57 protein-coding genes, 1 tRNA gene and 1 other annotated feature (1 of these 59 cut by a window edge) are annotated in these 57671 nt (G+C 38.2%); of the genes, 47 read left to right on the top strand and 11 right to left on the bottom strand.

What is annotated here, in order from left to right; genetic code table 11:
- Nucleotides 1-58 precede the first annotated feature (58 nt).
- Complete coding sequence (gene clpP, locus AB3I00_RS07465; RefSeq protein ID WP_002289402.1) at nt 59-652, bottom strand: ATP-dependent Clp endopeptidase proteolytic subunit ClpP; 594 nt, start codon at nt 650-652, stop codon at nt 59-61.
- 179 nt (nt 653-831) lie between these two features.
- On the opposite strand from clpP, the gene AB3I00_RS07460 reads away from it, so the two are divergent.
- The 7 genes from AB3I00_RS07460 to AB3I00_RS07430 all read left to right on the top strand — a co-directional run bounded on the left by AB3I00_RS07460 (nt 832) and on the right by AB3I00_RS07430 (nt 8716).
- Nucleotides 832-1359 carry a hypothetical protein gene (locus tag AB3I00_RS07460; protein ID WP_002289403.1) on the top strand — a complete coding sequence of 176 codons (528 nt, stop codon included), beginning with the start codon at nt 832-834 and terminating at the stop codon, nt 1357-1359.
- 90 nt (nt 1360-1449) lie between these two features.
- Nucleotides 1450-2187, top strand: coding sequence for a glycerophosphodiester phosphodiesterase (locus AB3I00_RS07455; protein ID WP_368025008.1), 738 nt, complete (start codon nt 1450-1452; stop codon nt 2185-2187).
- Between the two features lie 3 nt (nt 2188-2190).
- Nucleotides 2191-3108: a tRNA (adenosine(37)-N6)-dimethylallyltransferase MiaA gene (miaA, locus tag AB3I00_RS07450; RefSeq protein WP_368025007.1), complete on the top strand. Its 918-nt coding sequence runs from the start codon at nt 2191-2193 to the stop codon at nt 3106-3108.
- 1 nt (nt 3109) lies between these two features.
- Nucleotides 3110-4339, top strand: a complete 1230-nt coding sequence (gene hflX, locus AB3I00_RS07445; protein WP_368025006.1) for a GTPase HflX — start codon at nt 3110-3112, stop codon at nt 4337-4339.
- 228 nt (nt 4340-4567) lie between these two features.
- Entirely contained in the window at nt 4568-4960 is a 393-nt protein-coding gene (locus tag AB3I00_RS07440) for a MerR family transcriptional regulator (RefSeq protein ID WP_002290339.1), read from the top strand.
- Between the two features lie 27 nt (nt 4961-4987).
- The gene (glnA, locus tag AB3I00_RS07435; protein WP_002287001.1) at nt 4988-6328 is read left to right on the top strand and encodes a type I glutamate--ammonia ligase; all 1341 of its coding nucleotides are present in this window, start codon (nt 4988-4990) and stop codon (nt 6326-6328) included.
- Nucleotides 6329-7105: 777 nt separating this feature from the next.
- A complete protein-coding gene (locus AB3I00_RS07430; RefSeq protein WP_002310226.1) occupies nt 7106-8716 on the top strand; it encodes a CTP synthase in 1611 nt (536 codons plus the stop codon).
- Here the strand turns inward: AB3I00_RS07430 and AB3I00_RS07425 are convergent.
- Nucleotides 8693-8905: a hypothetical protein gene (locus AB3I00_RS07425; RefSeq protein WP_080263695.1), complete on the bottom strand. Its 213-nt coding sequence runs from the start codon at nt 8903-8905 to the stop codon at nt 8693-8695. The two genes, AB3I00_RS07430 and AB3I00_RS07425, sit on opposite strands and share 24 nt — an antisense overlap.
- 102 nt (nt 8906-9007) lie before the next feature.
- On the opposite strand from AB3I00_RS07425, the gene AB3I00_RS07420 reads away from it, so the two are divergent.
- The 7 genes from AB3I00_RS07420 (at nt 9008) to AB3I00_RS07390 (ending at nt 15799) form a co-directional block, all read left to right on the top strand.
- Complete coding sequence (locus tag AB3I00_RS07420; RefSeq protein ID WP_002290335.1) at nt 9008-9877, top strand: class II fructose-bisphosphate aldolase; 870 nt, start codon at nt 9008-9010, stop codon at nt 9875-9877.
- 164 nt (nt 9878-10041) lie between these two features.
- Nucleotides 10042-11313, top strand: coding sequence for a UDP-N-acetylglucosamine 1-carboxyvinyltransferase (locus AB3I00_RS07415; RefSeq protein WP_070769984.1), 1272 nt, complete (start codon nt 10042-10044; stop codon nt 11311-11313).
- On the top strand, nt 11310-12605 hold the full coding sequence (rho, locus tag AB3I00_RS07410; RefSeq protein ID WP_002290332.1) for a transcription termination factor Rho: 1296 nt from the start codon (nt 11310-11312) through the stop codon (nt 12603-12605). The genes AB3I00_RS07415 and rho overlap by 4 nt, the downstream gene beginning before the upstream one ends.
- 98 nt (nt 12606-12703) lie before the next feature.
- The gene (locus AB3I00_RS07405) at nt 12704-12967 is read left to right on the top strand and encodes a type B 50S ribosomal protein L31 (protein ID WP_002290330.1); all 264 of its coding nucleotides are present in this window, start codon (nt 12704-12706) and stop codon (nt 12965-12967) included.
- An 845-nt stretch (nt 12968-13812) separates the two neighbouring features.
- The gene (locus tag AB3I00_RS07400; RefSeq protein WP_086286550.1) at nt 13813-15063 is read left to right on the top strand and encodes an MFS transporter; all 1251 of its coding nucleotides are present in this window, start codon (nt 13813-13815) and stop codon (nt 15061-15063) included.
- Complete coding sequence (locus AB3I00_RS07395) at nt 15056-15277, top strand: hypothetical protein (protein ID WP_002315437.1); 222 nt, start codon at nt 15056-15058, stop codon at nt 15275-15277. Before AB3I00_RS07400 ends, AB3I00_RS07395 begins: the two co-directional genes overlap by 8 nt.
- A gap of 156 nt (nt 15278-15433) precedes the next feature.
- On the top strand, nt 15434-15799 hold the full coding sequence (locus AB3I00_RS07390) for a DUF2512 family protein (RefSeq protein WP_002289228.1): 366 nt from the start codon (nt 15434-15436) through the stop codon (nt 15797-15799).
- 76 nt (nt 15800-15875) lie between these two features.
- Here AB3I00_RS07390 and AB3I00_RS07385 read toward each other — a convergent pair whose 3' ends face one another.
- Together AB3I00_RS07385 and AB3I00_RS07380 are read right to left on the bottom strand one after the other, a co-directional pair.
- Nucleotides 15876-17084, bottom strand: coding sequence for an MFS transporter (locus tag AB3I00_RS07385; RefSeq protein ID WP_002315436.1), 1209 nt, complete (start codon nt 17082-17084; stop codon nt 15876-15878).
- Nucleotides 17085-17102: 18 nt separating this feature from the next.
- Complete coding sequence (locus AB3I00_RS07380) at nt 17103-17381, bottom strand: hypothetical protein (RefSeq protein ID WP_002289230.1); 279 nt, start codon at nt 17379-17381, stop codon at nt 17103-17105.
- 192 nt (nt 17382-17573) lie between these two features.
- Between AB3I00_RS07380 and AB3I00_RS07375 the strand changes: the two genes are divergently transcribed.
- Nucleotides 17574-18230, top strand: a complete 657-nt coding sequence (locus AB3I00_RS07375; protein WP_002289231.1) for a Crp/Fnr family transcriptional regulator — start codon at nt 17574-17576, stop codon at nt 18228-18230.
- 382 nt (nt 18231-18612) lie between these two features.
- On the opposite strand, the gene AB3I00_RS07370 is transcribed toward AB3I00_RS07375, so the two are convergent.
- From AB3I00_RS07370 to AB3I00_RS07360, 3 genes are read right to left on the bottom strand one after another with little or no spacing between them, the layout of a single operon-like run.
- The gene (locus AB3I00_RS07370) at nt 18613-19410 is read right to left on the bottom strand and encodes a TPM domain-containing protein (RefSeq protein ID WP_002315434.1); all 798 of its coding nucleotides are present in this window, start codon (nt 19408-19410) and stop codon (nt 18613-18615) included.
- Nucleotides 19407-20591 carry a TFIIB-type zinc ribbon-containing protein gene (locus AB3I00_RS07365; protein ID WP_368025005.1) on the bottom strand — a complete coding sequence of 395 codons (1185 nt, stop codon included), beginning with the start codon at nt 20589-20591 and terminating at the stop codon, nt 19407-19409. The genes AB3I00_RS07370 and AB3I00_RS07365 overlap by 4 nt, the downstream gene beginning before the upstream one ends.
- Before the next feature lie 24 nt (nt 20592-20615).
- Entirely contained in the window at nt 20616-21863 is a 1248-nt protein-coding gene (locus AB3I00_RS07360; RefSeq protein WP_368025004.1) for an SPFH domain-containing protein, read from the bottom strand.
- Nucleotides 21864-22077: 214 nt separating this feature from the next.
- On the opposite strand from AB3I00_RS07360, the gene dnaX reads away from it, so the two are divergent.
- The 10 genes from dnaX to dinB all read left to right on the top strand — a co-directional run bounded on the left by dnaX (nt 22078) and on the right by dinB (nt 30154).
- Nucleotides 22078-23823 carry a DNA polymerase III subunit gamma/tau gene (gene dnaX / locus AB3I00_RS07355; RefSeq protein ID WP_002329005.1) on the top strand — a complete coding sequence of 582 codons (1746 nt, stop codon included), beginning with the start codon at nt 22078-22080 and terminating at the stop codon, nt 23821-23823.
- A gap of 20 nt (nt 23824-23843) precedes the next feature.
- A complete protein-coding gene (locus AB3I00_RS07350) occupies nt 23844-24158 on the top strand; it encodes a YbaB/EbfC family nucleoid-associated protein (protein ID WP_368025003.1) in 315 nt (104 codons plus the stop codon).
- A gap of 24 nt (nt 24159-24182) precedes the next feature.
- Entirely contained in the window at nt 24183-24779 is a 597-nt protein-coding gene (gene recR, locus AB3I00_RS07345; protein WP_368025002.1) for a recombination mediator RecR, read from the top strand.
- Between the two features lie 63 nt (nt 24780-24842).
- Nucleotides 24843-25487 carry a dTMP kinase gene (tmk, locus tag AB3I00_RS07340; protein ID WP_002292339.1) on the top strand — a complete coding sequence of 215 codons (645 nt, stop codon included), beginning with the start codon at nt 24843-24845 and terminating at the stop codon, nt 25485-25487.
- Between the two features lie 14 nt (nt 25488-25501).
- A complete protein-coding gene (locus AB3I00_RS07335; RefSeq protein WP_002292340.1) occupies nt 25502-25831 on the top strand; it encodes a cyclic-di-AMP receptor in 330 nt (109 codons plus the stop codon).
- Nucleotides 25832-25844: 13 nt separating this feature from the next.
- Nucleotides 25845-26783, top strand: a complete 939-nt coding sequence (gene holB, locus AB3I00_RS07330) for a DNA polymerase III subunit delta' (protein WP_002292342.1) — start codon at nt 25845-25847, stop codon at nt 26781-26783.
- A gap of 35 nt (nt 26784-26818) precedes the next feature.
- Nucleotides 26819-27643: a stage 0 sporulation family protein gene (locus tag AB3I00_RS07325; RefSeq protein WP_002292343.1), complete on the top strand. Its 825-nt coding sequence runs from the start codon at nt 26819-26821 to the stop codon at nt 27641-27643.
- Nucleotides 27636-27983, top strand: a complete 348-nt coding sequence (locus tag AB3I00_RS07320; RefSeq protein ID WP_002288076.1) for a DNA replication initiation control protein YabA — start codon at nt 27636-27638, stop codon at nt 27981-27983. Before AB3I00_RS07325 ends, AB3I00_RS07320 begins: the two co-directional genes overlap by 8 nt.
- A 68-nt stretch (nt 27984-28051) precedes the next feature.
- Nucleotides 28052-28924 (top strand): 16S rRNA (cytidine(1402)-2'-O)-methyltransferase, encoded by an 873-nt coding sequence (gene rsmI / locus AB3I00_RS07315; RefSeq protein ID WP_368025001.1) that lies wholly within the window; start codon nt 28052-28054, stop codon nt 28922-28924.
- 108 nt (nt 28925-29032) lie between these two features.
- A complete protein-coding gene (gene dinB / locus AB3I00_RS07310) occupies nt 29033-30154 on the top strand; it encodes a DNA polymerase IV (RefSeq protein ID WP_002310241.1) in 1122 nt (373 codons plus the stop codon).
- Between the two features lie 53 nt (nt 30155-30207).
- On the opposite strand, the gene nrdG is transcribed toward dinB, so the two are convergent.
- Nucleotides 30208-30810 carry an anaerobic ribonucleoside-triphosphate reductase activating protein gene (gene nrdG, locus AB3I00_RS07305; RefSeq protein WP_002292348.1) on the bottom strand — a complete coding sequence of 201 codons (603 nt, stop codon included), beginning with the start codon at nt 30808-30810 and terminating at the stop codon, nt 30208-30210.
- Nucleotides 30811-31369: 559 nt separating this feature from the next.
- Complete coding sequence (gene nrdD, locus AB3I00_RS07300) at nt 31370-33559, bottom strand: anaerobic ribonucleoside-triphosphate reductase (protein WP_002292349.1); 2190 nt, start codon at nt 33557-33559, stop codon at nt 31370-31372.
- A gap of 319 nt (nt 33560-33878) precedes the next feature.
- Here nrdD and AB3I00_RS07295 point away from each other — a divergent pair, with 319 nt between their 5' ends.
- The 11 genes from AB3I00_RS07295 to AB3I00_RS07245 all read left to right on the top strand — a co-directional run bounded on the left by AB3I00_RS07295 (nt 33879) and on the right by AB3I00_RS07245 (nt 45358).
- Nucleotides 33879-34646, top strand: coding sequence for an ABC transporter ATP-binding protein (locus AB3I00_RS07295; RefSeq protein ID WP_002310242.1), 768 nt, complete (start codon nt 33879-33881; stop codon nt 34644-34646).
- Nucleotides 34636-36678 (top strand): ABC transporter permease, encoded by a 2043-nt coding sequence (locus AB3I00_RS07290; protein ID WP_104764844.1) that lies wholly within the window; start codon nt 34636-34638, stop codon nt 36676-36678. Before AB3I00_RS07295 ends, AB3I00_RS07290 begins: the two co-directional genes overlap by 11 nt.
- A gap of 405 nt (nt 36679-37083) precedes the next feature.
- Nucleotides 37084-37233, top strand: a complete 150-nt coding sequence (locus AB3I00_RS07285) for a teichoic acid D-Ala incorporation-associated protein DltX (RefSeq protein ID WP_002292353.1) — start codon at nt 37084-37086, stop codon at nt 37231-37233.
- A gap of 10 nt (nt 37234-37243) precedes the next feature.
- The gene (dltA, locus tag AB3I00_RS07280) at nt 37244-38758 is read left to right on the top strand and encodes a D-alanine--poly(phosphoribitol) ligase subunit DltA (RefSeq protein ID WP_024636496.1); all 1515 of its coding nucleotides are present in this window, start codon (nt 37244-37246) and stop codon (nt 38756-38758) included.
- On the top strand, nt 38755-39960 hold the full coding sequence (dltB, locus tag AB3I00_RS07275) for a D-alanyl-lipoteichoic acid biosynthesis protein DltB (RefSeq protein ID WP_368025000.1): 1206 nt from the start codon (nt 38755-38757) through the stop codon (nt 39958-39960). The genes dltA and dltB overlap by 4 nt, the downstream gene beginning before the upstream one ends.
- Nucleotides 39961-40004: 44 nt before the next feature.
- Nucleotides 40005-40238, top strand: a complete 234-nt coding sequence (gene dltC / locus AB3I00_RS07270; RefSeq protein WP_002292356.1) for a D-alanine--poly(phosphoribitol) ligase subunit DltC — start codon at nt 40005-40007, stop codon at nt 40236-40238.
- A 2-nt stretch (nt 40239-40240) separates the two neighbouring features.
- On the top strand, nt 40241-41506 hold the full coding sequence (dltD, locus tag AB3I00_RS07265) for a D-alanyl-lipoteichoic acid biosynthesis protein DltD (protein WP_368024999.1): 1266 nt from the start codon (nt 40241-40243) through the stop codon (nt 41504-41506).
- Nucleotides 41507-41647: 141 nt separating this feature from the next.
- On the top strand, nt 41648-42730 hold the full coding sequence (locus AB3I00_RS07260) for a M42 family metallopeptidase (protein ID WP_002292358.1): 1083 nt from the start codon (nt 41648-41650) through the stop codon (nt 42728-42730).
- Complete coding sequence (locus AB3I00_RS07255) at nt 42730-43533, top strand: DUF975 family protein (protein WP_368024998.1); 804 nt, start codon at nt 42730-42732, stop codon at nt 43531-43533. Before AB3I00_RS07260 ends, AB3I00_RS07255 begins: the two co-directional genes overlap by 1 nt.
- Nucleotides 43534-43602: 69 nt before the next feature.
- Nucleotides 43603-44343 carry an MBL fold metallo-hydrolase gene (locus AB3I00_RS07250; RefSeq protein WP_016853388.1) on the top strand — a complete coding sequence of 247 codons (741 nt, stop codon included), beginning with the start codon at nt 43603-43605 and terminating at the stop codon, nt 44341-44343.
- A 10-nt stretch (nt 44344-44353) separates the two neighbouring features.
- Nucleotides 44354-45358: a lipoate--protein ligase gene (locus AB3I00_RS07245; protein WP_002310251.1), complete on the top strand. Its 1005-nt coding sequence runs from the start codon at nt 44354-44356 to the stop codon at nt 45356-45358.
- 46 nt (nt 45359-45404) lie between these two features.
- Here the strand turns inward: AB3I00_RS07245 and AB3I00_RS07240 are convergent, their stop codons facing one another.
- A complete protein-coding gene (locus AB3I00_RS07240; protein WP_104764843.1) occupies nt 45405-47249 on the bottom strand; it encodes a hypothetical protein in 1845 nt (614 codons plus the stop codon).
- Nucleotides 47250-47459: 210 nt separating this feature from the next.
- Between AB3I00_RS07240 and AB3I00_RS07235 the strand changes: the two genes are divergently transcribed.
- The 5 genes from AB3I00_RS07235 (at nt 47460) to AB3I00_RS07215 (ending at nt 51444) form a co-directional block, all read left to right on the top strand.
- Nucleotides 47460-47978, top strand: a complete 519-nt coding sequence (locus AB3I00_RS07235) for a signal peptidase I (RefSeq protein ID WP_002292363.1) — start codon at nt 47460-47462, stop codon at nt 47976-47978.
- A 127-nt stretch (nt 47979-48105) separates the two neighbouring features.
- On the top strand, nt 48106-48789 hold the full coding sequence (locus AB3I00_RS07230) for an O-methyltransferase (protein WP_002292364.1): 684 nt from the start codon (nt 48106-48108) through the stop codon (nt 48787-48789).
- Between the two features lie 313 nt (nt 48790-49102).
- Nucleotides 49103-49176, top strand: a tRNA-Arg gene (locus AB3I00_RS07225).
- 156 nt (nt 49177-49332) lie between these two features.
- Nucleotides 49333-49692, top strand: a complete 360-nt coding sequence (locus tag AB3I00_RS07220; RefSeq protein WP_002329013.1) for a DUF1304 domain-containing protein — start codon at nt 49333-49335, stop codon at nt 49690-49692.
- Nucleotides 49693-49812: 120 nt separating this feature from the next.
- Nucleotides 49813-51444 (top strand): SulP family inorganic anion transporter, encoded by a 1632-nt coding sequence (locus AB3I00_RS07215; RefSeq protein WP_002292367.1) that lies wholly within the window; start codon nt 49813-49815, stop codon nt 51442-51444.
- Between the two features lie 61 nt (nt 51445-51505).
- Here AB3I00_RS07215 and AB3I00_RS07210 read toward each other — a convergent pair whose 3' ends face one another.
- The gene (locus tag AB3I00_RS07210; protein ID WP_368024997.1) at nt 51506-52147 is read right to left on the bottom strand and encodes a uracil-DNA glycosylase; all 642 of its coding nucleotides are present in this window, start codon (nt 52145-52147) and stop codon (nt 51506-51508) included.
- Between the two features lie 189 nt (nt 52148-52336).
- Nucleotides 52337-52413, top strand: a sequence feature (ribosomal protein L21 leader region).
- Nucleotides 52414-52432: 19 nt separating this feature from the next.
- Between AB3I00_RS07210 and rplU the strand changes: the two genes are divergently transcribed.
- From rplU to AB3I00_RS07180, 6 genes are all read left to right on the top strand, one after another.
- The gene (rplU, locus tag AB3I00_RS07205) at nt 52433-52741 is read left to right on the top strand and encodes a 50S ribosomal protein L21 (protein WP_002289450.1); all 309 of its coding nucleotides are present in this window, start codon (nt 52433-52435) and stop codon (nt 52739-52741) included.
- Between the two features lie 27 nt (nt 52742-52768).
- Complete coding sequence (locus AB3I00_RS07200) at nt 52769-53113, top strand: ribosomal-processing cysteine protease Prp (RefSeq protein WP_002289451.1); 345 nt, start codon at nt 52769-52771, stop codon at nt 53111-53113.
- A gap of 12 nt (nt 53114-53125) precedes the next feature.
- Nucleotides 53126-53419 carry a 50S ribosomal protein L27 gene (rpmA, locus tag AB3I00_RS07195; protein WP_002289452.1) on the top strand — a complete coding sequence of 98 codons (294 nt, stop codon included), beginning with the start codon at nt 53126-53128 and terminating at the stop codon, nt 53417-53419.
- Nucleotides 53420-53853: 434 nt separating this feature from the next.
- Nucleotides 53854-56661 (top strand): sigma 54-interacting transcriptional regulator, encoded by a 2808-nt coding sequence (locus AB3I00_RS07190; RefSeq protein ID WP_368025012.1) that lies wholly within the window; start codon nt 53854-53856, stop codon nt 56659-56661.
- 190 nt (nt 56662-56851) lie between these two features.
- Nucleotides 56852-57343: a mannose/fructose/sorbose PTS transporter subunit IIB gene (locus tag AB3I00_RS07185; protein WP_002289455.1), complete on the top strand. Its 492-nt coding sequence runs from the start codon at nt 56852-56854 to the stop codon at nt 57341-57343.
- 102 nt (nt 57344-57445) lie between these two features.
- Nucleotides 57446-57671, top strand: partial view of a mannose/fructose/sorbose PTS transporter subunit IIB gene (locus tag AB3I00_RS07180; protein ID WP_002289456.1) — the 5' end (the start) only. Its footprint extends 764 nt past the window's final position; the window shows 226 of its 990 coding nt (coding positions 1-226); its start codon is at nt 57446-57448; its stop codon lies off the right edge, out of view.

The raw sequence follows: 57671 nt of genomic DNA, 5'->3' as shown, positions 1-57671 counted from the left end.
CTGGCCATCCTTTTTTTGGTTTAGATAAGAGAGCTTAAAAAGCTTCCTTTGAAACAGATTAATTTAATGAAGAACTGTTTTCCATGACTTCATCAATCAATCCATATGCTTTTGCTTGTTCAGCTGTCATATAGTTGTCACGGTCTGTATCTTTTTCAATCACTTCAAGCGGTTGGCCAGTGCGTTCAGCTAGAATTTTGTTTAAGCGTTCGCGTGTTTGTAAAATATGACGTGCCGCAATTTCGATTTCAGTTGCTTGACCTTGAGCGCCGCCAAGAGGTTGATGGATCATGATCTCAGCATTTGGTAAAGCAAATCGTTTCCCTTTTGTACCAGCTGTCAGCAAGAAGCTTCCCATTGAAGCAGCCATACCCATAACGATTGTTTGGACATCTGCTTTGACAAAGTTCATTGTGTCGTAGATAGCCATACCTGCTGTAACTGAACCACCAGGAGAATTGATATAAAGATAGATATCTTTTTCAGAATCTTGAGCATCTAAGAAAAGCAATTGGGCGATGATCGAATTAGCAAGATCATCAGTTACTTGGCCGCTTAACATGATGATACGGTCTTTCAATAAACGTGAGTAGATATCGTAAGCTCTTTCGCCTCGTGATGATTGTTCAATGACTGTAGGAATTAAATTCATAATAGAGTTCCTCCTTGGTTTCGTTTAGAAATAGTGTACCATAATTTAGTTTCTAATACCTAAAAAGTAGTATACATTTTTGGTCAAAAAAGGTCAAATAAAAAACTTAGGCAAATTAGTCGCATAAACCTGCTTTATGGTATGATAAGCAGAGAAGCAAAACAAGGAGGAACAACAGATTGATAGTTGGTATTACCGGTCTTATCGGCGTGTTGACGGGTGCTGTAGTTGTCTATATCGGCATGATACTGCAAATGCGTCACTTAGAAAATAAAGAACAGCGTAGACGTGAATTGGAATTGAAAGTCAAAGAAATCGAGACGCTGAACCAATTAAATAAAAAGATCAACGAGATCTTGCAAAAACGGACGACGCTGATGGAAGAATATGTCAGCTTTGATGCATTCGATGATTGTTATATCACGATTGACGATTTTGCGTATCTCCAATCATTTTCAGCGCAGAATAGTTTTTATCTGCCAAATTATATTTTAGATGAGCTGTTTAAGAACATCTCCCATCGAAAAGTGATTTTATCTCCAGATGAAACAATGAAGATTGGTGGATATGCTTATAAAGGCGGACGCGTGATTTTAGAGAATTTTACGGATAGTTTGACTGAAATGATCAATGAAAAAAAAGCACAGTTGAAGACTATGACGCGCCAGCCGATTGGTTTCTTCTCGAAAGATGATGTTTGGAGCTGATATTTTGAAGTATTGCCGTTGCACATGAGAGCGTGGCAATGCTTTCTTTTTTTCTTAATGATACAATAGAACTGAACGGAGTGAAGAAAGATGTTACAAATCTATGCTCATCGCGGAAGCAGCGGTACCCACCCAGAAAATACGCTTCCTGCATTTGCAGAAGCTGTACGAGTAGGTGCAGATGGTATCGAACTAGATGTTCATCTAAGCAAAGATGGTTATTTGATCGTTATGCATGATGAAGAAGTGGATCGGACGACTAACGGTAAAGGGCTGATTCGAGAAAAAACATTGGAAGAACTCAAAAAATTGAATGCAGGAGGCAAATTCAGCAAAGAATTTCCAGCAGCTAAAGTCCCTGAATTGAAAGAAGTTTTAGGACTGCTTCTCCAAAAAAATTACCGAGGGATGCTGATGATCGAAATTAAAACTGATCAGTATGAATATCCCGGTATCGAAGAAAAATTGGCCGAAACATTAAAAAGCAGAGAGTGGCCTTTTCAACATGCATATTGCAGCTTTCATTTGGCTTCTTTGGAAAAAATCGCGTTATTGGAACCAGAGATACAGCTGGACTTATTGATGAGTACTTCTGATAAAAAGATCCAACTAGCAGCAGAAACCCCTTATATAGAAGGAGTACATCCAAAAAATACTTGGTTGTTCGAACATCCTGTCCAGGCAGCTGATTTTCCAAAAGCAATTCGTACATGGACGATCAACGATGAAGAAGAGATGGCCAAATGTCAAGAACTCAAAATAGATGGAATAATAACTGATTTTCCGGAGAAAGCTCTTCGGTGGAAACAATCAACGAAAAGTAGGTAAAATATGGAAAAAGTATTAGTGATCGTCGGTCCGACAGCAGTCGGTAAAACAGCGCTAAGTGTGGAACTCGCACAACTATTTGGTGGAGAGATCATCAGCGGTGATTCATTGCAAATCTATAAAAATCTGGATATCGGTACAGCAAAAATCAAAGAAGAAGAGATGGATGATGTTCCGCATCATTTGATTGATGTGATCGAACCTACTCAACATTACTCAGCCGCTGATTTTCAGCATTCAGGTCGACAATTGATTACTGAGATTGCGAACCGAGAGCATCTACCTATCATAGCTGGTGGCACGGGTCTGTATATCCAATCCCTTCTATATGATTATCAGTTAGGGGCGGCAGAAGAAGCGAATCCTGAGATTAGAAAAAAGTATGAAACGTTAGCCGAGACAATTGGTTCCCAAGCGTTATGGAATCAGTTGAAAGAAAAAGACCCGGCAGCTGCTGAGAAAATCCACTGGAACAATCAACGCAAAGTGATAAGAGCTCTGGAAGTTTTGGAGACGACAGGGCATAGTATCACGGCACCTAAAGAAGAGCCAAAGCGATTATATGATTACCTCATGATTGGGTTAGATACGAAGCGTGATGTCCTGTATGATCGAATCAATCACAGAGTCGATTTGATGCTAGCAGAAGGCTTGGTAGCAGAAGCACGTAAGGTATATGAGCTTGGAGAAGTCCAAGCCAGTCAAGGGATTGGATATAAAGAATTTTTCCCTTATTTTGAAGGGAAAGAAACATTGGAAGAAGCAACAGAACAAGTCAAACTACATTCGAGAAGATATGCGAAACGTCAGTTAACGTGGTTTCGTAACCGTTTGGATGCACAGTGGTTTGATCTTATAAGTGAGCCAAATCAAAAAAGTCAGATTGAGCAAACAATCAAAAAATGGCTGGAGGCGGAATAAAATGGAAGAAAAAGTGATCATTGTAGGGGTAGAAACCGAAGCAAACCAGCGTTACTTTACAGAGTCAATGGAAGAGCTAGTTCAGCTGACGAACACCGCATCAGGAGAAGTTGTATTCACAATTACACAGAAAAGACCACAAGTAGATCGGCAAACGATTATCGGGAAAGGGAAATTACAAGAATTAGTTCAACAAGCAGATGCGCATGAAGCGGATTTGATCATTTTTAATCATGAACTGACTCCGAGACAGAGTCAACTGATTACGGATGCTGTTGGCCTTCCGGTGATTGATCGAGTACAGCTGATCCTAGATATTTTTGCGATGCGTGCTCGTTCGAAAGAAGGAAAGCTGCAAGTTGAGCTTGCTCAGTTAGAATATCTTCTGCCTCGTTTAGTAGGGCAAGGGAAAACATTGTCTCGTCTTGGTGGTGGGATTGGAACAAGAGGACCAGGTGAAACAAAGTTAGAAACAGACCGCCGACATATACGGAATAAAATTTTTGCTGTTAAGAAAGAATTGAAAGAAGTAGAAGCCCATCGAGAGCGCAACCGTCAAAAAAGAAAAAACAGTGAGATTTTTCAGATTGGTCTTATAGGCTACACAAATGCTGGAAAATCAACCATCTTGAATTTATTGACACAAGCGGATACTTATTCAAAAGATCAGTTGTTTGCAACGTTAGATCCATTGACTAAAAGATGGCGTTTTGCTGAAGGATTTGAGATTACAGTAACAGATACCGTCGGGTTCATCCAAGATCTGCCTACGCAACTGATCGATGCTTTCCATTCTACACTAGAAGAAAGTCAGAATATGAATCTTTTGTTGCATGTAGTCGATGCCAGTTCTCCAGATCGCATTTTACAGGAGCAGACTGTACTAAAATTGATGGATGAATTGAATATGAAAGAAATGCCGATACTGACTGTTTACAATAAGGCAGACCAGATTGATCCAGCGATGTTTACACCCACATTATTCCCTAATGTCTTGATTTCTGCTCAAACGAAAGAAGGGAAGACGGCATTGATCGAAGCAATCAAGCGTCAACTGATGGAACTGATGACACCTTATACACTGTCTGTGCCAAGCAATGAAGGACAGAAATTAAGTGAGTTGAGAAGACAAACGATGGTTTTGGACGAAGCCTACATGGAAGAATCAAACGAGTATGAAGTGAGAGGCTTTGCAAAAAATGATTCAAAATGGTTGAGAAAAAGCAAATAAAATTTTGTTTTTTTACAATAAAAATCACTGGGAAAGAATAGCATAGTACAATAAAAGTAAAAGGTATCTGGTACGAAAATCAACTAGATACCTTTTTTTGCGTTCATGTTTTTTGTTATTTTATAAAAAAATAGAGGTCTCGTGTTAGAAAAACTAACATATGCAGTTGACAATATTTTTTTTAATTGGTACACTTTAGCCAACTTATAAAACGAAAGGGGACGTCTGATGGGAGAAAAGGAATTGCGCCGATCTATGTCCGTATTTCCAATTGGTACAGTTATGAAGCTGACTGATTTGTCTGCTCGGCAAATTCGCTACTATGAAGAACAAGATTTAGTTCATCCGGAACGAAGTGAAGGAAATCGCCGCATGTATTCGTTGAATGATATCGATATGCTGCTTGAGATCAAAGATTATCTTTCAGACGGGTTAAACATGGCTGGGATCAAACGTGTATACGAAATGGCACAGGCGAAAAAACAAGAAGCAAAAAGCAAGAAGCCGTTGACAGATCATGACGTTCGACAAATTTTTCGTGATGAGATTTTGGCGCAAGGTGGGTTAAGCAAAACAGGTCATTATCAGTCGCAAGGATTGCAAAGACAATTCTTTGACTGAATAAATTAAAAAAGGAAGAGGGATACCATGGTAAAGAAACAGATAACAGGTGAAGAGATCAAACGAATCATTGAGGAAGAAAACGTACGATTTTTACGATTGATGTTCACAGACATCTTAGGTACGATCAAAAATGTAGAAGTTCCAGTGAGCCAGATCGATAAAGTGTTAGAAAACAAAATGATGTTTGATGGTTCTTCGATTGAAGGATTTGTTCGAATTGAAGAAAGCGATATGTATTTGTATCCAGATCTCTCTACTTGGATGATCTTCCCATGGGAAAGTGCTCATGGAAAAGTTGCTCGTTTAATTTGTGATATCTATAATCCGGATGGAACACCATTTGCCGGCGATCCTCGCGGGAATTTGAAGCGAGCATTGAAAGACATGCGCGACCTTGGTTTTACCTCTTTCAATTTAGGACCTGAACCAGAATTCTTCTTATTTAAATTAGACGAAGACGGTGGGATTACAACGACCTTGAATGATAAAGGTGGTTATTTTGATTTTGCACCAACAGATTTAGGTGAAAATTGCCGCCGTGACATCGTGTTGGAATTAGAAAGCTTAGGCTTTGAAGTGGAAGCTTCACATCATGAAGTAGCGCCAGGACAGCATGAAATTGACTTTAAATATGCAGATGTGGTAGATGCTTGTGATAATATCCAAACCTTCAAGCTCGTTGTCAAAACGATTGCACGCAAGCACGGACTTCACGCAACTTTCATGCCGAAACCGTTATTTGGAATCAATGGTTCTGGTATGCATTGCAATATGTCTTTGTTCAATGATGAAGGTAATGTCTTCTATGATAAAGACGGTGAATTGGAACTAAGTGAAACAGCGTATCATTTCTTAGGCGGTTTGCTGAAACATGCTCGTGCCTATACAGCCGTTTGCAATCCAACAGTCAATTCTTATAAACGTCTCGTTCCAGGTTATGAAGCGCCTGTTTATGTCGCGTGGAGCGGTCGTAATCGTTCGCCATTAGTACGTGTACCAGAATCTCGCGGATTGTCCACACGTTTGGAATTGCGTTCAGTTGATCCATCTGCAAACCCATACTTGGCAATGGCAGTGTTGTTGCAAGCAGGACTAGACGGTATCCGTAATCAGATCACACCGCCAGCCGCTGTTGACCGTAACATTTATGTCATGGATGAGGAAGAAAGAGAAGCTGCACATATCCAAGACTTACCTTCAACTATCCATAATGCTATCAAGGAATTACGTAAGGATAATGTAATGATTGATGCATTAGGACAACATATCTTCTCAAATTTTGTTGAAGCAAAACGTCTCGAATGGGCGGCATTCAGACAAACTGTTTCCGAGTGGGAAAGAGAACAATATCTAGAACTTTATTAAAACAGGAATAACGTGAATTAGAGGTTGTGAAATCAGCGTTTTGACCTGAGTATTAGAGAAACAAACGGCAAAATAGTTCCTCATATTTTGCCGTTTTTTGAGCTAATACCGAGGGTCAGCTGATTGAACACCGTTTAGTGGAGAGGTTGTGAAAAAGACGTTTAGTTTCGAGTATTAAGAAAAATTTTGTGAAAATGGTTCCTCAAATTTTTGCATAAATTTGGCTTAATACCGAGAAACTGGCTTTTGAACACCGTTTATCAAGAGGTCGTAAGCCTGCCGTTTAACTCTGAGTCACAAGGAACAATTTCCAAAAACAGCTTTTCATGTTTGCTGGATATTGTGACTTGTGAGCGAGGAGTTGGCAGGAGAACACCATTTATTTAGAAATAAGGGAGCACGACGTTTGTCGCCCTCCTTATTTTTTTATCTATTGTTTCACTTGAAATTTTTCAGTAAGATTTCCTGATTTGCTTAAGTTTAACGTTAGCCATGTTTATCTCAAGCCTACTATGTGGGTTAAATTTTTTTGCACTCATAAAGGACTTAAGAAATAATTTCTCAAAGGATACCGAAAAAGAAAAATTGTAAGCGGATAGCCTTCATTTGAGTACTTGACTTTCCCTCAGTCAGCTTGTATTATACACCTTGGGCACCCTTTTAAAGGGTCAGAAGTTTACAGAAATTTCGGCTCCCTATTCTTATTGAAGAATAGGGAGCTTTGTTTATTTTCTGAGACTTTTCCTGCACATAAATTAAAAAGGAGTTTTTGAACTTATGACAAAATATATTTTTGTGACCGGCGGTGTCGTTTCATCAATCGGAAAAGGGATTGTTGCAGCTTCTTTAGGACGCTTATTGAAAAACCGCGGCTTAAAAGTGACTATCCAAAAATTTGATCCATACATCAATGTGGATCCAGGGACGATGAGCCCATATCAGCACGGAGAAGTATTCGTAACAGATGATGGTGCTGAAACAGATTTGGATCTGGGCCACTACGAACGTTTTATTGACATCAATTTGAACAAATACTCCAACGTGACGACAGGAAAAATCTATTCTGAAGTTTTGCGTAAAGAACGTAAGGGCGAATACTTGGGAGCAACAGTTCAAGTTATTCCTCATATTACAAATGAGATCAAAGAAAAAATCATGCGGGCAGCTAAAATGACTGATTCAGATGTGATTATTACAGAAGTAGGAGGAACGGTAGGGGATATAGAATCTTTGCCATTCCTTGAAGCACTTCGTCAAATGAAAGCAGATGTCGGTACAGATAATGTCATGTATATCCACACAACATTGATCCCTTACTTGAAAGCTGCTGGAGAAATGAAAACTAAACCAACACAGCACAGTGTAAAAGAGCTACGCGGTTTAGGTATCCAACCGAATATTTTGGTGGTACGTACAGAGCAACCTGTTTCTCAAAGCGTGAAAAACAAATTGGCACAATTTTGTGATGTCGAGCCAGAAGCAGTCATCGAGTCGCCAGATGTAGATACACTTTACTCCATCCCGTTAGTTTTACAAGCACAAGGAATGGATCAAATCGTTTGCGACCATTTGAAACTAGATACACCAGAAGCAGACATGACAGAATGGAAAGAATTAGAAGAACGTGTCTTGAACTTGAAGAAAAAAGTACGGATCGCACTTGTCGGTAAATACGTCGAGTTACCAGATGCATATATCTCAGTAGTTGAAGCATTGAAACATTCTGGATTCGCCTATAATTCAGATATCGAGATCGATTGGATCAAAGCACAAGAATTAACGAGAGAAAATGTAGAAGAACGTTTGAAAGATGCAGATGGAATCTTAGTTCCTGGCGGTTTCGGCGATCGCGGAGTAGAAGGGAAAATCGAAGCGATTCGTTATGCTCGCGAAAATGACGTTCCGTTTTTAGGGATTTGTCTTGGTATGCAGATGGCTTGTGTCGAATTTGCACGTAACGTCGTTGGGTTGGAAGATGCGGCATCAGCTGAAACGAATCCAGATACAGCAAACAACATTATTGATTTAATGGCTGACCAGGAAAACATCGAGAATTTGGGTGGAACTTTACGCCTTGGATTATACCCATGTAAAATCAAAAAAGGAACGAAGACGGCTGAAGCATATGATGGAGCTGATGTTGTGCAAGAACGCCACCGTCACCGCTATGAGTTCAACAACAAATATCGTCAAATGTTTGAAGAACAAGGGTTAGTCTTTTCAGGTGTCTCACCAGATAACCGTTTAGTAGAAATCGTAGAACTGCCAGAGAAGAAATTCTTTGTGGGATGCCAATTCCACCCAGAATTGATTTCTCGTCCAAATCGTCCGCAAAAATTAATCAAAGCATTTGTCGGAGCATCATTAGCAGATCATGAAACAAAATAATTTTTTAGCTTGATAGAAAGAGAAAAGCAGCAAGAGAAGGGGATAAGCAATTTTCTTGTCACTTTTCTCTTTTTCTGATTTGTTATTATTTATAGGAAAAAAGATAGGAAGTAAAAGACTTTTTTTGAGTAAAGAGCGATTAAGCATTTTATTTTTTGCAAAAAACTTCTTGAAAATTTTCATTTTCATTGATTTTAGTAGAAAACTACCGAAATGTTTGGTAAAATAGGGTCGTTGGTTAAGAATTGTCTTAACAAATTTAGTTTTACAAAACTTAGGAGGAATTTTATTATGCCAGTAGTATCAGGAGCTGAATTTTTAAAAGCTGCTCGTAAAGGCGGTTACGCTGTCGGCGGGTTCAACACAAACAACTTGGAATGGACTCAAGCAATTCTTGAAGCGGCTGAAGCAAAACAAGCACCAGTACTTATCCAAACATCAATGGGTGCAGCTAAATACATGGGTGGTTACAAAATCTGTAAAGATTTGATCACTGATTTAGTTGAAGCAATGAACATCACTGTTCCAGTTGCTATCCACTTAGACCATGGTGACTACGAAGCTGCTTTGGAATGTATCGAACTAGGCTATACTTCAGTAATGTTCGATGGTTCACATCTACCATTCGAAGAAAACTTGAAATTAGCTAAAGACGTTGTTGAAAAAGCACACGCAAAAGGTATCTCAGTTGAATGTGAAGTTGGTTCAATCGGCGGAGAAGAAGACGGAATCATCGGTAACGGCGAATTAGCTGACATCGAAGAATGCAAACAAATGGTTGCTACAGGTATCGACTACTTAGCTTGCGGTATCGGTAACATCCACGGTCAATATCCAGAAAACTGGAAAGGATTAGCATTTGACCACTTACAAGCAATTGCTGATGCTGTAGGTCCAGACATGCCTTTAGTATTACATGGCGGATCAGGTATTCCTCAAGATCAAATCGAAAAAGCTATCTCAATGGGTATCTCAAAAGTAAATGTTAACACTGAATTCCAATTATCATTTGCTGCAGCTACTCGTAAATATATCGAAGCTGGTAAAGATAAAGAAGGTAAAGGATTCGACCCTCGTAAATTATTAGCTCCAGGTAAAGCAGCAATCGTTGAAGATGCGAAAGCTCATATCGACTGGTTTGGTTCAGCTAACAAAGCGTAAGCATCCACATAACAGATACGATGTATAGGAATGGAGAACGACTTTTGAAGTCGTTCTCCATTCTTTTTTACTTAAAACGGCAGACCATGCTCGTTTCTTTTTTTTATCTATGATAAAATACAAGCATATCCATGAAAAAAGATTAATAAACAAGGTGGAAACAGATGAAAAAAATCGTAATCAAAGGAAACCAACCTTTAGCTGGTGAAGTAACGATCAGCGGTGCAAAAAATAGTGCAGTCGCATTGATTCCAGCTGCAATCTTAGCTGATTCCCCAGTGATTTTGGAAGGTGTGCCGGACATACAAGATGTTCATTCATTAATTGAAATATTAGAGATCATGGGCGCAACGGTCCATTTTTCCAACAACATATTAGAAATTGATCCGCGGGAAATCGTATCGGTTCCGATGCCGCACGGAAAAATCAATAGTTTGCGTGCGTCTTATTATTTTATGGGAACACTGCTTGGTAAATTTGGCGAAGCGGTAGTAGGTCTGCCTGGAGGCTGTTATTTAGGTCCTAGACCGATTGATTTACACGTCAAAGGATTTGAAGCTCTAGGTGCTGAAGTGACAAATGAACATGGTGCCATGTATTTACGGACAAAAAATGAAGAGTTGCATGGCAATCGGATTTTTATGGACGTGGTTTCAGTCGGAGCTACAATCAATGTGATGTTAGCTGCTGTAAAAGCAAAGGGACAGACAGTAATTGAAAACGCTGCACGAGAACCGGAAATCATCGACGTGGCAACTTTACTGAATAATATGGGGGCAAAAGTTCGAGGAGCGGGTACAGATGTGATCCGTATCGAAGGAGTCGAAGCATTACATGGCTGTCGTCATTTCATGATTCCTGACCGTATCGAAGCAGGAACCTATCTGGCATTAGCAGCTGCAGCAGGAAAAGGTATCAAAGTGAAAAATGTGATTTTTGAACATTTGGAAAGTTTTATAGCAAAATTGCAGGAAATTGGCGTCCATATGAAAATCAGCGAAGATGAAATCGAAGTTTACCCCTCAAAAGAATTAAAAGCCGCAAATATCATGACCTATCCTTATCCAGGATTTGCCACAGATCTGCAGCAACCACTCACTGCGTTGCTATTGATGACCGCAGGCACTTCAGAAATCATCGATACGATCTATGCGAAACGGGTGAATCACGTGCCTGAATTAGCTCGAATGGGCGCTGATATTACCGTGGAAGGAAATATGATCATCGTGAATGGTCCAAATAAACTTCACGGGACAGAAGTCGTGGCTTCCGATCTTCGGGCAGGTGCTTGTTTAGTGATTGCCGGACTATTAGCAGAAGGAACAACGACGATTTATAACGTAGATTATATCTTACGCGGTTATGATCATATTATCGAGAAACTAACAGCCTTAGGGGCATCAATCGAAATGATAGAGGAAGTGGGAGCTGAATGAGCGATTATTTGACAATGGCAGAACTAGAGAACAAAACGTTAAAAGAAGTTTATAGTTATGCCAAAGAATTTAAAATTCCTTATTACAGTAAGATGAACAAAAAGGAATTATCTCTAGCTGTGATTCGTGCACAAGCTGAGAAACAAGGATTTTATTATATGGAAGGGATATTAGATATCGTTGGTCAAGATGGTTACGGTTTTTTACGGCCAATTAACTATGGACCAAGTGCAGAAGATATCTATATTTCTGCCTCACAAATCAGACGATTCAGTTTGAGAAATGGGGACAAAGTGGCAGGAAAAGCCCGTCCACCTAAAGAATCGGAACGTTATTATGGTTTGATGCACGTGGAAAGCGTTAATGGAAAAGATCCGGAAGAAGCAAAAGAACGTCCGCATTTTCCAGCCTTAACACCTCTTTATCCGCAAAGACAGCTTCAACTGGAAACAACACCGCAAAGACTATCTACCCGAATGATCGATATCTTCTCTCCAATCGGTTTTGGTCAGCGTGGATTGATCGTCGCACCACCAAAAGCAGGGAAAACTTCTGTATTAAAAGAAATCGCAAATGGTATCACCGAAAACTATCCGGAAGTAGAATTGATCGTTCTACTGATTGATGAACGTCCGGAAGAAGTAACGGATTTAGAACGAAGCGTGAAAGGCGACGTGGTATCTTCTACATTTGATCTGCAGCCGCAAAACCATACTCGAGTTTCTGAATTAGTATTGGAACGCGCCATGCGTTTGGTCGAAGATAAACGAGATGTCGTTATCTTGATGGATAGTATTACTAGACTTGCTCGGGCCTATAACTTAGTCGTTCCACCAAGCGGACGTACATTGAGTGGCGGGATTGACCCAGCCGCATTGTATAAACCTAAGAAATTTTTCGGGGCGGCAAGAAACATCGAAGAAGGTGGCAGTTTGACGATTTTAGCGACCGCTTTAGTCGATACAGGAAGCCGCATGGATGACGTGATCTATGAAGAATTCAAAGGAACTGGAAATCTAGAATTACAACTTTCACGCGAGTTATCCGAACGTCGGATCTTCCCAGCCATCGATATCAAAAAATCAGGTACCCGAAAAGAAGAATTATTGATGCCAAGTGAAGAACTAGAAGAAATTTGGAAACTTCGAAAAAATATGACTGGAGATTCATTAGAATATACGGAACAACTGATCCGCTTTTTGCGTAAAACAAAAAACAATCAGCAATTTTTCAAAGAATTTCAAGATGTCTCCTTTGGTAAAAAAAATCCGACCAGAAATCTGAAAAGATAATTGCAACCTTGACTGAAACATGTTAAGATGTTAATGTTGTAAATCGACAAATCAACTCTGGTTCAGCAAATGGAGCAGGGCAAAGGAGCGAAAAAATCATGAAAGAAAACATCCATCCAGATTACCACCCAGTAGTATTCATGGATTCAACAACTGGTTTCAAATTCTTGTCAGGTTCAACAAAAACTTCACAAGAAACAGTTGAATGGGAAGACGGTAATACATACCCAGTCATCCGTGTCGAAGTAACTTCTGACTCACATCCATTCTACACTGGACGTCAAAAATTCACACAAGCAGACGGACGTGTGGACCGTTTCAACAAAAAATACGGTCTCAAAGACGCAAACGCTGCGGAATAATAAAAACGCTGATAACTCAACGTTTAGCAGACTATCCGATAGGGATAGTCTGTTTTTTTTTTTTTGCGTTTTTTGCCAATTTAAAACTTCGTTTGATGCTGAAAAAGACATAGAATCATAATGCACAAAACAATGAAAAAACTAATATATAGTTTTAATTATCCACTTGATAAAAACACCTTATATTAACGAAATGAAGAGGGGGTATTTCGAAGTAAAAATCCATTTACCTAAAATTAGAAGCTAAGCTTTCCTTTCAAGGAAGGCTTTTTGTTTTGTTATAGACTTGCGATTGTTTGTGAGCTGAATCGTTCATTTTAATGACTTATACACGCGAATGATGGGTCTTTTTCCTCTGTTCATTCATAATATTGAACGGTACAGCTAGCGATACTATACTGACCTCAGCTTCAAGAAAACGTTAACATTTTTTTGTGGGGGGGGGAGTTTTTTTATGAGGTTTGATCAATTGATCGCAGAAGAACTGATTGTTTTCGATCCATTGATAGATTCAAATTGAGGTATCGATATTTAACGAGATTCTCTTTAAGAGGATTCTGTTTTTTGTATTCAAGTTTATAGCAATTAAGTGTTGTCAGCGAATTCATCATAGTAATGGATGTTCGTTTGTTTTTTATTTGTTATTTTTATAAGTTATATAGTAAATATAATTTGAGTATGTTATGATTTTTGTTGGATAAAAACGAAGTTTAAACTATTTATCAAAAAAATGTTGTGTTATTTATTTTTATATTAAGCAATACACGTAGCCATTTAGTGTGAAAAACTGATTGATCCAAAAGAAGAATAAGATCCATAATAGCTGAATATTAGGAGGGAAGAAGATGGAAGGAAACAAAGTGAAGGTAAAAATAATTAATATCAAGAAAGAAAAAAATTACCTAAAAAATTCTCTAGCAACAATGATTCTATTTATGAGTAGTCAAGTTCTGCAATTTATTTTAGTGCTAGATGTTTTAAGAGAAACAGGATCAGCGCTCATATTCTCTGTAGCAGTAGCAGCTTCTAGTATTTTTAATATTGTATTTTCTCCGATATCCGGATTCATTAATGAAAAATATGACAAAAGGTACATTATGGGAATTTCTAGTGTCGCTGTAGGATTTTTAGGCATAATAATCTATTTTTTGTACAGTTCAATGGAAATAACTTCAATTATAGTGCCTGTCGTTTTGCTTGTTGGCCTTGGAATTTTTGAGGTCTTCTATTTAGGTGGTTGTATACCGATATTATCAGAAATATTTGAGGATAAAGATATGATTGAAATATCAGCGACTTCCACTCAAATGATGGTTCTAATAATGAAAATTTTATCTCCTTTAATTGGAGGAATCATCTATAGTATCTGGTCCATAGAAAGAACAATTGTTTTTATATCGGTCACTTTTATAACAACAAGTTGTTTCTGTTTTTCTATGACTATTCGCCCGAAAGAAAATAAATTGACTGACAAAGTAAGTTTTTTAGAAATTTACAGAAATAAATTAGGCGACTTAAGAAGTCAAAAGCAATTGGCTCCACTTCTACTTATCTTGATTGTTTCTAGCATGGTATTCTTATCAAATAAAGACGTCATAATGATTTACAGTTTTGATCAAATTGATTTATCGTCTTCGGTAGTGATTGGCTTATCTATGACTATTATCACAATAATCGAAGGGATTTTTTCTTTTATTGCATTGGGAATTTATCAAGAAAAGAATGATGTATTTGTGCTAAGAATATCTAGTCTGTTGATTTCAGGTTTTTTCTTACTTTTTTTCATTATTCTTATGTTTTATGAATCTTATTTGAATAATTTTTTTGTAATATATAGTTTATTTACAGCAATAACAGCAATTTTTACTATCATTTCCATGAAGCATTTTTTGGCCCAATTCCCAGAAGAAGAGAAGGTTCAAGCGATTAATACAATTAATTATTTGACTAATATTTTTGTCTCTTTAGGTTATATTATTTATGGATTTTTGATCCAAACCATAGGACTTATTTCTGTAGTATCCTTAAGTGGTCTTCTTTTTTTAACTGTTGTTTCTCCCATCTTAATAGCTTGGAAAAAAAGTTCGATTGAATGATGAGGACTTATTTCTAGTAAAAAACCATTTACCTAAAAATAGAAAACAAGCAGACCGGCTTGCCGTTTTAGTTACACAGCAAAAAATCGCACATAAATTCATGCATCAAGCCATTGCTTTTCATGAAATCGATTATCTGGTGACAAGTAACGAACTGGCAAAAGAACAGTATGAGAAAGTAAAGGAACACCATATCGAATGTCTGTATGGATGAATTATTGCGTGAATATTCTAAGGTGTTTTCCCATTTTTTCATTTTCTTAGATAGGACCTTATCTTTGCTCGCTTCTCTTAGCCGATGGTATAATAATGAAAAGGTTATCTTGTTAGATAATCTTACTTTTTTATCCAGGAGAAAGGAGTGCAGAAAATGAAACATGTGAAGGCGTTGGTAGTGAAGGCAATCATGATCTGGGCAATTCTGTGGGTCGTGCTGACCGGTTTATACGGTGTTAGCTTTATGGATTCAACGATTGTTGGAGTAATTATCGTAGTGATGATCTATGTGCTAGGGGATCTGTTGATCTTACGTAAAGTAGGGAACATCGCAGCGACGATCGCAGATGCTGGTTCAGCTGCAGTTATCTTGTGGCTCTATCTATACTTTATGAATGATACAGTCGATATTTGGATGAAAGTCTTGATTCCTGCTCTATTGATCGGTGTGGCAGAATGGTTCTTCCACAAGTGGTTGTTAAGTCAAGGAATCGTACCAGACGAACGAAAAATGGAATAAAGCATCAGTTGTTTTTATCAAAAAACCGCTCAGATCATTTTCAGATCTGAACGGTTTTTTTATCTATTCATCAAGATTAAATTTCATTTTTCAATGATTCAATCAATTCGCCCTCTGCTTCATGACTATGTTTTCGGCCATTAGCGAGATAGAGCGCTGTACATATCAATGGAATGACTCCGGCAATCACATACAATCCTCTAAATGAAGTAAGAGATTTTAGCATCCCCATCAAATAAGGACCAACCCCTAAGCCTAGGTCTAAACCAATAAAGTAGGTAGACAAAGCAATACTGATGCGGTGTTCTTTTACGATCTTCAAACAGACAGCTTGTCCATTTGACATGAACGTACCATAACCTAAGCCGACTAATGCTCCAGAAATAAGCAATGTCACACTATTTGTCGTTACACTCAGTAAAAATAATCCTGCTGTTAAGAATAAATAGCTAGGATACATCACGTATTGTTCTCCTTTGACATCGAAAATCCTTCCAGTCAATGGACGTGTAAATGTGATGACCAAAGCATATACGACGAAGAAAAATGACCCAGCAGCAACTAAGTGGATTACTTTTGTATAAGAAGATAAAAATGATAAAACACTTGAATAAGAAAGACCCATCAAAAAGGCGATTCCTGTAATGAAAAGTGCTTTCTTTTCAATAAAACTATTGATATTCCATGAACGAAGAGATGTTTTTTGTTCTTCAGATAATGGAATATTTTTTACAGGAAAGACAAGGCAGGCAATCGTAACAAAGAAGACCAGTACAATTGAAAACCAAATAATGAAACGAAAGTCAGTCATGTTCAGCAAAATCATTCCTAAAAATGGTCCAACAGCGGCAGCTAAACTAGTACTTAATCCGTAATAATTGATGCCTTCCCCTTTTTTAGATGCAGGGATATATGCAGTAACGATAGCATTTGTAGCTGTAGAAACTGTACCGTAACCAAATCCATTCAAGAATCGAACTAAATACAATGCCCCGATAGTTGGTGTATAAAGATAAGCTAATGTTGTCAGAAGATAGAAAATCGCGCCGCCTCTTAAGGTAAACTTCCGACCAAATAGTTCTAACTGTTTCCCCATGAATAAGCGTGCCAGCAATGTTCCGATGATATATATTCCAGAAGCAAAACCTGCTTGGCTCAAGCTGGCGTGTAATGTGTCTTGCGCAATGACTGCCATGATGACCATCAACAGATAATAAATCAGGTAGACAATAAAATTGATCAATGTGATTCCGATAAAATATTTATTAAATAATTTCTTTTCCATGTATGTTATACATTCCCCTTAAGCTGAATATGCTTTTAATTTTTGTATTTGGACTTCTACATCGTGATAATTGGATGGATAGCGATCAACAAGTTGGCGAATAAATAAATCCCGTGTAGACATAAACAGGTTTAAAAATTCTTCGCATTCGTTTGTTGGATTCTCATCCACTGCTTTGATCAATTCGATCGAGTTTTGATACGCATCATTTAAAAAGACTAAAGAAGCTTTCATGTCAAATCTTGTTTGATACGCTGTTTCTAATCGATTAATGATTGTGTTCATCCAGTAATTCATGTTTTTTCCCTCTATTCTTAAAAAATTTTACTTCTGCAGTATAACGAATAAAAAAAAGGAAAAAAATCGCATAAGTGATAGAAAAAGGTACTTAACAAATGTTAATATCATTAGTAAAATACCTTTGGACTTTAAAAAGTTTTAAAGTACTGTATGATCTTTTTAGATGAAAGTTTGGATGGGGGAGCATCATTGGATAGTAGAGTCTTAAAGGAATATTTGGATAAAAATGATTTTCCGATAATACGCAAAGGATATCATAAATATTTGACATTCGAAGGGATGGAAGATTCCCATACGTATATCTTGAAAGAGGGAACGGTAAAAGCAAGTGTTATTTCAAATGATGGGAGAGAATTTAACCTTCGCTATATCAAAGATCTTGAAATCGTCTCTCTTTTAAAAGACGAATATTCACAATTCATCGATTCGCCGTATAATATTCGAGTTGAATCAGAATATGCAGAGTTTTATCGAATCAATCGTGTGCGATTTTGGCAAAATATCAACCAAGATCCAAAGCTACAACACTATGTAAAAGAGTATTACCGCTATCGCTTGCTTTATTCGATGAAAAAAATGCAACAAATGCTGTTAAATGGAAAACTGGGAGCTGTTTGTACGCAACTTTACGAATTATATGATTTATTCGGCGTGCGAACAGAAGAGGGGATGCTGATCGATTTTTCGATCACAAATGAAGAAATCGCCAAATTTTGTGGTATTTCAACTGCTAGCAGTGTGAACAGAATTTTAAAGCAGTTGAAAAAAGATGGTATTATCACAGTGAAAGATCATCATATCGTTATTTTGAATATGGACTTGTTAGAAGACAATATTATCTTTTGATGAACAAAGAGGTTGTGACAGAAGTGGGCAGCTTCAAGAAATAAGAAGGAATTTCCGAAAATTGTTACTCAAATTTTTTGAAAAATTTCGGCTTATTTCCGAAGAAGCTACTTCTGGAACACCGTGAATAAGAGGTTGTGAAATCAGCTTTTTGAGCTAATACCGAGGGTCAGCTGATTGAACACCGTTTACCAAGAGGTTGTAAAAAAGCTGTTCTGCATCAAGTAATAAGAAGAGCCAAGTAAAAACAGCTCCTAATGTTTTTAACTTGGCTGGACTTATTACCGCAGATGCAAGCTTTTGAACACCGTTTATTCGCAACAAAAGGGCTATGACAAAAATCGTGTCACAGCCCTTTTTGCGAACATTCATTTAGCTATTTTTAGAAACTTCTTCCGCCACCGCCAAAAGTCCCGCCACCGCTAGAGTGGGTAGTACTTCCGCCACCGCCGCTTCCAGGAGGTGGGCTTTTGGGGATTCTTCTTGTCGTGACAAAAGAATTTGTCAGACGATCGGTTTTTTCAGTTAATTTGATACTGGATTTTTCTCGGAACGGATATTTGTAGATGCCTGATTTCAATTGATAACGCGAAACAGTCACAAAATAAAAGACAAGACTAAGGATAAGAGCCAAAACAACAGCAATGATGATTTCCACTGTCGTCAAAACTTTATAGCGTGTGATTTTGCCAGTTTCTTCATCTACACGATAATGTCCTCCTGGAACTCCGTCTTCCACATATGTGGCTGATTTAGACAAGTACGCTTTTGCAGCATCGTAGTAGGCAGCATTCGTCATCTGATCATAAACATCATCTAAGATCGAATCGATTCTACTGTCAGTCAAATAATCGATCATATTACCAGAAGTCGAAATGTAGATTTCACGCTGTCCCATATCCAATAGCAAAACTGAGCCATTTTGATCATTTCCGACTGCCTTTCTTAAGTAATTATCGGCAAAGTCTCTTGGTTCTTCTGAATTAGAAGTAGTTGTGACGATCAAGACTCGTCCTTTGATTTTTTCATTCAGCTTTTCTGCCTGTTGTTCCAAAGATTGGATTTGATCTGTAGTGAACAACCCAGCCTCGTCATTTACCGTCGCTGTATCCGCATGAGTAGCCACTGGCCAACTAACACTTACTAGCAAAAGAAAGAACAAAAAGAATTTTTTCATCATATCAAGTAACCTCCGATCAGAAAGAGGATCGCTAATCCAACGAAAATCCCAAGAGCAGTCAGTCCTAATTTTTTCTGGCTAATCGGCAGGACACCGCTGACTTTTCCTGTTTGTCCATTCATTGCATAGTAGTAGACTTTTTTACTTGAGTCATTGCTTCGATAAGTAACGAGCCATACCGGCAACAATACGTAATTATTTACTTCATTTGTGATTGAAGCAGAGGTTCGGACTCCTGTCAATGTTGTATACCCATTGGCAGTATCTTTTAACAGCTTCTCTGAATAGTCTTTTAATTCAGATTGGATTTGCGATTTGATTGCCTCGTATTCGATATCTCTTTTTTCTGCTTGGAACCCGGCTAAATACTGGCTTTTAAAATCAATTGCTTTATCTAACGGGAAAGGTTGCACACCTTCGACCATCTTTTGTTGCGTATTTTTTGATAAGGCATTTTTTACTAGTTCTTTAAAAGAAAGCTTGCCTGCTCTTGAAACAGCAAATTGCTTCGTTTCTGTGTATTCGATGTCACCTATTCGCCAAATGCGGATAACGGTGCCGTTTGCCTGCATTATGCCATCTACTTCAGCATCTGTAGTCCAATAAGGGAAATATACACCCGTCAGCTTATCGATTTGGTCTTTATTGAAAAAAGCTTTTGGAACAAACCATTTTTTCTTGGTCCAAGCGAGAAATCTATTGATTGCTTCTTCTTTCTCGACAGCAAAAGGAAGTACTTTGTTTGGCAAGAATTCTCCGCTTAAACGTCCCGATAGTACGACTGGATTATGGCAGTAGTAACAATAAGTCGCAGCAGTGGTCGCATCGGTCACAATCTCTGCACCACAGTTGGGACAAAGGAAAAGATCCATCGCTACAGTATTACCTGCAGCTTCGTCCGCTGTATCTGAAAAACCGCCTGCCTCGTCAAACGCTTTGCGCTCGGCTTCACTCATGTCGGTAAGCTGTTCTTGGGCTGTAAAAGTAAAATCTTCTGTAGGCGAAGGTTCTTCTTTGTTCTCTTCGCCAGCCATACGCGCTTCTTTTTGCTTCTGCTCATATTGGCTGACTTCTTCTTCGGTATAGATATTCAGGCAGTATTCGCAATGAAATTTTTGGTCTTTAGGATCAAAAGTCAACGGACCGCCGCAATTAGGACATTTATGTGTCAGAACATCCATCAGCTGCACACCTTTCTCAATAAATTAATCAACGGGGATTCCTTTAAACGGTTTGCCGCAGTTTGGACAGAATTTAGGGATACCGTTGGAAAGATCCACAATTTCGTTGCATTCGCTGCAACGCATCTGTAGCTTAGGCTGAGCGTTTTCTACTGGTTTGGCAGCGCCACAGTTGGAACAGAATTTTCCGGAATTTTCTGTCCCACAGACTGGACACGTCCAAGTATCTGCATTCCCTTGTGCGGCTTGTTGATTTTGTTTTTCAGCTTGTTGCTTGATTTGTTCTTGGTTGTTTTGAGCCGCTTGGGAAAGGTAAGAGCCATTTGCATTCATTCCCATACCTACGCCCATAAAGCCAGTCATTGCTCCGGCTTCATTTTTTCCGGCTGCTTCCATTCCACGGGCAATGGAACCTTGCACGTATCCTTCACGCACACTAGGATCACCTAGCATCGCCCCTTCGTTACGCATATTGATTAGTTTCACAGAATCATCTGTGTAAGAAATGCTGGCCACAGCGACAGAGACGATCTCCATCCCTCGCAACTCGCGCCAAGAATCATCCAGTGCAGTATCCATGTATTTGCTTAACTCCAGACTCTTAGATGGTACATAAGAAATCCGTTGTCCATCCGCAGACATCTGATTGATTGCTGATTGCAATGCTGTTAGGAATTCAGCTAAGTATTGCTCGTTGATATCATTGATTTCTACTTGTGTTTTGTTTTTAGGAATTGCGTTTGTATAAAATAAAATCGGGTCAACGACATGAATAGAATAAGTACCATGTGCCCGTAAGAATAATTCTGCGTTATAGAAATTATCAAAGTAGTTCAATGGCGCACTCGTACCGAATTTGATTCCCTTTATTTCTTGGAGGTTGATATAAAAAACTTGTTGTTTCTGCGGTGTAACGCCACCAAATTTAAATCGGTCAAATGTTTCAGCAATTGCTTCTTTCAGTGTTCCGTTGAACATGGAAGGAGCTGCGTCGTTTTTAATGGTGTAATACCCTTCCTCAGCGGTATAATCAATGATTTTTCCACCATCGACTAAAAGCATCATCATGTTTGGATAGACATGGACGACTGTTCCGTCTGTCAAAACATCTTCTGTTCCTTTACGATTGGAGCCACGTTTGTCACCTTTGCGAACTTTGACACCTTTCGTCATAACCGTTGTATCACTCATATTGTCTGGTTCGATGACTTCTAGCCATTGATCTGCCAGACCGCCGCCGACCATACTTGTTGCTGCTTTGATAAGACCCATAAAAAATTCCTCCTCTGATTCAGCTAATGCCAAACAATTATTGTTTATTTATTATACCATAGGAAGAAGTGAAACTTCTCGGACTAGAGACGGAATTGAAATGGAAACTTGCGTATTGATTAAATACCTGAAAAAGCCGAGAAGGATAGTAGTTTTTTTCCCCAATATCACGTATAATAAGAGATAGTGAATTTTTTAAAAAAGGGGGATCCTTATGGCATATCAAGCACTTTATCGAGTCTGGCGTTCGCAGCGTTTCGAAGACATCGTTGGACAAAAAGCTGTGACACAGACACTAAAAAATGCTATTGTTTCCCACAAAACCTCACATGCCTATTTGTTTACAGGACCCAGAGGAACCGGAAAGACAAGTGCAGCAAAGATTTTCGCAAAAGCAATCAACTGTCCGAACAGTAAAGACGGTGAACCATGCAACGAATGCGAAATGTGTCGATCAATCACTGCTGGTACGCAAGAAGATGTGATCGAAATCGATGCTGCCAGCAATAATGGAGTCGAAGAAATCCGATTTATCCGTGATCGGGCAAATTATGCGCCTACAAAGGCAGCGTACAAAGTGTACATTATTGATGAGGTACATATGCTTTCAACAGGAGCTTTCAATGCCTTGTTGAAAACATTGGAAGAGCCAAAAGAAAGTGTCATATTCATCTTAGCAACGACCGAACCTCACAAAATACCAGCTACGATCATTTCACGAACCCAACGATTTGATTTTAAACGGATCAATACGGCAGATATTGTCGAACATCTTGAATTTATCTTAAAAGAATCGACTATCAGCTATGAACCAGCTGCATTGAATGTGATTGCCCGTTCCGCAGAAGGCGGGATGCGGGATGCATTGAGTATTCTCGATCAGGCAATCTCATTTAGTGAAGGAACGATTACTTTAGATGATGCCATGCAAGTAACAGGCAGCTTGACAGACGAAATGATGGACAGCTACTTGAGTGCTTGCGTGAAAAAAGAAGTACCAGAAGCATTGGAAGCGTTGAATCAAATTCTCGCAGCTGGCAAAGAATCACGTCGCTTTCTAGAGGACATGTTACAATACTGCCGTGATCTGCTGATGTATCAGCAAGCGCCCAATCTAGTTGAGGAACAATCAAGTACGATCAGAAGTACATTTACAGAATTGGCACAAACTGTTTCAGCGGAACAGCTATTTTCAATGATAAAGATTTTGAGCGATACACAAAATGAAATCCGATTTACTAATAGTGCCGCTATTTATTTGGAAGTCGCTACAGTCAAACTCGCACAGCTACCGTCTGCTTCTGTTCCTTCAGCAAAAATGGCATCAGCAGATGATCAGATAGTAAAACAGCTGCAACAAGAGATCAAGGAACTGAGAAACGAAATCAAAGAACTTCGCAGTAACACAGGAACTGCGAATACAAAAGTACAGCCAGTACAGCAGACGAATCACAAAAAACAAACAAGTACGTATCGGGTACCGACGGAACGGGTATATAAAGTTCTGCGGGAAGCGACAAGACAGCATCTGAACCAAGTAAAAGAAGTATGGGAAGATTTGCTGATGAGCCTCTCTGTCACTCAGCGGGCAATGCTTAAAGCAAGTGAACCAGTTGCAGCTGGCCCTACAGGATTAGTGATTGCATTTGATTATGAGATTGTTTGTCAAAGAGCAGCAAACGACGAAGAACTGCAGCTTTCGGTACACAATAATTTAAGCCGAATGATCAAAGACTATGCGCCTGATCCGGTTTATATCACAAGAGAAAGTTGGCCGGAACTTCGAAAAAATTATTTGACGCAAGCACAAGAAGAGGGAACAGAAAATTCTTTTGCTTCTGAAGAATCAGAAGGAGAAATCGAATTACTCCCTCAAGAACAGGAAGTACCAGAAGAAACACTTGTAGTAAAAGCAGAGGAACTTTTTGGTTCCGAGGCTGTTACAGTAGTAGATGACTAAGAAAAAAGGAGTAGATAATTATGATGCGTGGAATGGGCAATATGCAAGGCATGATGAAACAAGTACAAAAAATGCAAAAAGAAATGGCGGAAGCACAAGAGCTGCTAAATAAAACAGAATTTACAGGTAAAGCCACTAATGAATTGGTCAAAGCCGTATTTACAGGTGATCGCCGCATGAAAGATATCCAAATCAATGAAGAAGTCGTTGATCCTGATGATATTGAGATGCTTCAAGATCTTGTCGTAATGACAGTCAATGACGCAATCACACAAATTGATGTGGAAACTGAGAAAAAATTAGGGAAATACGCAAAAGGGTTACCAGGATTTTAGTTTTAAACTGAAGGAGTAATGAATATGCAATATCCAGAACCAATTGCGAAACTGATCGACAGCTATATGAAACTTCCAGGAATCGGCCAGAAAACAGCGACAAGACTCGCGTTTTATACAATCGATATGAAAGATGAAGTAGTGAATGAATTTGCTAAATCTTTGTTAAGTGTAAAACGAGATTTACACTTTTGCAGTATCTGCGGAAACATCACAGAAGAAGATCCTTGCGAAATATGTAGAAACCCTTCACGTGATCGCAGCATTATCCTAGTGGTCGAAGAGCCGAAAGATGTAGTGGCGATGGAAAAAATGCGGGAATATCACGGACTTTATCATGTACTCCATGGTGTGTTATCACCGATGGAAGGGACAGGTCCAGAAGATATCAATATTTCTTCGCTGCTGCAGCGGCTGCATGATGCAGATGTAAAAGAAGTGATCATCGCAACAAATGCGACAACAGAAGGAGAAGCAACAGCAATGTATCTCTCACGTCTAATTAAACCAGCCGGTATCAAAGTAACACGTTTAGCACATGGGTTGTCTGTAGGCTCTGATATCGAGTACGCAGATGAAGTCACGTTATTGAAAGCTGTCGAAGGAAGACGCGAGTTATAAATTTCTAATTAAATGTTTTTTCAGATACAATATAGAAGCAGCATAAGAGATGGGGGCAACAATGTGAACGGACTATTTATTACAATCGAGGGGCCTGATGGTGCAGGAAAAACCAGCATCTTGAATGAACTTTTCCCTCTTTTGAAAGAAGTAGCAAAAACAGAAATCATTCAAACAAGAGAACCGGGAGGCATCCCGATTGCTGAAGAGATTCGAGCGGTGATCTTGGATCCAAAAAATGATCGGATGGATGAACGCACGGAAGCACTACTTTATGCGGCGGCAAGAAGACAGCATCTAGTCGAAAAGGTCTTGCCTGCTCTGGCAAAAGGGAAAATCGTTTTATGCGACAGATTTGTCGACAGTTCTCTTGCTTATCAAGGTGCAGGCCGACGCATCGGCGTTACCGAGATTGCTCGGTTGAATGAGTTTGCTACAGAAGGTACTACACCAGATTTTACCCTTTATCTTGACGTAGATTCAGACACCGGATTAAGAAGAATCAAGAAAAACAGACAAAACCAAATCGACCGTTTAGATTCGGAAGGTTTGGAATTCCACCAGCGTGTACGACATGCTTACTTAAAGCTGGCAGAAGAGAATCCGGAAAGAATCCACAAAGTTGATGCAAGAAAAAGCTTTGAAGAAGTGCTGCAAACAAGTTATCATACAATTATTGAACAATATCCGCAATTTTTTGAAAACTAGGAAGGTGAACGTTTATGAAAATTATTTTAGCGATTATCCAAGACAAAGACAGCAACCGTTTATCAAATGAATTGATTGATGCAAATATCCGTGCCACAAAATTATCATCGACAGGCGGCTTCCTTAAGGCTGGAAACAGCACGTTTATCGTGGGTATTGAAGATGATCGAGTAGAAGAAGCATTGGAAATCATCAAAAAAACGTGTGAATCAAGAAAACAATTTGTATCTACACCTGTTACATTGGATATCTCGATGGATGGGGGCGTCCCTTATCCAGTAGAAGTAGAAGTAGGCGGTGCAACAGTCTTCGTCTTACCTGTTGAAGGATTCCATCAATTTTAGGAGGAGCTGAGCTATGAATCAAGAAATAAACTTGGCTCAAATGCAACCAATCGTGTATCAGCAGCTTCAACGGAGTTTTGAGCATGGGCGTCTCGCTCATGCTTATCTTTTTGAAGGAGAAAAAGGAACAGGAAAACATGAAGTAGGTGTGTGGCTCGCACAGCACCTGTTCTGTACCCAAATGGAAGACAATCAGCCTTGCGGAAAATGCAACAATTGTCAGCGGATCGAAAAGAAAGAACATCCAGATGTTCTGGTTATCGAACCGGACGGACAAACAATCAAAGTTGACCAGATCAGACGTTTGCAGACGGAATTCAGTCGCAGCGGATATGAATCAAGAAAAAAGGTTTTTTTGATTAAAGAAGCTGAAAAAATGAATAGCAGTGCGGCAAACAGTCTGTTGAAATTTTTGGAAGAACCACCGGGAGATTTTTTAGCGGTATTAGAGACAGATGCAGTAGGAAGGATTCTCCCTACTATTCAATCCCGTTGTCAAGTGCTGCATTTTCAAGAACTTTCAAAAGAAGCATTGATCCATCGATTGCAAGAAGAGCAGATTCCATTAGAAAAATCAAAACTTTTGGCTTTCTTAACAAACAGTTTAGGAAAAGCAGTTGAAATCTCTCAAGATGAATGGTTTAATGATGCTAAGGACTTGATTTATCAATGGTTCGTTTACTTGCAAAAGCAAGACACTCAAGCCTTTATCTATGTCCAAAAAAAATTAGTGAAATCATTTAAAGAAAAAACACAGCAGTTTACAGGATTATCTGTCCTGATGTTTTATTATCAGGAAGCACAGCGTCAAGCAGTAGCGAAAGGCGAATATGGCAAAGTGAAACAGATAAACCAGATAATTGAACGAATATTGATCGCAGAGCAGAAACTACGTAGCAATGTCGGTTTTCAAGCTGTTGCGGAACAGTTCGTTTTGCAGACGATTTTTTAGCTTGCCGCAGAGGACGAGAATCAAGGAGGATGGAAATGGTAGAAGTAGTAGGTGTCCGATATAGAGATGCAGGTCATATCTATTATTTTGCACCAGGAGACTCTGAATATATTTATAATGACAAGGTATTAGTCGAATCTCAGCAATCCTTACATATTGCTACTGTTGTCCTTCCTAAAAAAGAGATTGATCCCAATGACCTTCCTGAAGCTATTCGTCCAATCTTGCATAAAGCATCAAAAGCTGAACTAGAAAAAGACAAAAAAAATAAAGAAGATGCGCGTGATGCATTGCAAATCGCAAAAGAAAAAGTGCAGTTGCGTGAGCTGGAAATGAAAATAATCAAAGCTGAATATACATTTGATCGAAACAAACTGATTTTTTCTTTTACGGCGGACGGGCGAATCGACTTTAGAGAATTGGTAAAGGATCTAGCCGCTGTATTTCGTACTCGTATTGAGCTTCGACAAATTGGTGTACGCGATGAAGCGAAGATAATAGGCGGAATTGGTCCATGTGGGCGTCCATTATGCTGTTCTTCTTTTTTAGGCGATTTCGTGCCCGTATCGATCAAAATGGCAAAAGATCAAAGCTTATCTTTGAACCCAACAAAAATTTCCGGTTTATGCGGACGCTTGATGTGCTGTCTACAATATGAGAGCGAAGAATACGAGACAGCAAAAAAAGAACTCCCTGACTTTGGAAAAGTAATTGTTACACCTGATGGTAAAGGGAAAGTCGTAGGGTTGAATCTGCTTAGCCGTATCGTTAGTATTCGGCTGACTGGACGGGAAAATCCTGTCGAATATGAATGGGATGAATTGAAAGAATTTATCCAAGTAGGTGAGATAAATGGATAAGAGATCATTATACGACGGATTGAATCAGTTAGAATCAGAGTTGAGAAATACATTAACAGAACTTGTTGAAATGAAGCATGCTTTGCATGAAATCGTAGAAAAAAATACGACTTTGGAGATGGAAAATCAACGTTTGCGAGAACATCTTCGGGAATTGAACCAAGTTGCACAAGCTCCAGCTGAAAATGTGAAGCAAGAACTTTCCAAGTCTCGTATGAATCTTGAAAAAATTTATGAAGAAGGCTTCCATGTCTGCTACGATTTATATGGATCAAGACGGGACAATGACGAGCCTTGTGCGTTTTGTCTAGAAGTGATCTATCGCGAAAGCGGTCGATGATCAATAACAAGAGGAGACTGGAGCGGAGAAAGACTGCTCCAGTTTTTTTATTAAGGAGATTGTGACAGATGTATAATCAAAAAAGTTTCAAAGGAAATCCAGTATACGGGAATTTATATCTTGTACCGACGCCAATCGGAAATCTAGAAGATATGAGCTACAGAAGTGTTCGTATGCTACAAGAAGCAGACCTTATCGCAAGCGAAGATACGCGTAATACACAAAAATTATTGAATCACTTCGAGATTCATACGCCCCAAAAAAGTTTACATGAACATAATTATAAAGAACGTATCCCTCAATTGATTGCTTTGTTAAAAGAAGGAAAAACGATTGCTCAAGTCAGTGACGCAGGAATGCCTTCCATCAGCGATCCTGGACATGAGCTAGTTTTAGCCTGCATAAAAGAAGGGATTTCTGTGATCTCTATCCCAGGACCTACAGCTGGGATGACGGCTTTGATTGCTTCAGGGCTAGTGCCTCAACCATTTTTATTTTATGGCTTCCTTCCACGCAAGAAAAAAGAACAGAAAGAAACATTGGAAAAGCTAAAAGAACAAACAGCTACGCTGATTTTCTATGAGTCACCTTATCGGATCACAGCTACGTTGACGAATTTCTTAGACATTTTTGGTAATCGCCAAGTCGTTTTGTGTCGAGAATTGACAAAGATCCATGAAGAATACCTTAGAGGAAGTACAGAAGAACTACTTGCATATATCGAAGAACATCCAGTAAAGGGGGAATGTTGTCTGCTTGTAGAAGGAAATTTGTTTGAAACGACAGGGACAGAAGTGGATGAAGAGCAGGGATCCTTAAAAGAACAAGTAGAAGCAAAGATTGCATCAGGCGAAAATCCAAATGCTGCTATCAAAGCAGTAGCGCTTAAAAATGGACTGAAAAAACAAGAAGTTTACCGTCAATATCACGAATTAGACTGAAATAGTATAAGTAGTATATAATGAAGCGACAATGTGGAAAACAGCTACTAACTTCTCAAATCTCTTGAATGCGAACGAACGTTCCTGTATAATGGATAAGAGGTGAGGATGATGGAGCTGCAATTTCCTTTACATAATGATACATCAAGAAAAATCATTCATATCGATATGGATGCTTTTTTCGCTTCTGTTGAAGAACGAGATCATCCTGAGTTTCGTGGGCATCCATTAGTAATTGCTAGACATCCCAGTGACACTGGTGGGCGTGGAGTAGTGACTACGGCAAATTATGAAGCAAGAAAATTCGGAATTCATTCAGCAATGAGTGCACAAAAAGCGTATGAGCTTTGCCCGCAAGCCATCTTTAAGCCTGGCGACCATCATAAATACAGCGAGATTTCCAAACAAGTACGGGAAGTATTCTATCATTATACAGACATTGTAGAACCAGTTAGTATCGATGAAGCGTATCTTGATGTGACCGAAAACAAAATCAATTGCAAGTCAGCCATCAAAATCGCCCGAATGATCCAGGCAGATATTTGGGAAAGAGTCCAGCTAACATGTTCTGCGGGAGTAAGTTACAATAAGTTTTTGGCCAAATTAGCATCAGACTATCAAAAACCTAGAGGGATCACAGTAGTTGCACCTCAAGATGCTGTGCCATTTTTAAAAGCTTTGCCAATTGAAAAATTTCATGGAGTAGGGAAGAAAACTGTACCTAGAATGCATGAGTTAGGGATTTATACAGGAAAAGACCTATATGAATGCACAGAAATGATGTTGATTCGAAATTTTGGAAAAATGGGCTATTCTCTTTATCGTAAAGTGAGAGGAATCCATGATTCTCCAGTAAATGTTACAAGAGAGCGAAAATCTGTGGGAAAAGAGCATACGTATGGACAGCCATTGCAAACGGAGGAAGCCGTGCTGGCTCAATTGCGCCAACTAGCTGAAAAAGTAGAAGAAGCACTGAGAAGAGTCCAAAAACATGGGAAAACAGTGGTTTTGAAGGTCAGGTACACGGATTATTCTACTGTGACCAAAAGAGTGACATTGCCAGAATACATCTATAAAAAAGAAGCGCTCTTTTATCAAGCAAGTCTTATATGGGAGGAAATCTTGGGAGTAGAAAAAGGGATCCGATTGTTAGGAATCACCTTGACGAATCTTGACCCGATGACCTATGAAAATATCGTCCTTCCGTTATGGGGAAATCAAGAAATATAAAAACAGCTTTGAGAGTTGAAAATGGAAATCCGTTTTCTCTCTCAAAGCTGTTTTTATATCAAGTCTTGTTTTTTGATTTGTTCATAGGTTTCTGTTGCATCCGTACATTTTTCCCAAATCATAACTTGGTTGGATTCTAAAGATTTTTGGACATCAATGATTCGCTGGTTGCTGCTTCCGCGAAATTGTAGTTTTAGGTCACGTTTGCTCAATTCAAAGCGTCCGTCAACAAGGATATCGATTTGCGAAAGGAGTTCTAATTTATCTTCTGAATCTTGTAGCAATTCATCAAAGGTATAGCCTGTCCATGACCAGATATCTTTTGTCGTACCGAACTCTTTTCGGATACGTCGTACGACTTGCAAACAAACATCTGTATTCAAAAAAGGCTCGCCGCCCAATAAAGTCAGTCCTTGTACGTAATCGTTGCGCAAGTCAGCGATGATTTGTTCTTCTAATTCAGGTGTGAATGGTTTGCCATATCGAAAATTTTGCGCCGCTTTGTTGAAGCAACCTTCGCAGGCGAATAAGCACCCGCTAACGTAAAGACTGTTACGGACACCTTCACCATCGACAAAATTAAACGGTTTGTAGTCAGCAATATAGTTTTGACTGTAGTCTTTTGCTAACCATTCTTTTGGTTTTGGATTTCTCATAAAAAAACTTCTTTCATTTAAGGTTCAAAGATATAGCTATTGAAGATAAAATCTACTCGACCACATAAATAAGAACAACCTGACCTAAATCCATTGTTCAAGAAAGCTTGTTCTTATTTTGATAGAGGATGTTCAAAGATACAAAGCCATCGAAAGAGGGTGGTGAAAAAAGACTTGTCGCAGCCTCTTATTCTGAATAAACGGTGTTCAATCAGCTGACCTTCGGTATTAGCTCAAAAAACGGTAAAATAGGAGGAGCCATTTTTCCATTTTGTTTCTCTAATACTCAGGTCAGGGCGCTGATTTCACAACCTCTTTCTTAAACGGTGTTCTCCTACCAACTCCTCGGTCACAAATCACAATATTCATCAAACATGAAAAGCTGTTTTTTGAAATTGTTCCTTGTGATTCGGAGCTGAACGGCAGGCTCACAACCTCTCGGTAAACGGTGTTCAAAAGCTTGCATCTGCGGTAATAAGCCCAACTAAACGAAAAATAGGAGGAGCTATTTTTGTTTAGCTGTTCTTATTACTTGATGCAGGACAGCTTTTTCACAACCTCATTTCATGTGTTTCACACGTGAGGAAATTTCTTTGTGGCGACCATGTACCATCGGACGAGCTTGTGGATTTCCTAAATAACCACAAGTACGTTTGACTACATCACATGTTTTTGGGTCATGATTTCCACATTCTGGACATTCGAAACCTCGTTCTGTTGGTTTGAAATCACCTTCAAAACCACATTGATAGCAATGGTCAATTGGCGTATTCGTACCAAGATACCCGATTTTATCATATGCAAAATCCCATACAGCTTCTAAGGCTTTCGGGTTTTGTTGGAGCATAGGGTATTCACAGTAGTGGATGAATCCACCTGAACAATATTTTGGATAATCCTTCTCAAATTCCAATTTTTCAAATGGCGTTGGGTTTTTACGCACATCATAGTGGAAACTGTTTGTATAATATTCTTTATCTGTGATATTTTCGATGATACCAAATTTTTCTGTATCTAAACGACAGAAACGATCAGTCAGACTTTCACTTGGTGTTGAATAGACGCTGAAATGATAACCGTATTCATCACCCCATGCATCCGCATTGGCTTTTAATTCTTTGACGATGTCAAGTGTGAAAGCTTTTGCCTCTGGGTTTGTTTCCCATTCGCCACCGAAGAAAGCTGAAGCAACTTCATATAATCCAATGTAGCCTAATGATACAGTAGCTCGACGGTTTTTGAATAATTCATTGACAGAATCGGTACGTGAAAGACGTTTTCCGAAAGCACCATACATGTATAAGATTGGCGCATTTGCTGGAATGGCTTCTTTACAACGTTCTACACGATAGAGAAGCGCATCTTTCATGATTTCTAAACGGTCAGACAATAGCTGCCAGAATTTGTTCTGATCTCCTTTTGATTCGATCGCGATTCTTGGTAAATTCAATGTAACCACACCTAAATTCATTCGTCCGACATTTACTTCTTGACCATTTTCGTCTTTCCATCCTTGCAAGAATGAACGACAGCCCATAGGTACTTTGAAACTTCCAGTTAATTCGACGATTTTGTCGTAATTCAGAATATCAGGATACATTCGTTTCGTTGCACATTCCAATGCTAGTTGTTTGATGTCGTAATTAGGATCTTCAGGGTTTAAGTTTACACCTTTTTTTAAAGTGAAGATCAGTTTAGGGAAGATAGCTGTTCGCTTTTCACTCCCTAATCCATTGATTCGGATCTGTAAAATCGCTTTTTGGATTTCTCTTTCAAACCAATTTTCCCCCAAACCAAACCCTAATGAAGTGAAAGGGGTTTGCCCATTTGAAGTAAATAAGGTATTGATTTCATATTCCAAACTTTGCATAGCATCGAAGATATCTTTTTTGGTTTTTGCTTTTGCATATTCTTTTTGGCGTTCTGGCGAATCGATCCATTCTTCCGCGTCTTTTAGATGTTTTTTATAGTTCAATTCTGCAAAAGGAGCCAGCAATTCATCTGTTCGGTCGGCAGAACAGCCACCATATTGACTTGACGCAACATTAGCAATGATCTGTGAGATTTGTGCTGTCGCTGTTTGGATAGATTTAGGTGATTCCACTTCCGCATTTCCAATTTTGAAACCGTTGTTCAGCATACCTTTGAAATCAATCAAGCAGCAATTTGTCATCGGTGTGTAAGGATGATAATCCAAATCATGGTAATGGATATCACCTTTTTGATGGGCATTTGCTATATGTGGCGGCAACATTTTCAGTCCGATCGATTTTCCGACGATGCCGGCTGTTAGATCACGCTGTGTATTGAAAACATTACTGTCTTTATTTGCATTTTCATTCACGACAGTCTGGTCTTTGTTGATTAGTTTTTCAATCGAAAAGTTGATATCTGTCGCTTTACTGCGAGCAAAATCCCGTTTTGTACGGTAATTGATATACTCTTCTGCTAATTCATATTCGTTTTTTTCTAATAAGATATGTTCCACGATGTTTTGAATCTCATAGATCTTGACATTTTCAGCAAACCGGCTTTTGATTTCTTGGACAACCAAGTCTGCAATCATTTGGATTTTTTCGTAAGTAAGTGGGGATAATGAGCCGTGAATTTTCTTTTCAGCTTTGATTAGTGCTTCGTTGATCTTTTGTTCATCGAAATCAACATGGCGGCCATCTCGTTTGATAACTTTCATCTGGTGTGCCTCTGGTTGCTGAGTAACGACTGTTTTCTCTTCATAATTTACTTTCATTATCTTCAACTCCTGCTAAATTGTTCTTGTCTATCATAAAACAAAATTTAGGAAGGAGCAACTAATTATCGGCTATATATAGTATTCAATCCGCTGTATAATTGGATTTCTATACTATATGTAGTGTATATTTTATTGTGAAAAAAAGTGAAAACTTGTAGTTGATGGATTTATTTTTTGCATATTTAATTTAGCTGAATAAAATAATTGAATAAAATTTTTTTATTTAGGCTAAGAAAAAGTGACAAAAACATAAGAGCAAATTGTTCGTAGATATGCTACTATGCAAATAAACAGAAATGAAAGAGGAGAAGAAGAATTGGAAAAGATGATCGAAGTGAAACATCTCAGTAAAAGCTACGGTAGCAAACTTTCTCCCGTCAAAGCTTTAGATAATATCTCATTCACAGTAGAAGAAGGCGAATTTGTTGGGATCATGGGTCCAAGTGGTGCAGGTAAGACGACGTTGATGAATATTTTATCCACGATCAATTTGCCTACGATGGGTAGTGTCTTGATCCAAGGAAAAGAAATCACAAAAATGAAAAATAGTGAGCTCAGTGACTTTCGCCGAAAAAAACTAGGATTCATTTTTCAAGAATTCAATTTGATCGATACTTTAAATGCAAAAGACAATATCCTATTGCCCCTAGCAGTTGAACGGATGACTAAGGAAGAGATGGAAAAGAGAGTAAGACACGTAGCTCAATTGTTGAATATAGAAGAACTGCTAAAACGATATCCAGATGAGCTTTCTGTCGGTCAGCGACAACGAATTGCAGCCGCTAGAGCCCTTGTTGTTCAGCCACAAGTAATCTTTGCAGATGAACCAACTGGATCTCTAGATTCGAAGTCGGCCACAGAATTGTTGAATTATTTACAGACTATGAATCAAAAAGAAAAAGCGACAATCTTGTTAGTCACCCATGACCCATATACAGCGAGCTACTGTGACAGAATTTTATTTATTAAAGACGGCGTGATTTTTTCAGAAGTTGTGAGAAGAGGGACAAGAAGAGAATTCTTTGAAAAAGTAATCGACATGCAGGCGACGATTGGTGGAGGAGGAAAAATGAATGCTGTATAAACTAGCCGTCAAAAGCTTTTTTCGGCAATCCCGAGGATATCTTGTTTATTTTTTCAGTTTGACTTTATCCGTGATGATTTATTATTCATTCAGCGCAATGACCTATGATCAATCTTTAGTTAGAAGAGCAAGTCCAGATACTTCGATAGATGGCGGATTGAGTTTTGGCGGACTGATCATTACTGTCGTTTTACTTTTTTTCGTATTCAGTGCCAACCGATTTTTTTTGAATAGAAGACAAAAAGAAATAGGTATCTATCAACTTTTTGGTATGAACAAACTACAAATTTCAGGTATATATGTGTTGGAAATCATGATAATTGGGTTATTTGCCTGTATCTTTGGGATATTGCTCGGCATTATTTTCTCCAAACTCTTTTCCATGATTTTGGTTCGAATGATGGATATGGATCTTAATAGTCCGTTTTTTATCTCCATTCCATCAGTCGCAGATACTTTATTTGCTTTTTTCATCATCCTTTTAGCAGTATCTGTGTATTCGATATGGAAAATCTGGCGCTACCCGATGATTCGAAGTTTTGGAGAAAAAGAACAAGCAGATAGTTCAACGATGCGTTTCAGAACAAGGCATCGATTACTCGCTGTCATTGGGTTATTGCTTTTAACGAGCGGATATTTTGGGGCTAGTCATTTTAGAGAAATCACTTCATGGATGATCAGTCATCATTACCTTGAGACATTCATTCTCTTTTTGCCTTTTCTGATCTTTTTCATTTGTGTGATTGGTACTTATTTGTTTTTCTGCTATACATTTCGGCTCTTTTTGATCATATTGAGTAAATGGAAGCTCTATTACTATGGGATCAATTTTTTAATAATAGGTAATACACAAGTGCACCTGCTCAAAAGCTGGCGGACGAATTCTCTAATTACAGTCATTCTTGGAATTTCTTTAATGACGATTGGCGGTACGGCTAGTATTTCTACTATTTTATCGTATCAGGAGAAAGTATCCTCCCCGATGGACTATCAGTTTGATGTCGAGACAGAAAAAAAAATCAAGCCTATTCTGGCAGAGGAAGGACAGAAGATAACTAAAGAAATCACCTTGCATTATAAAGTCATAGGTAGTATCTACAGACCAGATCTCGAAGAACCTATGTTTCAAACTGCTAATCTGATCACAGAAACAGAATATCAAGCCTTCAGAAAAGTTAATCCGGATTTGCCGAACGTTTCTTTGAAATCTCCTAACCATACTGTTTTGCTTGATCAAATGCAAACTCTTTTCCGGAATATTTCATTATATGGTTCTAGTATTGGATTGCCAGATAATCAAGAGTTGAAGATTCAACAAATGCTTCCAAGTGTATTAGGTGACGAAACGATGGTATATCTAAGTCCTGTACTAGTCGTGGATGATAACGTTTTTGAAAAAGCAAAAGGTGTAGATTATCAAGTAGTCAATGTGGATGTGTCAGGTGGGAATAATGAAAAGATAGATGAACGACTGAGCAGTGAAATGTCTATAAAGTGGCTCAATGCTATTTATTATTCTTATGATATCGTAAATGGGCGTCTGCAAGGAGAAATTAGTACAAAGAAACTGCCAGATGACAAAATGAAGGAAGCGCAATTTAGTCAAGAAGGTTCTCGGTTGAACTTCTCCTCCAGCTATTCAAAATTGCGTGCAGTCAACCGGCGGATTGGTATCAATATTTTTGTCACACTGTTTGTCGGAATGATCGTCATTATTGCTACTGGCAGTATTCTGACCGTTCGACAATTAGCAGAAGCAGAGGAAGAAAAAGAAAATTATCACCTATTAACTAAACTGGGGATACCACAAAGAAGAATTAGAAGGATGATTTTCGAGCAAAACGCACTTACCTTTTTTCCACCCATGATATTAGGAATCACTCATGCAGTATTTGCAATCAATGTTTTCACTCAGTATATCAAAACTGCCGATTATTGGTTGGCTTATCTTGTCAGTGGCTTGTTGATCCTTATCTATCTTTTGCTTTATGTCATTACGAGTCAGTTATATTGTCGGATTATCGAGGAATGACAGGCGGAATAAGACAAGATAATAAAAAGTACTAAATTTTAAACACCGTTTAAAGAAGAGGTTGTGAAAAAGCTGTCCTGCATCAAGTAATAAGAAACAGCCAATCAAAAATAGTTTCTCATGTTTTTGATTTGGCTGGACTTATTACCGCAGATGCAAGCTTTTACACACCGTTTATTTGGAAGAAGAGGTTGTGACACGCTTTTTGTCACAACCTCTTTATTTTTTATATTTTTTAAAATTACTAGAAATTATAAAGAAAAAAGCAGTGTTTTGATGTGCTATTTTTATAAAAGCTATGTGACAAAACTGTTAGTAAAAAAACGGTTTCTGTAAGCTAGACACATGTTTCTTTTTGTCAAAATTCGTTACACTTTGTGTGAGGTTATATGAGGAGGGAATCCAATGAACAAATGGTGGTCTAATCCAAAATTGAATTATTGGGGAAAATTCATCATTCGAACAATTTTTTATAGTGCGGTACTGCTGTTCCTGATCTACCTGTATCACTATAAAAATATTCAAGGAGGAACATTTATCTATAACGAATTTTAGGAGGAAGAGTATGGAAATCAAAACGATTATTGAAGCAGTCGATGATTGGGGAATAAGCGAACCTGATCGAATTGCTTATCAGGCGGATGAGATGCATACTTTTGGAGAATTGAAACAAGCATCAGACGCACTTGCTTATTATTTAGAAGAAAAGGTAGAAGGGGATGGACCAATCGTCGTTTTTGGTAATTTAGAATTTGAGATGATTGTCGCATTTCTAGGAATTGTCAAATCTGGTCATGCCTATTTGCCAATTGAAGAACACACACCCAAAGAACGTATCCTGTCGATCTTTCGGGTGGCTAAACCATCTATGGTTATCAGTATTGGGAATTGGATAGAAGACATTCCTTCTGTTCCTGTCGTAACAAAAGAAGAATTTCAAGAGATCGAGAAGATACCAGTAGAATTTTATCCCAGAAACAGCGTAAAAGGTACAGAAAATTTTTATATTATTTTTACTTCTGGTACTACTGGAGAACCAAAAGGCGTACAAATCAGTCATGATAATCTAGTCAGCTTTGTTCAATGGACGATGGAAGACTTTGGGATCAAGCCTGGGATGCATTTCTTAGCCCAAGCGCCATTTTCTTTTGATTTATCGGTATTTTCTATTTATCCTGCATTAGTTTCTGGTGGAATGCTGAAGCCGTTGAATAAAGCAGTTATTCAAGATTTTCGTCAATTATTCGCGACATTGCCTAACTTGAAGTTGAATATTTGGGTTTCTACTCCATCTTTTATGGATATTTGCTTGATGGAGCCTACCTTCAATGGAGAAAATGTACCAGAATTGGACATGTTTTTATTTTGCGGAGAAGAATTGACAAAAAAAACTGCAGAAACACTACTTGATCGATTCCCAAATGCACGGATATATAATACTTACGGCCCAACAGAAGCAACTGTGGCTATTTCAAGTATCCAGATTGATCAGCACGTACTAGATAAATATGACCGACTACCGATCGGCTATGTAAAAAAAGACACCAAAGTTTCTATTGTCCAAGAAGACAAACTTGTTCCAAAAGGAGAAACAGGTGAGATCATTATTGCAGGACCAAGCGTATCAAAAGGTTACCTGAACAATCCAGAAAAAACAGCAGCTGCGTTCTTTTGTCAAAATGACTTAGCAAGTTACCATACAGGGGATGCAGGAAGGTTGGATGAAGACGGGCTTTTATTTTATGAAGGCCGTATGGATCAGCAAGTCAAATTACATGGTTACCGGATCGAGTTAGGGGATATCGAACATTATCTGTTGCAAGACTCCCGGATCAAACAAGCCGTTGTCGTACCAAAATATCAAGGAACAAAAGTGCAGCAGCTTGTTGCTTTCATCGTATTAGAAAACGCAACGAAACAACCGGATTTTCAACTGACCAAATCGATCAAAGAACAATTACTGCAAGTTGTGATGGAGTATATGATTCCTCAGAAGTTCCATTATGTCGATCTGCTGCCTCAGACAGTAAATGGAAAAATTGATCGAAAAAAATTAACAGCTGAGGTGAATCCTGAATGATGTTTCCTCATATGATCCCTTACGCAGAGCCGTTTTATTTTTTTCTTTTAGCCATTGCGCTTATACCAATCGTTCTATCTTTACTGATATGGAAAAAAAGATTACCAATTTATCAATCAGTGGTGACACTTTTCTTTTTATTTGTCAGCTTTGGAGGTACTTATTGGGAACAGGGAGCGGCGCTGATTGGGTATGTTTTTTGGCAGACAATCCTTGTATGGGGCTATTTTGTTCACCGGCAAAGGAAAAATCAAACAGGATGGTTTTACGCCGCCGTTATTTTAGCAATAATTCCACTGTTTTTAACGAAAGTGACTCCTTTTTTTGAACATGGAAAAGCATCGCTACTTGGTTTTTTAGGAATCTCTTATTTAACCTTTAAGTCTGTGCAAATGATCATGGAAATAAGAGATGGCATGATCAAAGTATATAATCCATTTCGTTATATCCAGTTTCTGCTGTTTTTCCCGACAATATCTTCTGGACCCATCGATCGTTATAGGAGATTTGAAAAGGATCAGCTCCATCCACCTGTTCGTGATAAATATGTTGATCTCTTGGGAAAAGGCGTCCAAAATATTTTTGTCGGTTTTTTATATAAGTTCATTATCGGTTATTATTTTGGTCAAGTACTGCTCCCTGTAGTAGGGCGCATCGCATTACAGCATGGTGGGATTTCATGGGCGTTAGTGGGTTACATGTACGTGTATAGCATGTATTTATTTTTTGATTTTGCAGGTTACAGTTTGTTTGCAGTCGGTACAAGCTACATGATGGGGTATCAGACGCCAATCAATTTCAATAAACCATTTTTATCATGGAATATCAAAGAATTCTGGAACCGATGGCATATGACCTTGTCTTTTTGGTTCCGCGATTACGTGTATATGCGGTTGATGTTCTTCATGATGAAGAAAAAAATCTTTAAAAGCAAGATCGTGATGTCAAATATCGGGTATTTCGCTTTATTTCTTCTAATGGGTGTCTGGCATGGATTGACGTGGTACTACATCGTATACGGTCTGTATCATGCTTGTCTGATCTGTCTGACAGATGCATGGATCCGATTTAAGAAGAAGCATAAAGAACAGTTGCCTTCTAACAAATTTACGCATGGCGTAGCCGTATTTTTGACATTTCAAGCGGTATGTTTCAGCTTCCTGATTTTTTCAGGATTTTTAGATAAACTTTTTTTTAGCTAACGAATAGTGACATATTAATTTATATAACAAAGGAGAAAAGGAAAATGGAAGAACAAATTTTATCAATCTTAGAAGAAATAACAGGAACAGATGAAGTAAGAAAAAATCGTGATATTGATTTATTTGATGAAGGTTTGCTTGATTCTTTAGCATCTGTGCAATTATTAGTCGAGCTAGACGGAGAGTTGGATATCCAAGTCCCAGTCTCTGAATTCGAGCGGGAGGATTGGCGCACACCGAATAAAATCATTCAACAAGCAACTGCATTGAAGGGTTGAGTATGAAAAAGAAACTCTTTGCTATTTTTGGACCTGTTGTTCTCGCTTTTGGTCTGCTTGCCCTATTCTTCACTTCTTCCTATCGAGTAAATATTGATAACCCGGAAGTAATCAAGCGAGCGTCTTCATCTATGTCAGCAAATGTACTAAAGGGCGATGCAATAAAAAACAAAGCTTTGTCTGAAAAACAATATATCCCCTTTTTTGGGTCGAGTGAATTAAGCAGGATCAGTCCATTCCATCCGTCTGTTTTGGCTGAAAAATATGATAGAGGTTATCGTCCTTTCTTGCTAGGAGCGCCGGGAACACAATCATTAAGTCAATATATGATGATGCGATCTGCAGGGGATGATTTGAAAAACAAAAAAGTGGTGTTTATCATCTCGCCTCAATGGTTTGTAAAAGATGGTGTAAAAACAGATTATTTCAACACTTACTATTCTGAACTTCAGACCTATGATTGGTTGTTCTCATTGAAAAAAGTCACATCAGCTGATCGCTATTTAGCTAGAAGACTATTAACTTTTTCAAAAGTAAAAGAGAACGATACGCTGACAGGAATTCTACAAACGATTAAAGAAGGAAAGTTACCTTTACCTGATTCTTTGGATCAGTTGCACAGCCAATGGAACATGTTGAAGCGTGAGGATGAGATATTCAGTGATATCGGTTTGAAAGATCGTCAGCAAAAAATCGATCATGAATCAAAACGATTACCAGACCACTATCAAGAAACAGAATTATCCATTTTGGCAGATAAGATTGGAAAACAAGAAACGACAAATAATCCATTTGGTTTGAAAAACGATTTTTATACACATCGTATCCGATCCCACGAGCCAGAACTCAAACAGTCACAAAAAAATTGGGATTATCGTTTTTCACCAGAGTTTTCTGATTTTCAGCTGATCTTGGATCAATTAGCAAAAAATCATAACGAAGTGTTGTTTATCATTCCACCGGTCAACGAGAAATGGAGCGATTATACCGGACTATCTCAAGAAATGCTACAAGGATTTGCCAAAAAAATCAAATTTCAATTAAATAGCCAAGGATTCAATCGAATAGCTGATTTTGTCAATCAAGCTGGTACCAATTATTTTATGGAAGATACGATCCATTTAGGGTGGAAAGGCTGGCTGGCCGCAGATCAACAGATTAGACCGTTTTTAGAAGAAAACCAGCTTCCTAATAGGTACCATCTCGATGATGCTTTTTTCAGCAAAGCTTGGCAACAACAAGTACCAGATAAACTACAATTAAAATAAATAAAACAGGTGGAGGATATCTGCCTGTTTTATTTATTTTAGAATATTCTGAAATAAACAGTAAAAATACCAAGTTTGCCTGAACAAAAAACAAAAGCAATGGTATAATCACAATATGAATATAGAAATGGGGGAAAACATTTGGATACAAAAGAAGAACAGCTACTAATTGATTTGACTTCTGCAAAAGGAGTACCTGGGAATGAAGAAGAGGTAAGAGAAGTATTCAGAGAATATGCTAAACCATTCGCTGATGATATTTTTTATGACGGATTAGGCAGTGTGATTGCTAAGCATGGCGCTGGCGGAGGACCAAAAGTCTTTATTTCTGGTCATATGGACGAAGTTGGTTTTATGGTAACAAAAATAACCGAAAAAGGCTTCTTGGAGTTCCAAACACTTGGAGGCTGGTGGGGACAAGTGATGCTTGCTCAACAAGTGGAAATCAAAACACGAGAAGGAAAAATCATTCACGGGGTAATTGGTTCAAAACCACCGCATGTTTTAACACCTCAGGTACGAAATAAACCATATGAAATCAAAGATATGTTTATTGATATCGGCGCATCAAACCAAGAAGAAGCCAAAGAGTGGGGCATACGTCCGGGAGATATGGTCACCCCATATATTGAATACAAACGAATGAACGGCAGTAAATATTTACTGGCAAAAGCATGGGATAATCGGATAGGGACAGCTGTTTCTTTGCGAGTATTGGAGAATCTATCTAAAGAAGCACATCCAAATGTTTTATTTGCAGGAAGCGATGTGCAAGAAGAAGTGGGATTGCGAGGCGCTCGAACAAGCACGCACCTTGTAAATCCGGATATTGCTTTTGCTTTAGATACTGGTACAGCAGGTGATACTCCAGGAATGACACCAAAAGAAGCAGATTCGATTTTAGGAAAAGGTCCACAGATTTTGATTTTTGATGCATCGATGATTCCGCACAAAAAATTATTGAATTTCGTTATCGATGTAGCAGAGGAAATGGCTATCCCATTCCAATATACAGTGATCTCTGGCGGTGGAACGGATGCAGGACAAATGCATTTGACAAGAGACGGTGTTCCTTCTGTAGCCATTACTGTTCCTGTTCGTTATTTGCATTCCCACACATCAGTGATCCATGAAGATGATTATTTGAATACAGTGAAGCTAGTTACTGAGTTAGTGAAACGGCTTGATAGTGAAACAGTTGAACAAATCCGGAGTTATGAATAATGAATAATAAAATGCCTATTTCTGAATATCGAAAAAAAGCGCGAGCTTCTTTAGAGAATCAATGGGGAATCAATGCTTGGCTTGTTTTCTTATCCATATTGTTCACAAGCGTCATACAGAATTTTTTTGACGGTTTCAGTCCTTTTACGGAAGAAAGCATGCAGCAAAACCTATTGAGTTTTCTAGTCAATAATTTGCTTTTATTCGCATTCAACTATGCATTGTTTTATATTGCGTTAGTAGTTGTACGAGGTGGCAGACCAAAAAGCAATCTTCTATTTTCAGTTTTCCAAAAAAAATATTTTGGTTCGATACTTGTCATCAATTTGATTAATTCAATCATCAACTGGTTGCTCAATAGTTTGATCTTTCTGCCCATGTTTTTAATCAGCGGAGTGAGTGCTTATACGCAGTTGCTTTTCAATTCAAGTACGGTACCTACGGATGTCATGCCAGGAGATTTTCTTGATATCAGCTTTGTTTTATCAATGGTAGGGATGATTTTTGTTTCAGCACTTATCATGAGCATCGTTGGCGGATTGTTCCAATTTGCTGCATGGACGAGGTTCGACTATCCTGATTTGTCGGTTGTACAATGCTTAAAATATGGCTGGTTCTTATTGAAAGATAGAATCGGTACGTATATTTTGTTGCAACTATCTTTTATCGGCTGGTATTTGTTAGGGGCAATCGCTTTATTCATCGGTCTTTTGTGGGTCATCGTTTATGTGAATGTATCAGTTGCAGAATTTTATGAACAAGCACGGATTGAAAAAGGTGGTCCAGAAGCCTATTTTGCTTAATCTGTAAGCAGTTCATTCATTAGAAAAATAACTTTTGTGGTAGGATAAATCTTTGAGGGGGAATGTATGATGAAATTAACTGTTTTAGGCTGCTTAGGGGCGTATCCTTATAATAATCAAGGGACAACAGGTTATTTACTTCAATCTGACGGTTTCAACTTGTTGATTGATGCAGGTAGTGCTACGCTGATCAAATTACAAGAACATCTTGATCCACTTGATTTGGATGCTGTGATCCTTAGCCATTATCATCATGATCATATTGCTGACCTTGGTGTATTACAGTATTACTGGCAACTTCATCCCAAGAGAGATCCGGAGACATTGCTTTCAATTTACGGGCACACAAAAGATTCTGTCCACTTTGAAGAATTGACGATGGCGAATGTCTCAAAAGGACATCCTTATTTTGAAGCCGAAGAATTAAAAATTGGTCCTTTTCTGATTACTTTTATGGAAACAATCCATCCAGTAGTATGTTACGCCATGCGAATCGTAGAAGAAGCAACGGGGAAAGTATTCGTATTTACAGGAGATTCAGGTTATTTGGAAAGTTTCGCTGATTTTGCGAAAGAGGCTGATTTGTTTCTAGCAGATACCTATCTATTTGAAGGAAATGAACATCATCATGCACATTTCACTTCAAAAGAAGCTGGAGAACTGGCGAAATCAGCTAACGTAAAGAAACTTGTACTTACCCATCTACCTCAGTTTGGCGACTTAGAACAATTGAAAAATGAAGCGCAAAAAGCAGCAGGTAAAGGGATAGATGTAGAACTTGCTGCAGTTGACAAAGTGTTTGACATTTAGGAGGAAGAACATGATTTTTGTACCAAATGAAAACCACGACCCAAGAATCAATTTAGCAATTGAACAATACTTGTTGCAAGAAATGCCATTAGATGAACCCATTTTGCTCTTTTATATCAATGAACCTTCAATCATCATCGGTAGGAATCAGAACACGATTGAAGAAATCAATCGAGATTATGTGGAAGAACATGGTATTCATGTGGTCCGCCGTCTAAGCGGAGGCGGAGCTGTCTACCATGATTTTGGGAATTTGAACTTTAGTTTTATTATGCCTGATGATGGTGATTCCTTCCGTGATTTTGCGAAAGTAACACAACCAATCATCCAAGCACTTCATGAATTAGGTGTTGCCGGGGCTGAGTTGAAAGGCCGAAATGATTTAGTCATTGATGGTATGAAATTTTCCGGTAATGCGATGTATGCTACCAACGGCCGAATGTTTGCTCATGGAACGATCATGTTCGACTCTGATATCAATGAAGTAGTCAATGCATTAAAAGTAAAAAAAGACAAAATCGAATCAAAAGGAATCAAATCGATCCGTTCTCGTGTGACGAATATCAAACCGTTTCTTCCCGAAGAAAAACAAAAAATGACAACGGAAGAATTTCGTCAAGAAATCTTGTTGAAAATTTTTGGTGTAGAATCAGTAGAGGAAGTAAAAACGTACGAATTGACCGACGAAGATTGGAAAAAAATCAATCGAATCTCTGAAGAATATTACCGAAATTGGGATTGGAATTACGGAAAGTCCCCAGATTTCAATTTCTCTCGTCAAAAACGTTTCTCTATCGGTTCGATCGAAGTCCACTTGAATGTATCAGAAGGAATGATTAAAGAAGCAAAAATCTTTGGTGATTTCTTCGGATTAGGAGATATCTCTGATGTCGAAAAAAAATTGGTGGGACAGAAATATGATAAAGAATCTCTATCAAAAATAGTTGACCAAATTGATGTGAAAAAATATTTTGGTGCGATAGAATCAGAAGAATTGCTTACCTTACTTTATTAAAAACAAAAAGCAGCGGAATCCTTATGTATTGGATCCCACTGCTTTTTTATATAGAATTCGAGTAATTTCGGGAAAGCTGAACAGTGATTCGATCAATCAATGTATCTTTTTCCTGCGTTAGTGTTCCAGTGTAACGATCTGCCACATCTTTCATCATCATCAAATCAAAGCGTTCCTGATCATCTAATTCTTCTGTGATACCTCGACTGAATATATTCGTATCATAATGTGCACTATGTTCGCAACAAATGACGAAATGATCCTCTTGCTCATGTATCGACAAATGAATTTTTCGATACAGCGGATTTTCGATGGCATGAGTTTCTCTAAAGGAATGCTCTAGGGCATGAATCAAAAGCTGGGCTAGATCATCATCTTTGATAGGAAGCTCCTCAGGAAGTTCTGCTTGGAAGGTGATCTGGATATTCCGTTTAGCAGCTAACTGTTGATAGCGCGCGAAAATCAGATTTGTCATCTGATGATTGCAAAAAGAACACAGCATTTCAAAATTTTTTGCTTCTTCCAAGATTGTTTCCACATATTTTTTTGCTTTTACTTGATCCGTATGCATTAAGTCTTGCAGATTTTCCATTTCCTGAACAAATTCTAAACGAAGCGTATTTACTTCTTGGATATGCTGTCGAAGTTGCTCATAATGCTGTTCCAGCAAATCGTTTTTGATTTTTAAGAAATCTACTTGTCTTCGGTCTTTATCTGTGTTCAGAATGTGGTCAATCAGATTGTAACTGATAATAACAATCAAAATAATAATGAATAAAATCGTAGACCAATTGATCGTCGTTTGATAAATACCTAGTGCTGTTTGGATATAAATCAAGCAGTGGATAATGGCAACCAAGACGATCCAAGGTGTACAAACTACATAAAAACGATTGTTTTTATATGCTTCACCAATGCAGGTAAGCGAAGTGACTAGAGTACTGATAACACTAGCTATATTAGCAATTGGCATCAATTCAGGAAGTTCTGCAGAAGTAAAAGCTGCATAAAGCAGAACACCAGAAAAGATCGAAAGCTGGATTATACAAAAAATCCCATACCATTTTTTATAATAAATCATCCGGCTCCAATAATAGCAGATAATGAAAGCCGAGGTTAGGATAATAAATAAATGAGATAAAAAAGAGTGAACGAATGGTTCAAAAAGGATGCCACTTAAAATATCTTCTGAAACAGCTTCAAATCCTAATGCCAAAGCAAAGCAGCTTAAGATAATCAGCGAGTATTCAAGCCGTTTTTGTTTGTACATCAAGTAGATGGTATAGATAAACGTCCCAATAGCAATGAAAACTGCAATGATCATCGTTAATACTTGCGGTACTGATTGAGAATAGATAAAACCGATTAACGGACCAGTTGTACCTATATAGACTTTCGGTGGCAACCCAGCGTAGTTTTGATAAGGAGATGAGACAGAGACCATCAATTTTTTTCCGATGTAATCTGATGGTAAATCTATCACAGCCAGTGATAATCCAGGGTTGCTTTCTGCGTCGTAATCTTCCCGTTGGTATAAAATGTTTCCGTTTAGATACACAGTAATCCATTGATGATTTCCTTTGATTAGTAAATTTGCTTCGTTCAACGGTTTCTCAAGTGTCGTTTCCATAATAAATGTTTCATCTTTGTCTACGGTAGGAATCGTACGAGTGTACTTGCTGTCAAACTTAAAATCAGGATCATCTTTTGAATAGAAAACCCATGAATCTTTTATTTCTTTCATTTGATTACTATCAGCAGGAGAGAAGATAAAATAGAAGAAATAAGCAATTCCTGCTAAAAATAACACTGATAATATAATTATTATGCTCCATTTTATGCGCATATAGAAAGATTCTTTTTTATTATATATGTTATTAAAAAAAGCCATAAAGGTATTCCTTTCTAAAACTTGTAATTTTAGGGTAAACGTTTTTTTTACTAACGTCAATTATTTATAATAAAAAATGAGATAAAGATGAGGAAATAGAATCAAAAAACGTCGTTGTCATAAAAATGTGTTTTTACAGTTATAATTTGAAAAAAATTTATCGTTATTATATGATTAAGAAGGATTGAAGAAAGAAAGGAGTTGAAAACGATGCCTGATTACAAAAAAATAACTTTTGTTAGTTCTGTAACGCTGATTATATTTTTAATACTTATTCTTCTCGTCGTCTTGGTTCCCCGAATTTTTGGATTGACTCCTTATATTATTGAGGATAGAGAAATGAACCCATATTATGCACAAGGAAATCTGATATATGTACGACCAAAAAATACAGATGAGATTTTAGTCGGAGATATTATTACATATTATGAAAATTCAGGTAAAAAAATCTCGACACGTCGCGTAATAGCCATTGAAAACAACTACAACGACTTTTATACAAAAGCTGACACACGGACTTATATCGAGCCTGGAGTAGTAAAAAAGAGAAATATTATCGGTAGTCCAATCTTCCAGATTCCATATATTGGTCTGGTCCTTTCCAAAACAGCATTTGCATGGATCCAGGGGTTATTCTTTACGATTGCTTTTTGCTTAACAGGAATCACAGCTTGGAATACTTTTGTAGAGTTGAAGAAGAAGCGGAGACGAACACAGAAATTTTTGTGAGAATGTTGAAAAAGACAAATATATTCAAGAGATACCATTACTCTTCTGAACGAGTGATACGGAAAATACTCATACAGCTTGTAGATTTAGCTAGTTGTTCGTATAATGTGTAAAGAGGAGGAGTAGTATGCGCAATGAAATGATGCATCGTCCTGTAGTCAAAGAAGAACTATTGGACTTTATGCGTACCCAGCAAAAAAAATTACCGGGTGAGCTAGGCAAATTGGAAGAAGAAGCTCATGTAGCAGAAGTACCGGTTATTCCCCACGAAACAGTTGTATTTTTGAAATTTTTACTTGGACAGATTCAGCCTGAACGAATCTTAGAGATCGGTGCAGCTATCGGTTTTTCATCAAGTGTCATGGCGACAACAATCGGAGAAAATGCTCATGTTACGACCATTGATCGTTTCGATGTCATGATCGAGAAAGCGAAAAAAAACTATGAACGTCTAGGATTGACAGATAAAGTAACCTTGCTTGAAGGGCAAGCCGCAGATATTTTGCCTGAATTGTCTGGTCCATATGACTTTATTTTTATGGATAGTGCAAAATCAAAATATATTGAATTTTTACCTGAATGTTTGCGTTTGTTACGAAAAGGTGGCGTTTTGATGGTAGATGATATTTTCCAAGGAGGGACGATCTTGCTCCCTGATGAAGAGATTCCTCGTGGCAAACGAGCTATCCATCGTAAATTAAATGAATTCCTTCGTGTCGTGATGAACCATCCTGATTTGACATCGACCATCTTACCATTAGGCGATGGTGTAATCTTAATGACAAAAGAAGCAGAAGAAATCGATTGGTGATACATGATTATGACAATCAGTAAGTGATTGATTATATCAAGGAATCCATCTAAATTTGATGTGAAAGAGACTGTATTTGTAAAACAACTGAAGGAAATAGTAAATAGATTGAAATAAACAGGAGTAAGCATGAAGACAATGCAACTCCTGTTTTCGACTGATAACCTTAGAATAGATGGAAGCGAATGTTTCTTTTCAAAGGATTGATTTGGTAGTTGAATTAAAATAATTGGCTATTTGCTAATTAAATAACTATTTCGTATTGACAGAAGCAATTTAATTATCTATAATTATTGATGTTCCGCTGATTCCTGTCATAGTAGCTCAGCTGGATAGAGCATCCGCCTTCTAAGCGGACGGTCGGGGGTTCGAATCCCTCCTGTGACGCTAAAAAACCGTTAGAAACCTCAGTTTCTAACGGTTTTTCTTTGTTTTTTGTGCCAATATTGTTTGTTTTTAAAGGCAAATAAAATAAAAAAAACATCTTTATCTAGTACAATTATAGGAAGTAAAAATAAAATCCATCAGAAAGAGGAAGCCAATATGTCAATATTATCAAAAATTTTAGTCACTCTAGTGGCCATCGAATTTTTTTATATCATGTACATCGAAACAGTAAGAACTGATTCCGATACGACAAGCAGAGTTTTTAAAATGAATAAAGAAGAATTAAGCAGAAAATCTGTTCAAACATTATTTAAGAATCAAGGAGTATACAATGGACTATTAGGGGTGGGACTACTTTACGGAGCTTACCTTTCTTCCGCACCTAAAGAAATTACAAGTATGCTGTTGCTATCAATTTTTATTGTTGCATTGTATGGAAGTCTGACTAGCGATCGCTGGATTTTACTAAAACAAGGTGGGTTAGCTCTGTTGGCCTTGCTTTCTATTTTCTTCTAAATGTAGAAAAACAAGGATCTATTGGACAGGAAACTTTGTGAAAAATATTACTTTTTCTCATGAAATATGCTATTCTAATGAATGGTATTTTAGAAAATTTCATGAAAAGGAGTTAGATAGGTGTTCAAAAATTATGTTTTATCACTAAAAAAAGAATTTTTAGGTTATGATCTTTCAAGATTTCAGAAAGATCTTTTGGCTGGAATCACAGTAGCTGCTGTAGCATTGCCTTTAGCTTTGGCTTTTGGGGTATCAAGCGGAGCCGATGCGTCCGCAGGTTTGATTACGGCTATCATTGCCGGCCTCGTTATTGGCGGTTTATCAGGCGGTTTTTATCAAATATCAGGTCCGACAGGCGCAATGGCAGCTATTCTAATGTCCATTGCGGCAACAAAGGGAATGCAAGGTGTGTTGCTTGCTACTTTTTTGGCAGGTCTATTTTTACTTGCAGCAGGACTTTTCCGATTAGGAACACTAACTTCTTTTATCCCAGCACCAGTAATCACAGGATTTACTTCAGGTATTGCTATTATTATTGCATTAGGTCAGATCGATAATTTGTTTGGTGTTCATTCGGAAGGTACAAATGTTATTGAAAAGCTAAGTAGTTATCAAACACTAGGTTTTCCAATAAACATAGCATCTTTGATTATGGGAGGACTAGTCATTTTAGGGATGTTCATCTATCCGAAAAAATGGGCGAAACGAATGCCTAGTTCGCTGTTGGCCATCATTTTAGCAACAGTAGTTACGCTACTGTGTCATTTACCAGTAGCCACTGTTGGTAACATCCCACAAACACTGATCAGCAGTAATCGCTTGGGCTTGGGAGATTTTAGCTTTTCTGCCTTGCAACAAGTAGCCGTTCCGGCCATTAGCATTGCTCTGTTAGGGATGATTGAGAGCTTATTATGTGGTGCTTCTGCTGGTCGAATGGCGAATAAATCATTAGACAGTAACCAAGAATTAGTGGCACAAGGGGTGGGAAATCTATTGCTTCCTTTTTTTGGCGGGATTCCTGCTACTGCAGCCATTGCTCGTACAAGTGTGGCCATCAAATCTGGCGCACAAACCAGATTAGCTGGCATGATCCATGCAGTTGTCTTGTTGCTTTCCATGCTTGTTTTTGCGCCAGTGATGTCACAGATTCCGATGCCGGCACTTGCAGGTGTTTTGATCGTGACGGCTTGGCGTATGAATGAATGGAGAACGATTAAGGAGCTATTTGTTCATAAATATTGGTCAGCTATTCTATTGTTTGTTCTTACAATGATTTGTACAGTCATCTTTGATTTAAGTATTGCTATTGTAATTGGGATTATCGGCGGTTGTGTATTTTTTGTTGTAAAAAGTGCGGCTATCACGATTTCATTAGAAACAATCGATTGGCAAAGAATGGGGCTGCCAGAAACGGAAAAGCTGAATAATTGGACAGTAGTGTACATTAGCGGTCCGCTATTTTTCATGTCTTCAGAGAAACTAAAAAATAAATTGGAAGAACTAAACCATCACGACGGTGTTATCTTCTCCATGCGTGGGGTACCAAGTATTGATTTGACGGCACGTGCAGTTTTTGATGAATTTCAAGAAAAAGCAGAACAGAGAGGACAAACGATTATTTATACTTCCTTGCAGCCAGAAGTAGAAAAACAGCTTTCTCACCTATGGGAATATACATCCACACATCAACATCAAACAGTTGCTCATGCGTTGACAGCATTGCATGCGAAATATACGGCAATGAGCCATTAAAACAATGAAAAAGAACAGACAAGACTGTAAACTAAAAATTACACCGTCTTGTCTGTTCTTTTTAATCTTGTTGTAAAAGTGAAGCTAGTACTTGCCAATCTTGATGGATAACAGGTACAAGGGAACGATTATAAAAAATAGCTGCTGGATGAAAAAGTGGAAGGATACGGTAGTTTTTTTCTGACCATTCGTAGGCATCTTTTTGTTCTGTTAGCTGTAAGACGGGACCTGTATAGAGTTGACCATGGTTTTTGGTAACTGTATATTCTTTACCAAGTAATCGTTGCAGGCCAATATTTCCAAGTGTTGCAATTAATTTTGGCTGGACTTCCATCAGTTCGTAATCCAGTATCGGTGCGTGTGCAAATACTTCGGATCGAGTAGGTGTACGATTTGGATAAACAGTTTCTGTCTGTTGTGTCCGTTTATTGATCCGATGAGTCACGCGATACGGGCGACTCCGTACAGCACTGGTGATATAAACCTCTTCTCGTGTTAAACCAGTGGAAGAAAGTGCCTGCATCAATTCTTTTCCAGCTTGTCCGCTAAAAGGGATGTGTGTATCAATCTCTGTTTTCCCTGGGGCTTCTCCTACAAGCATTAATTTAGGATGAAGAGGTCCTTGCCCAGCGACAAACCCTTCTACAGGACAGCCGTTCATCCTTAAAGAAGCCTCTTGTATCAATTCTGTTGGGTATTCCATTTGTGCTCCTCCTTTTTCTTTTATTATAAGAAGAAAAGAAACGCAATGCGACTATTTTATTTGGCAGAAACGAAGGGGAAAGAAAAGCAGGAGAACGATTGTTTAAATCTTTATTTCATTTTTTGACTTTAAATTTAGTTGACGAACAGCGGCTGTTCTGGTAAGCTAGTACTGTTGTAATTGTGGACTCCACAGCTACAACCGCTCAGAACAAGTAATAAGCACAGCAGATGCTGTCACTTCGGATGGCGAGTCTAAGTATATCAGAAGGAGGTGCTTTATAGCATGTACGCAATTATTAAAACTGGTGGTAAACAAGTAAAAGTTGAAGTTGGACAAGCAATCTATGTTGAAAAACTTGACGTTGAAGCAGGAGAAAAAGTTGTTTTTGACGAAGTTATCTTAGTAGGTGGCGAATCTACAAAAGTAGGCGCTCCAACTGTTGCAGGTGCAACTGTTGAAGGTACTGTTGAAAAACACGGCAAACAAAAGAAAGTCGTTACTTTCAAATACAAACCTAAAAAACATTCACACCGCAAACAAGGTCATCGTCAACCATATACAAAAGTGGTTATCGACGCGATCAACGCTTAATCAGCGTTTGAGAAAGAAGGCCTATATATGATCAAAGGAACATTTAAGCGAAATGACGCAGGTCAGATCGTTTCATTCACTTTGACCGGGCATGCTGATGCTGGTCCTTATGGAAGTGATATCGTTTGTGCAGGTGTTTCTGCGTTAGCGATCAGCACTGTCAACGGGATTGCCTCATTAGCCGGTTTTGAACCGATTGTTGAAATGAATGAAGAAGAAGGCGGTTATCTTTATACCGAAGTCACTTCAGGAATGACACAAGAACAAAACAATATTGCTGAGATTCTATTAGAAAATCTTTTATTAGGTTTACAATCAATAGAAGCTGAAAACTCAGAATATATCCAAATTAAAACAATCAATGATAAATAGGAGGTGCAGACCATGTTGTTATCTATGAATCTACAATTATTTGCCCACAAAAAAGGTGGCGGTTCTACATCTAACGGCCGTGACTCAGAATCAAAACGTCTAGGTGCTAAACGCGCTGATGGACAAACAGTTACAGGTGGATCAATTCTTTACCGTCAACGCGGTACAAAAATCTATCCAGGTGTAAACGTGGGTATCGGTGGAGACGACACTTTATTTGCAAAAGTTGATGGCGTAGTACGTTTCGAACGTAAAGGCCGTAACAAAAAACAAGTGTCTGTTTATCCAGTAGCTCAAGAAGCTTAATTGAATCTTGCGATTAAAGAGGTTGTGACAAGACTTTTGTCACAGCCTCTTCTTTGTTTATAAAAATAAAAGTTGTAATGAAGGATGCGAAGGTTACCATGTCTTTTTACGCTTGATATTTTTTTGCCATCTTGTAATCAGAATGTTTTGATAACGATTGTTTTTATTAATGAAAGCGATATTGTTTGCTATCAGCAGCATCATTGTAGGATAAATAGTGTTCTTTTTCTTGTTTCCGATATAAAAATGGAATTGATATTTTGTGTTCTTTTATCTTCATTACGCTTGTCCCTTCGCTTGTTGTCAACAAAACAAAATCAGGTAAATAGTTGACGAAACGGAAATAAATACATAGTATTATGTTTTGAAGCCTAAGAACAACAGTCTATAGAAAAGGAGCGATACCATTGGCAAAACGCATGGACCGAATTTATATGTATGTCAAAGAAAAAACCGCTCATTTAACAAAGGCAGAATATGACCAAGGAGTAACGACACAAGAAATTGCTGAAGTGTTAGGAATCCAACGAACGAATAGCAGTAAGGATCTGAATCAGCTAGTGCGCGAAGGAAAATTGATAAAGACAGATGGACGACCAGTACGTTACATATATCAAACACTCGCTACGCACGTAAAGCCAGCTGCAAAACATGTGGTCAGTTACAAAGAAACGCCGATCTCTGAAGAAAAAAACACGCTCCAGATAGATACTAAGGATATCTTTGCAAAAATCATTGGAGCTAATGGTAGCATGAAAAACTCAGTGGAACAGGCAAAAGCTGCGATCTTGTATCCGCCAAGAGGATTAAATTGCTTGATTACAGGACCTACCGGATCAGGAAAGACTTATTTTGCGCACGCGATGTATCATTTTGCCAAAGCACATCATGTAATAGATGAGGAAACGGAACTGATTGTTTTCAATTGTGCTGATTACGCGAATAACCCTGAGCTTTTGATGAGCCATTTATTTGGGTATGCAAAAGGAGCCTTTACAGGTGCAGATGAAGAAAAAATGGGAATTATCGATCAAGCGGATGGTGGTATGCTATTTCTGGATGAAATTCACCGATTGCCTCCAGAAGGTCAAGAAATGATCTTTTACTTTATGGATCACGGGACTTACAGTCGACTTGGAGAAACAACGAAATCTCATGAAGCAAATGTACGAATCGTAGGTGCGACCACAGAAGATCCAGGCTCTTCGCTATTGGAAACTTTTGTTCGGCGTATCCCAATTAATATCAAACTTCCGGCTTTTGAAAAACGTCCTGCAAATGAGAAAGTCGATTTAGTAAAAATTATGATTGCCCACGAAGCGAACCGCACACAACGAAAGATCTCTTTGACAGAAGATGTAGCAAAAGCACTGATTGGCAGTGTGACTTATGGGAATATAGGTCAATTGAAGTCGAATATCCAGTTAGTATGCGCACGAGGATTTCTAAATCATATGCAATCTCCCGAAATATCGATTACGATTGATGATTTGACAGAAGGGATTCGTAGCGGATTGATTCAATTAGCAAGCAACCGCAGTGCAATGGCAGAGCTTTCTAAAATATTGGAGCCAAAGATAACTGTAGCACCAAACGATACGATCATGAAAATCCAATCAGACTCCTATGAATTACCTTATAATCTATATGATATTATCGGAGATAAAGCAGCTTTGCTGAAGTCGGATGGGTTGGACCAAGAAGCAATCAATCACTTTATTTCTACAGATATCAACATCCATCTGAAGTCTTTTTACAAAGACCATGGGTTTTCTTTTAATGCAGATAGCAAATTAGCAGAATTTGTAGATCCAAAAATCATAGAAGTGACCAATCAGATTTATGTAATGGTCAAAAGATCTTTACCGTATGAGTTTCAGCAAAACTTTATTTATGCTATGAGCTTGCATATCAGTTCGTTTTTGAAAAAAATCAATTTAGGAGAAGAACGGCATACGAATGATAATATCCGTGAGATGGCATTTGATTTTCCAGATGAATATGCTGTTGCGAAAGAAGTGCGTAGTTATATAGAAACGTATTTTCAAGTGGATATTCCAGAAAGTGAAGACTACTACTTGACTGTTCTACTCGTCTCGTTACGGGCGAACCAAGCAAGCGGCAGAATCGGTGTAGTCGTTGCGGCTCATGGAAACAGTACAGCAAGCAGTATGGTTCAGGTTGTCCAACAGTTGTTAGATGCAGAGAACGTACGAGCAGTAGACATGCCGTTGGATATGGATCCGAAAACAGCTTTAGACCGAATTGAACGCAATGTACAAGAAGTAGATGAAGGAAGCGGGGTCATACTATTAGTGGATATGGGGTCCCTCGCCTCATTTAATTCGCAAATTCAGCGAGACACTGGGATACCTGTACGTACCGTTGACATGGTAACGACTTCTCTAGTTTTGGAAACCGTACGAAAGGTCTCTGTATTAGGGACAGATTTAGATATGTTGCATGAATCATTGAAGAATTTTCGAGGTTACGCAGAAATATCTTCTGTAGAACCTGTCCAGGAAACAAAACCTATCCATAAGAAAAAAGCTGTTTTGGCCATTTGTGCATCTGGCGAAGGTACAGCGCAAAGAATCAAAGAATTGATCGAACGAGCGGTAAATAAGCGTCAAGAAACAGAATTAGAAGTTCTAGCTTTGTCGATTGTGGAAGTGAAAGAAGAATTGCCAGTTATCCAAAAAGAATATCAGATCATAGCAACTACTGGGATTACTGATTTGAATATCCAAGCACCATTTATTCCTTTAGAGCGCTTCATTGATCAAAATATCGAAGTCATTTTGGATCAGTTACTTATGGAATCAGAAATGGAAGAAACTGAATTCGTCTCGCTAGATGAAGAGACAGCTAAAAAAACATGTGTTGAGTTTATCTCTGAGAACTTCATCTTTATCAATGGTAGTAAACTAATCGATCCAATGTGGCAATTTTCTACACAAATCTCTCAGACGATGGGAATTGGCGATGAAGAATATGGCTTTAAGATCAACTTGGTGATGCACACAGCAGGAATGATCGAACGGATTATTCGAAATGAAACGTTGACGGTGGAAGAAAACGAATTGACGAACACAACGAGTGATCCTCTTTATAATCAATTAACAGCCTCGGTTGTCCTGCTAGAAGATAAGATAAAAGTAAAAGTGCCAATAGAAGAAATGTATTATCTGCTACGTCTAGTGCATAATCAGCTAGATAAAAAAGAATACACTATGCCTTAAATACACAAAAACGATACACTTTTATAGTGTATCGTTTTTGTGTATTGGTTAAGAATCCTTTAAATTCAATTAGTGTATCGCAAAAAAGTTGGCACGCTTTTTGCTTATAGTAGTGTGTGCTAGGAGGTGGTTGTTCACACAGAAATGATAGGGGTTTCTGTGAAGTAGTGAGGAAGAAGGAGTTTTGCAGATGGATATTCGATTGGCACGTATAGATGATCGTTTAATCCACGGGCAAGTCGCAACAGTTTGGTCGAAGCAAACAGGTGTTGAACGTATCATTGTGATCAGCGATGTAGTTGCTCAAGATAAATTGAGAAAGTTTCTATTAAAAGAAGCTGCACCGCCGGGAATCACAGCAAATGTAATAACCGTGCAGAAAATGATTCAAATCTATCATAGTGGACTATTATCACGAGCAAAAGTGATGCTTTTATTCACCAATCCCCAAGATGTTGAAGCGGTTGTCCGCTGCGGTGTACAGTTGAAGTCGTTGAATATCGGCGGTATGAGTTTTACTGAAGGCAAATCAATGATTACCAATTTTGTTTCAGTAAATCAACAAGATATTGATTCCTTTCGTTACTTGAACAGTCAAGAAGTGGAGTTAGAGATTCGAAAAGTACCTGCTGACAGGAAAATCCTTTTGATGGAACTACTAGCGAAAATCAAAAAGGTGTAACAAAAATGGTTGTTGGAAAAGGTCAAATAATTCTGTTGTAATGGTTAGCAATTATTAATATTTTTGAATTTGTTACAACAAAAGTAAATAGGAGGTATAAATATGGTAGGGATTATCCTAGCAAGTCATGGACAATTTGCTGAAGGAATCTTACAATCCGGTTCAATGATCTTTGGCGAACAAGAAAACGTCAAAGCCGTGATTTTGAAACCAAGTGAAGGTCCAGATGACTTGAGAGCCAAATTGGAAGAAGCGGTTGCTTCTTTTGATAATCAAGACGAAGTGTTATTCTTAGTTGATTTATGGGGCGGAACACCGTTCAATCAAT

The organism is Enterococcus sp. C76 (assembly GCF_040886985.1).
GTDB lineage: Bacteria > Bacillota > Bacilli > Lactobacillales > Enterococcaceae > Enterococcus_B > Enterococcus_B lactis.
This window is presented reverse-complemented; position numbering and strand designations above follow the sequence as displayed.

Bases quoted from the DNA above. Each gene is read 5' to 3' on its own strand.
- clpP (WP_002289402.1), bottom strand. From the start codon at position 652: ATGAATTTAATTCCTACAGTCATTGAACAATCATCACGAGGCGAAAGA.
- AB3I00_RS07455 (WP_368025008.1), top strand. From the start codon at position 1,450: ATGTTACAAATCTATGCTCATCGCGGAAGCAGCGGTACCCACCCAGAA.
- miaA (WP_368025007.1), top strand. From the start codon at position 2,191: ATGGAAAAAGTATTAGTGATCGTCGGTCCGACAGCAGTCGGTAAAACA.
- hflX (WP_368025006.1), top strand. From the start codon at position 3,110: ATGGAAGAAAAAGTGATCATTGTAGGGGTAGAAACCGAAGCAAACCAG.
- AB3I00_RS07440 (WP_002290339.1), top strand. From the start codon at position 4,568: ATGGGAGAAAAGGAATTGCGCCGATCTATGTCCGTATTTCCAATTGGT.
- glnA (WP_002287001.1), top strand. From the start codon at position 4,988: ATGGTAAAGAAACAGATAACAGGTGAAGAGATCAAACGAATCATTGAG.
- AB3I00_RS07430 (WP_002310226.1), top strand. From the start codon at position 7,106: ATGACAAAATATATTTTTGTGACCGGCGGTGTCGTTTCATCAATCGGA.
- AB3I00_RS07425 (WP_080263695.1), bottom strand. From the start codon at position 8,905: ATGAAAATGAAAATTTTCAAGAAGTTTTTTGCAAAAAATAAAATGCTT.
- AB3I00_RS07420 (WP_002290335.1), top strand. From the start codon at position 9,008: ATGCCAGTAGTATCAGGAGCTGAATTTTTAAAAGCTGCTCGTAAAGGC.
- AB3I00_RS07415 (WP_070769984.1), top strand. From the start codon at position 10,042: ATGAAAAAAATCGTAATCAAAGGAAACCAACCTTTAGCTGGTGAAGTA.
- rho (WP_002290332.1), top strand. From the start codon at position 11,310: ATGAGCGATTATTTGACAATGGCAGAACTAGAGAACAAAACGTTAAAA.
- AB3I00_RS07405 (WP_002290330.1), top strand. From the start codon at position 12,704: ATGAAAGAAAACATCCATCCAGATTACCACCCAGTAGTATTCATGGAT.
- AB3I00_RS07400 (WP_086286550.1), top strand. From the start codon at position 13,813: ATGGAAGGAAACAAAGTGAAGGTAAAAATAATTAATATCAAGAAAGAA.
- AB3I00_RS07390 (WP_002289228.1), top strand. From the start codon at position 15,434: ATGAAACATGTGAAGGCGTTGGTAGTGAAGGCAATCATGATCTGGGCA.
- AB3I00_RS07385 (WP_002315436.1), bottom strand. From the start codon at position 17,084: ATGGAAAAGAAATTATTTAATAAATATTTTATCGGAATCACATTGATC.
- AB3I00_RS07380 (WP_002289230.1), bottom strand. From the start codon at position 17,381: ATGAATTACTGGATGAACACAATCATTAATCGATTAGAAACAGCGTAT.
- AB3I00_RS07370 (WP_002315434.1), bottom strand. From the start codon at position 19,410: ATGATGAAAAAATTCTTTTTGTTCTTTCTTTTGCTAGTAAGTGTTAGT.
- AB3I00_RS07365 (WP_368025005.1), bottom strand. From the start codon at position 20,591: ATGGATGTTCTGACACATAAATGTCCTAATTGCGGCGGTCCGTTGACT.
- AB3I00_RS07360 (WP_368025004.1), bottom strand. From the start codon at position 21,863: ATGGGTCTTATCAAAGCAGCAACAAGTATGGTCGGCGGCGGTCTGGCA.
- dnaX (WP_002329005.1), top strand. From the start codon at position 22,078: ATGGCATATCAAGCACTTTATCGAGTCTGGCGTTCGCAGCGTTTCGAA.
- AB3I00_RS07350 (WP_368025003.1), top strand. From the start codon at position 23,844: ATGATGCGTGGAATGGGCAATATGCAAGGCATGATGAAACAAGTACAA.
- recR (WP_368025002.1), top strand. From the start codon at position 24,183: ATGCAATATCCAGAACCAATTGCGAAACTGATCGACAGCTATATGAAA.
- AB3I00_RS07335 (WP_002292340.1), top strand. From the start codon at position 25,502: ATGAAAATTATTTTAGCGATTATCCAAGACAAAGACAGCAACCGTTTA.
- holB (WP_002292342.1), top strand. From the start codon at position 25,845: ATGAATCAAGAAATAAACTTGGCTCAAATGCAACCAATCGTGTATCAG.
- AB3I00_RS07325 (WP_002292343.1), top strand. From the start codon at position 26,819: ATGGTAGAAGTAGTAGGTGTCCGATATAGAGATGCAGGTCATATCTAT.
- AB3I00_RS07320 (WP_002288076.1), top strand. From the start codon at position 27,636: ATGGATAAGAGATCATTATACGACGGATTGAATCAGTTAGAATCAGAG.
- rsmI (WP_368025001.1), top strand. From the start codon at position 28,052: ATGTATAATCAAAAAAGTTTCAAAGGAAATCCAGTATACGGGAATTTA.
- dinB (WP_002310241.1), top strand. From the start codon at position 29,033: ATGATGGAGCTGCAATTTCCTTTACATAATGATACATCAAGAAAAATC.
- nrdG (WP_002292348.1), bottom strand. From the start codon at position 30,810: ATGAGAAATCCAAAACCAAAAGAATGGTTAGCAAAAGACTACAGTCAA.
- nrdD (WP_002292349.1), bottom strand. From the start codon at position 33,559: ATGAAAGTAAATTATGAAGAGAAAACAGTCGTTACTCAGCAACCAGAG.
- AB3I00_RS07290 (WP_104764844.1), top strand. From the start codon at position 34,636: ATGCTGTATAAACTAGCCGTCAAAAGCTTTTTTCGGCAATCCCGAGGA.
- AB3I00_RS07285 (WP_002292353.1), top strand. From the start codon at position 37,084: ATGAACAAATGGTGGTCTAATCCAAAATTGAATTATTGGGGAAAATTC.
- dltA (WP_024636496.1), top strand. From the start codon at position 37,244: ATGGAAATCAAAACGATTATTGAAGCAGTCGATGATTGGGGAATAAGC.
- dltB (WP_368025000.1), top strand. From the start codon at position 38,755: ATGATGTTTCCTCATATGATCCCTTACGCAGAGCCGTTTTATTTTTTT.
- dltC (WP_002292356.1), top strand. From the start codon at position 40,005: ATGGAAGAACAAATTTTATCAATCTTAGAAGAAATAACAGGAACAGAT.
- dltD (WP_368024999.1), top strand. From the start codon at position 40,241: ATGAAAAAGAAACTCTTTGCTATTTTTGGACCTGTTGTTCTCGCTTTT.
- AB3I00_RS07255 (WP_368024998.1), top strand. From the start codon at position 42,730: ATGAATAATAAAATGCCTATTTCTGAATATCGAAAAAAAGCGCGAGCT.
- AB3I00_RS07250 (WP_016853388.1), top strand. From the start codon at position 43,603: ATGAAATTAACTGTTTTAGGCTGCTTAGGGGCGTATCCTTATAATAAT.
- AB3I00_RS07245 (WP_002310251.1), top strand. From the start codon at position 44,354: ATGATTTTTGTACCAAATGAAAACCACGACCCAAGAATCAATTTAGCA.
- AB3I00_RS07240 (WP_104764843.1), bottom strand. From the start codon at position 47,249: ATGGCTTTTTTTAATAACATATATAATAAAAAAGAATCTTTCTATATG.
- AB3I00_RS07235 (WP_002292363.1), top strand. From the start codon at position 47,460: ATGCCTGATTACAAAAAAATAACTTTTGTTAGTTCTGTAACGCTGATT.
- AB3I00_RS07230 (WP_002292364.1), top strand. From the start codon at position 48,106: ATGCGCAATGAAATGATGCATCGTCCTGTAGTCAAAGAAGAACTATTG.
- AB3I00_RS07220 (WP_002329013.1), top strand. From the start codon at position 49,333: ATGTCAATATTATCAAAAATTTTAGTCACTCTAGTGGCCATCGAATTT.
- AB3I00_RS07210 (WP_368024997.1), bottom strand. From the start codon at position 52,147: ATGGAATACCCAACAGAATTGATACAAGAGGCTTCTTTAAGGATGAAC.
- rplU (WP_002289450.1), top strand. From the start codon at position 52,433: ATGTACGCAATTATTAAAACTGGTGGTAAACAAGTAAAAGTTGAAGTT.
- AB3I00_RS07200 (WP_002289451.1), top strand. From the start codon at position 52,769: ATGATCAAAGGAACATTTAAGCGAAATGACGCAGGTCAGATCGTTTCA.
- rpmA (WP_002289452.1), top strand. From the start codon at position 53,126: ATGTTGTTATCTATGAATCTACAATTATTTGCCCACAAAAAAGGTGGC.
- AB3I00_RS07190 (WP_368025012.1), top strand. From the start codon at position 53,854: ATGTATGTCAAAGAAAAAACCGCTCATTTAACAAAGGCAGAATATGAC.
- AB3I00_RS07185 (WP_002289455.1), top strand. From the start codon at position 56,852: ATGGATATTCGATTGGCACGTATAGATGATCGTTTAATCCACGGGCAA.